Annotated in this window: 50 protein-coding genes; 9 read left to right on the forward strand and 41 right to left on the reverse strand. The window is 56.4% G+C overall.

The genetic code is table 11. The features are described 5' to 3' along the window. The 15 genes from larC to RWM61_RS11045 all read right to left on the reverse strand — a co-directional run. Window positions 1-272, reverse strand: a 272-nt coding sequence (gene larC, locus RWM61_RS10980) for a nickel insertion protein (RefSeq protein WP_314000600.1), incomplete at its 3' end; no start/stop codon positions are given. Beyond that, window positions 269-949, reverse strand: a complete 681-nt coding sequence (gene larB / locus RWM61_RS10985; RefSeq protein WP_314000602.1) for a nickel pincer cofactor biosynthesis protein LarB — start codon at window positions 947-949, stop codon at window positions 269-271. The genes larC and larB, both read right to left, overlap by 4 nt. Continuing rightward, window positions 949-1,761 (reverse strand): ATP-dependent sacrificial sulfur transferase LarE, encoded by an 813-nt coding sequence (gene larE, locus RWM61_RS10990; protein ID WP_314000604.1) that lies wholly within the window; start codon window positions 1,759-1,761, stop codon window positions 949-951. Before larE ends, larB begins: the two co-directional genes overlap by 1 nt. Before the next feature lie 91 nt (window positions 1,762-1,852). Further along, window positions 1,853-1,999 (reverse strand): hypothetical protein, encoded by a 147-nt coding sequence (locus RWM61_RS20270; RefSeq protein WP_399538412.1) that lies wholly within the window; start codon window positions 1,997-1,999, stop codon window positions 1,853-1,855. Between the two features lie 341 nt (window positions 2,000-2,340). Continuing rightward, window positions 2,341-2,640, reverse strand: a complete 300-nt coding sequence (locus RWM61_RS10995) for a hypothetical protein (RefSeq protein WP_314000606.1) — start codon at window positions 2,638-2,640, stop codon at window positions 2,341-2,343. A gap of 43 nt (window positions 2,641-2,683) precedes the next feature. Next, window positions 2,684-3,160, reverse strand: a complete 477-nt coding sequence (locus RWM61_RS11000; protein ID WP_314000609.1) for a RidA family protein — start codon at window positions 3,158-3,160, stop codon at window positions 2,684-2,686. Window positions 3,161-3,207: 47 nt separating this feature from the next. After that, window positions 3,208-3,504 carry a 2Fe-2S iron-sulfur cluster-binding protein gene (locus RWM61_RS11005; RefSeq protein ID WP_314000611.1) on the reverse strand — a complete coding sequence of 99 codons (297 nt, stop codon included), beginning with the start codon at window positions 3,502-3,504 and terminating at the stop codon, window positions 3,208-3,210. 30 nt (window positions 3,505-3,534) lie between these two features. Continuing rightward, window positions 3,535-4,218 carry a GntR family transcriptional regulator gene (locus RWM61_RS11010; protein WP_314000613.1) on the reverse strand — a complete coding sequence of 228 codons (684 nt, stop codon included), beginning with the start codon at window positions 4,216-4,218 and terminating at the stop codon, window positions 3,535-3,537. Window positions 4,219-4,304: 86 nt separating this feature from the next. Beyond that, the gene (locus RWM61_RS11015; RefSeq protein ID WP_314000615.1) at window positions 4,305-4,835 is read right to left on the reverse strand and encodes a chromate transporter; all 531 of its coding nucleotides are present in this window, start codon (window positions 4,833-4,835) and stop codon (window positions 4,305-4,307) included. Then, window positions 4,832-5,416, reverse strand: a complete 585-nt coding sequence (locus RWM61_RS11020; protein ID WP_314000617.1) for a chromate transporter — start codon at window positions 5,414-5,416, stop codon at window positions 4,832-4,834. The genes RWM61_RS11015 and RWM61_RS11020 overlap by 4 nt, the downstream gene beginning before the upstream one ends. A gap of 23 nt (window positions 5,417-5,439) precedes the next feature. Further along, a complete protein-coding gene (locus tag RWM61_RS11025) occupies window positions 5,440-5,913 on the reverse strand; it encodes a heme-binding protein (RefSeq protein ID WP_314000619.1) in 474 nt (157 codons plus the stop codon). Between the two features lie 23 nt (window positions 5,914-5,936). Next, a complete protein-coding gene (locus RWM61_RS11030; RefSeq protein ID WP_314000621.1) occupies window positions 5,937-7,430 on the reverse strand; it encodes an aldehyde dehydrogenase family protein in 1,494 nt (497 codons plus the stop codon). A gap of 83 nt (window positions 7,431-7,513) precedes the next feature. Then, window positions 7,514-8,230, reverse strand: coding sequence for an iron-containing redox enzyme family protein (locus RWM61_RS11035; protein WP_314000623.1), 717 nt, complete (start codon window positions 8,228-8,230; stop codon window positions 7,514-7,516). 136 nt (window positions 8,231-8,366) lie between these two features. Beyond that, window positions 8,367-9,809, reverse strand: coding sequence for a hypothetical protein (locus RWM61_RS11040; protein ID WP_314000625.1), 1,443 nt, complete (start codon window positions 9,807-9,809; stop codon window positions 8,367-8,369). A 1-nt stretch (window position 9,810) separates the two neighbouring features. Further along, entirely contained in the window at window positions 9,811-10,557 is a 747-nt protein-coding gene (locus RWM61_RS11045) for a creatininase family protein (RefSeq protein ID WP_314000627.1), read from the reverse strand. A gap of 147 nt (window positions 10,558-10,704) precedes the next feature. On the opposite strand from RWM61_RS11045, the gene yyaC reads away from it, so the two are divergent. Then, window positions 10,705-11,310, forward strand: a complete 606-nt coding sequence (gene yyaC / locus RWM61_RS11050; RefSeq protein ID WP_314000629.1) for a spore protease YyaC — start codon at window positions 10,705-10,707, stop codon at window positions 11,308-11,310. A 12-nt stretch (window positions 11,311-11,322) separates the two neighbouring features. Here the strand turns inward: yyaC and RWM61_RS11055 are convergent, their stop codons facing one another. The 7 genes from RWM61_RS11055 to RWM61_RS11085 form a co-directional block, all read right to left on the reverse strand. After that, window positions 11,323-12,792 (reverse strand): hypothetical protein, encoded by a 1,470-nt coding sequence (locus RWM61_RS11055; RefSeq protein WP_314000631.1) that lies wholly within the window; start codon window positions 12,790-12,792, stop codon window positions 11,323-11,325. 518 nt (window positions 12,793-13,310) lie between these two features. Then, window positions 13,311-14,177: an ABC transporter permease gene (locus RWM61_RS11060; RefSeq protein WP_314000633.1), complete on the reverse strand. Its 867-nt coding sequence runs from the start codon at window positions 14,175-14,177 to the stop codon at window positions 13,311-13,313. After that, complete coding sequence (locus RWM61_RS11065; protein ID WP_314000635.1) at window positions 14,158-14,937, reverse strand: ABC transporter ATP-binding protein; 780 nt, start codon at window positions 14,935-14,937, stop codon at window positions 14,158-14,160. The genes RWM61_RS11060 and RWM61_RS11065 overlap by 20 nt, the downstream gene beginning before the upstream one ends. Window positions 14,938-14,941: 4 nt before the next feature. Next, on the reverse strand, window positions 14,942-16,051 hold the full coding sequence (locus tag RWM61_RS11070) for an ABC transporter substrate-binding protein (protein WP_314000637.1): 1,110 nt from the start codon (window positions 16,049-16,051) through the stop codon (window positions 14,942-14,944). A gap of 19 nt (window positions 16,052-16,070) precedes the next feature. Continuing rightward, complete coding sequence (locus tag RWM61_RS11075; protein ID WP_314000639.1) at window positions 16,071-17,132, reverse strand: Nif3-like dinuclear metal center hexameric protein; 1,062 nt, start codon at window positions 17,130-17,132, stop codon at window positions 16,071-16,073. A gap of 339 nt (window positions 17,133-17,471) precedes the next feature. After that, on the reverse strand, window positions 17,472-17,834 hold the full coding sequence (locus RWM61_RS11080; RefSeq protein ID WP_314000641.1) for a Na-translocating system protein MpsC family protein: 363 nt from the start codon (window positions 17,832-17,834) through the stop codon (window positions 17,472-17,474). A 99-nt stretch (window positions 17,835-17,933) separates the two neighbouring features. Then, window positions 17,934-19,265: a hypothetical protein gene (locus RWM61_RS11085; RefSeq protein ID WP_314000644.1), complete on the reverse strand. Its 1,332-nt coding sequence runs from the start codon at window positions 19,263-19,265 to the stop codon at window positions 17,934-17,936. A 125-nt stretch (window positions 19,266-19,390) separates the two neighbouring features. Here RWM61_RS11085 and RWM61_RS11090 point away from each other — a divergent pair, with 125 nt between their 5' ends. Next, the gene (locus tag RWM61_RS11090; RefSeq protein ID WP_314000646.1) at window positions 19,391-19,708 is read left to right on the forward strand and encodes a 2Fe-2S iron-sulfur cluster binding domain-containing protein; all 318 of its coding nucleotides are present in this window, start codon (window positions 19,391-19,393) and stop codon (window positions 19,706-19,708) included. Window positions 19,709-19,741: 33 nt separating this feature from the next. Here RWM61_RS11090 and RWM61_RS11095 read toward each other — a convergent pair whose 3' ends face one another. Continuing rightward, the gene (locus tag RWM61_RS11095; protein WP_314000648.1) at window positions 19,742-20,662 is read right to left on the reverse strand and encodes a winged helix-turn-helix transcriptional regulator; all 921 of its coding nucleotides are present in this window, start codon (window positions 20,660-20,662) and stop codon (window positions 19,742-19,744) included. Window positions 20,663-21,021: 359 nt separating this feature from the next. Between RWM61_RS11095 and RWM61_RS11100 the strand changes: the two genes are divergently transcribed. The 5 genes from RWM61_RS11100 to RWM61_RS11120 all read left to right on the forward strand — a co-directional run bounded on the left by RWM61_RS11100 (window position 21,022) and on the right by RWM61_RS11120 (window position 27,331). After that, window positions 21,022-22,362 carry an extracellular solute-binding protein gene (locus tag RWM61_RS11100; protein ID WP_314000650.1) on the forward strand — a complete coding sequence of 447 codons (1,341 nt, stop codon included), beginning with the start codon at window positions 21,022-21,024 and terminating at the stop codon, window positions 22,360-22,362. Between the two features lie 70 nt (window positions 22,363-22,432). Next, the gene (locus RWM61_RS11105) at window positions 22,433-23,377 is read left to right on the forward strand and encodes a sugar ABC transporter permease (RefSeq protein ID WP_314000652.1); all 945 of its coding nucleotides are present in this window, start codon (window positions 22,433-22,435) and stop codon (window positions 23,375-23,377) included. 3 nt (window positions 23,378-23,380) lie between these two features. Further along, complete coding sequence (locus RWM61_RS11110; RefSeq protein WP_314000654.1) at window positions 23,381-24,229, forward strand: carbohydrate ABC transporter permease; 849 nt, start codon at window positions 23,381-23,383, stop codon at window positions 24,227-24,229. A gap of 70 nt (window positions 24,230-24,299) precedes the next feature. Next, window positions 24,300-25,811, forward strand: coding sequence for an alpha-N-arabinofuranosidase (locus RWM61_RS11115; RefSeq protein WP_314000656.1), 1,512 nt, complete (start codon window positions 24,300-24,302; stop codon window positions 25,809-25,811). Window positions 25,812-25,840: 29 nt separating this feature from the next. Further along, entirely contained in the window at window positions 25,841-27,331 is a 1,491-nt protein-coding gene (locus tag RWM61_RS11120; RefSeq protein ID WP_314000658.1) for an alpha-L-arabinofuranosidase C-terminal domain-containing protein, read from the forward strand. Window positions 27,332-27,349: 18 nt separating this feature from the next. On the opposite strand, the gene RWM61_RS11125 is transcribed toward RWM61_RS11120, so the two are convergent. The 3 genes from RWM61_RS11125 to RWM61_RS11135 form a co-directional block, all read right to left on the reverse strand. Further along, entirely contained in the window at window positions 27,350-27,631 is a 282-nt protein-coding gene (locus tag RWM61_RS11125) for a DUF3817 domain-containing protein (RefSeq protein ID WP_314000660.1), read from the reverse strand. A 29-nt stretch (window positions 27,632-27,660) separates the two neighbouring features. After that, window positions 27,661-27,792: a hypothetical protein gene (locus RWM61_RS11130; RefSeq protein ID WP_314000662.1), complete on the reverse strand. Its 132-nt coding sequence runs from the start codon at window positions 27,790-27,792 to the stop codon at window positions 27,661-27,663. 258 nt (window positions 27,793-28,050) lie between these two features. Further along, the gene (locus RWM61_RS11135) at window positions 28,051-28,665 is read right to left on the reverse strand and encodes a DedA family protein (protein ID WP_314000664.1); all 615 of its coding nucleotides are present in this window, start codon (window positions 28,663-28,665) and stop codon (window positions 28,051-28,053) included. Window positions 28,666-28,857: 192 nt separating this feature from the next. Between RWM61_RS11135 and RWM61_RS11140 the strand changes: the two genes are divergently transcribed. After that, window positions 28,858-29,646: a 3'-5' exonuclease gene (locus tag RWM61_RS11140; protein ID WP_314000666.1), complete on the forward strand. Its 789-nt coding sequence runs from the start codon at window positions 28,858-28,860 to the stop codon at window positions 29,644-29,646. 96 nt (window positions 29,647-29,742) lie between these two features. On the opposite strand, the gene RWM61_RS11145 is transcribed toward RWM61_RS11140, so the two are convergent. The 3 genes from RWM61_RS11145 to RWM61_RS11155 all read right to left on the reverse strand — a co-directional run bounded on the left by RWM61_RS11145 (window position 29,743) and on the right by RWM61_RS11155 (window position 32,096). Then, a complete protein-coding gene (locus RWM61_RS11145) occupies window positions 29,743-30,051 on the reverse strand; it encodes a Dabb family protein (protein ID WP_314000668.1) in 309 nt (102 codons plus the stop codon). A gap of 507 nt (window positions 30,052-30,558) precedes the next feature. Continuing rightward, entirely contained in the window at window positions 30,559-30,864 is a 306-nt protein-coding gene (locus tag RWM61_RS11150) for a hypothetical protein (protein WP_314000670.1), read from the reverse strand. A 131-nt stretch (window positions 30,865-30,995) separates the two neighbouring features. Beyond that, window positions 30,996-32,096: a sugar diacid recognition domain-containing protein gene (locus RWM61_RS11155; protein ID WP_314000672.1), complete on the reverse strand. Its 1,101-nt coding sequence runs from the start codon at window positions 32,094-32,096 to the stop codon at window positions 30,996-30,998. A gap of 155 nt (window positions 32,097-32,251) precedes the next feature. Here RWM61_RS11155 and RWM61_RS11160 point away from each other — a divergent pair, with 155 nt between their 5' ends. Continuing rightward, entirely contained in the window at window positions 32,252-33,388 is a 1,137-nt protein-coding gene (locus RWM61_RS11160) for a glycerate kinase (RefSeq protein ID WP_314000675.1), read from the forward strand. A gap of 107 nt (window positions 33,389-33,495) precedes the next feature. Here the strand turns inward: RWM61_RS11160 and RWM61_RS11165 are convergent, their stop codons facing one another. From RWM61_RS11165 to RWM61_RS11220, 12 genes are all read right to left on the reverse strand, one after another. Further along, on the reverse strand, window positions 33,496-35,190 hold the full coding sequence (locus RWM61_RS11165; RefSeq protein ID WP_314000677.1) for a GMC family oxidoreductase: 1,695 nt from the start codon (window positions 35,188-35,190) through the stop codon (window positions 33,496-33,498). Next, window positions 35,187-35,726 (reverse strand): gluconate 2-dehydrogenase subunit 3 family protein, encoded by a 540-nt coding sequence (locus RWM61_RS11170; protein ID WP_314000679.1) that lies wholly within the window; start codon window positions 35,724-35,726, stop codon window positions 35,187-35,189. The genes RWM61_RS11165 and RWM61_RS11170 overlap by 4 nt, the downstream gene beginning before the upstream one ends. An 18-nt stretch (window positions 35,727-35,744) precedes the next feature. Next, entirely contained in the window at window positions 35,745-36,578 is an 834-nt protein-coding gene (locus RWM61_RS11175) for a phosphoenolpyruvate hydrolase family protein (RefSeq protein WP_314000682.1), read from the reverse strand. A gap of 3 nt (window positions 36,579-36,581) precedes the next feature. Then, complete coding sequence (locus RWM61_RS11180; RefSeq protein ID WP_314000684.1) at window positions 36,582-37,808, reverse strand: Tm-1-like ATP-binding domain-containing protein; 1,227 nt, start codon at window positions 37,806-37,808, stop codon at window positions 36,582-36,584. 26 nt (window positions 37,809-37,834) lie between these two features. Then, entirely contained in the window at window positions 37,835-38,260 is a 426-nt protein-coding gene (locus RWM61_RS11185) for a cupin domain-containing protein (RefSeq protein WP_314000686.1), read from the reverse strand. Between the two features lie 4 nt (window positions 38,261-38,264). Beyond that, on the reverse strand, window positions 38,265-39,113 hold the full coding sequence (locus RWM61_RS11190) for a sugar phosphate isomerase/epimerase (RefSeq protein ID WP_314000688.1): 849 nt from the start codon (window positions 39,111-39,113) through the stop codon (window positions 38,265-38,267). Window positions 39,114-39,170: 57 nt separating this feature from the next. Beyond that, window positions 39,171-40,295 (reverse strand): substrate-binding domain-containing protein, encoded by a 1,125-nt coding sequence (locus RWM61_RS11195; protein ID WP_314000690.1) that lies wholly within the window; start codon window positions 40,293-40,295, stop codon window positions 39,171-39,173. A gap of 97 nt (window positions 40,296-40,392) precedes the next feature. Further along, the gene (locus RWM61_RS11200) at window positions 40,393-41,418 is read right to left on the reverse strand and encodes an ABC transporter permease (protein ID WP_314000692.1); all 1,026 of its coding nucleotides are present in this window, start codon (window positions 41,416-41,418) and stop codon (window positions 40,393-40,395) included. After that, window positions 41,399-42,922 (reverse strand): sugar ABC transporter ATP-binding protein, encoded by a 1,524-nt coding sequence (locus RWM61_RS11205; protein WP_314000694.1) that lies wholly within the window; start codon window positions 42,920-42,922, stop codon window positions 41,399-41,401. Before RWM61_RS11205 ends, RWM61_RS11200 begins: the two co-directional genes overlap by 20 nt. A 9-nt stretch (window positions 42,923-42,931) precedes the next feature. Continuing rightward, a complete protein-coding gene (locus RWM61_RS11210) occupies window positions 42,932-44,158 on the reverse strand; it encodes an ROK family protein (RefSeq protein ID WP_314000698.1) in 1,227 nt (408 codons plus the stop codon). A gap of 479 nt (window positions 44,159-44,637) precedes the next feature. Then, window positions 44,638-45,210, reverse strand: coding sequence for a glycoside hydrolase family 66 protein (locus tag RWM61_RS11215; RefSeq protein ID WP_314000700.1), 573 nt, complete (start codon window positions 45,208-45,210; stop codon window positions 44,638-44,640). Continuing rightward, window positions 45,159-45,746, reverse strand: a 588-nt coding sequence (locus RWM61_RS11220) for a glycoside hydrolase family 66 protein (RefSeq protein ID WP_314000696.1), incomplete at its 5' end; no start/stop codon positions are given. The genes RWM61_RS11220 and RWM61_RS11215, both read right to left, overlap by 52 nt.

Below are 45,746 nucleotides of genomic sequence, written 5' to 3' on the forward strand. Positions count from 1 at the left end.
TGGTGATGGTGATCATGGTGATGGTGATCATCATCATGGTGATGCACGTCATGGTCCTTAGGCTGCGAATTTTGTTCCTCAAAAGTAAATTTCAGCCATTTCGCCGATATCCCCTTGCGGACAACCGGTACAAATTCCATTGAGAACGGCTCGATCGGCAGCTCCGATAAATGGCGGCGGATGTAATCGGGATCCGCCCCGAGTTCCACCAGAGCGGACAACGCCATGTCCCCCGCGATTCCCGAGACGCAATCCAAGTAGAGTGTTTTCATTCTGTACGTGCCTCCGCCACGAGTTGAAGGATCACCGCCGCATGGTAGGCGGCTCCGAAGCCATTATCGATGTTGACAACCGTTACACCCGATGCGCAGGACGTCATCATCGCCAGCATCGTCGTCAATCCTTGAAGATTGGCGCCGTAACCGACGGAGGTCGGCACCCCGATGACTGGCCGCCGAACAAGTCCACCTGTAACGCTGGCCAACGCCCCCTCCATCCCGGCCACCGCGATAACGACGGATGCTTTCCGGATCCGATCTTTGTGGGCCAACAAGCGGTCGATCCCGGCGACCCCGACGTCATAGATGCGGTCCACTTCGCATCCCATCCATTCGGCCGTGCCCGCCGCTTCCTCCGCTACGGGAATATCGGAAGTCCCGCCGGTCAGCACCGCAACCTTGCCTGGAAGTTTGCGGGGGACGCTTCCGAGACGGATCAATCTGGAAACCTCGTCATACTCCGCGTCCGGAAACGCCTTGGCAACCCGCTCGGCCATCTCTCCGGTCGCTCTTGTCACTAGTGCTCTGCCATGAACCTCAACGAGCCGGGCAAAGATTGCTTCCACCTGAGCCACCGTCTTGCCGAGCCCGAAGACGATTTCCGGAAAACCCGTTCTCTCTTCGCGTGCCACGTCGAGCTTGCAAAATTCCATATCCTCGAAGCCTTGCATCAGACGACGTCCTCTCTCTCCAAAACTCGATTCATGCTGCCGCTCTTGTAACCGGTGAGGTCCATAGCCACGTAAAGAAATCCGAGGACCTTCAGCTTCTCCGAAATCTTCGAGGCGTACGGCACCATCAATGCCATGGCAGCTGGCTCGACTTCGATCCTGGCGATTTCGCCGTGTGTCCTGACCCTGACCTGCCGGATGCCGAGCGACCGGATGTAACGTTCGGCTTCTCCCACCCGGCCCAGCTTCTCGATTGTAATCGTCTCGCCATAGGCGATCCGGGATGATAAACAGGCAAAAGACGGTTTATCCCAAGTTGCAAGCCCGGCTTCACGGGAAAGCGCCCGGATTTCCTCTTTGAAAAGCCCCGCTTCCTGCAACGGACCTCGGACGCCTCGTTCTTTGGCCGCTCTAACGCCCGGCCTGAATTCATTCATATCATCCGTGATCAACCCATAGACAATATACTTGTATGTCCCGTCTTGAACAAACGGCTCCAGATGCCCGAATAGGCTCTGCTTGCAAAAATAGCATCGGTTCCGGTTGTTTTCCCGGTATCCGGGAATCTCCAGCTCGGAGGTTTCAATCACCGCGTGATTCGCTCCAAGGTCGAGCGCCAGCCTGCGGGACTCTTCAAGCTCCTCGGAAGGATACGTTTCCGAATCCGCCGTGACGGCCAAAACCCGTTCCTTGCCGAGCGTATCCAACGCCGCGTAGAGCAAAAAGGTACTGTCAACGCCGCCCGAGAACGCCACTACGACGGATTCCATTTCCCTAAAAATTTCCTGAAGTTGACGGTATTTCTCCCTCATTTCCACCCTCCTCTACTTAATGGATTTACGATGAATGAGGCGCAATTCGTCCAACTCTCTCATGGAGCTTTTTAAAAGCCGGCCGGATTCTTTAATTGCGATGAATTGATGTGTCGTTCCGAACAAATCCGGACGTTCCTCTTTCATCCAAATTAGCTTTTGATCTGACGCCGAAAGGCTGTTCGTAAACATCGGTGACTTTGCCGGCTCTCTGGAGTTCGACTCTAAGCGTATACAAATTCGAGGATGTTGTTTAACTCATAAATTGAGATTATAATAAAATCGCTTACATTAATGAGGATGCTATTAGCGTTTTCTGTACGATATTAACACAATCGCAGGTGAATGGAATGACAATGGATGATCCTCTCGAATGTATTCACATCAGCGCGACAATCTTTCATATGACGGGAATCAACATCTTTCTCGTGGTCGCTCATCTTCGACTTGCATCAATGTAACTTTGGATATTACTTTTCGGGGATCCCGTAAGGATATAAAATCTGGCTTTATAAACGAAAAAGGCCGGGCGTCCCGTTGGACGACCGGCCCTTCCTGTCCCGGCGGGAGCGCACGGCGTTACCCGACCTTGACGATTTTGTTTTCCTCGTCGATGTCCAGCTCATAGATTTCCTTCTCGATTTCCGAAGTGGAGCCGAACTTCGGAAATACCTTGAGCGGAATGCTGTTGTCCGGAAACACCTCCGCCACGCCCTGGATCAGAATCCGGGCGTCCTGGCTCTTGATTTTGCATATGGAGAACGTCGTCTTCTTCTTGCCGAAAAAATAGTATTCGTAATCGGCGACCTTCTCCAGATTCGGATTGTCGGTGACCGTCCGGTAACGGTCCGTGGTAGACAGCAAAACGTATTCGCTCATGTTCGATTACCTCCGCTTCTCGAATGAAATAAGAAAATCCCGGTTACGCGTAACGCACGATCATTTCCACTTCAACGGCGGCGCCGCCTGGCAGCGCCGCTGCGCCGATCGCGGACCTGGCGTGGATGCCGCGGTCGCCGAAAACCTCCGCCAGCAGGTCCGACGCGCCGTTCAGCACGTAGGGAAGCTCCTCGAAGTCGGCCGCCGAGCGGATGAACCCGGTGACCTTGACGATTCCCGTCACCCTGTCCAGGCTGCCGAGCGCCGAGCGGATCGCGGCAAGCTGATTGACCGCGCATTGCCTGGCCGCGCGATAGCCTTCCTCTTTGGTCAGATCCAGCCCTACCGTCCCTTTAAACACCAGCTTGCCGCCGGATTTCGGCGTGACCCCGCTTAGATAAAGCAGCGGCTCAACCGTCGTGAAAGGCGCATAATGTCCGGTCGGCACGGGCGCCGCGTCAATCGCCAGTCCGAGCTGTTCCAGCCTTTGTTCGGCTTTCGCCTGTACGAACGGCTCCATGTGGTTCCTCCTTGCGCATCTCGGCGCATCCGGGATGACGTACGGGTCTATTCCTGGCTTATCTCCAAATCGTTCGTTATATACAATTGGCACGCAAGGCGGTACCCGTCGTTCAGCCTCTCGCCGAGCATTTTGTTTTCCTTCCAATTCGGCTCCGGAAGTCCGTCTGCGCCGGACAGCACTTTGACCTTGCATCTCGTACACTTCCCCATGCCGCACCCGTATCTGAGGTTCGGGAATTTCTTAATGCCGGCGAGCACGACGAGATTGCTGTTCGGCGCCACTTCCTGCCGGTGCACTTGTCCGTTCTGATGCAGGGTAATATTGGGCATGGAAACCTCCATCCGCAGCGCAAGCCTCCGCCGCTATGGGACTTATTGTTTGTTGAGCGCCTCCAAATACGCCTTTTTGGAGTTTTCGACATGAATCTTCGTTAAATGCTCGGCCAGATCCGCCTCGCCGTCCCGCACCGCCTTGATCAGGTCCCGATGCTCCTCGGTCGCTTTCCGCTTCCGTCCCGGCAGATCGTAGCCCACCTGCACGAACGAACGGATATAATCGGACAAGCCGTCGAGCATAGCCGCGAGACGGGGACTTTTGGCCGCCCGGCAGACGACGTCGTTGATGGCAAAATGGAATCTCCACCGTTCATCGTCATAGTCGCCGTCGGGCTGTGCAAGCGCCTTCTCGATCTCCTCGGCGATGCGGTTCATTTCCTCCCGGTGAGCGGGCTCGGCCTTGACCGCCGCCTGCTTCATGGCCAGGCTTTCCAGCGCGGACAAAATGGTAAAAATTTCGACCACCTCGTCGGGCGAAAGCGTGGAAACGACGACGCCCTTGCGCGGCAAAGTCTTCACAAAGCCTTGCGATTCAAGGCGGAACAGCGCTTCGCGAATCGGCGTGCGGCTGACGTTCAGCTGGTCCGCCAGCTCGCGTTCGACGATCCGTTCGCCGGACTTGTATACGCCGCTGACAATCGCCTGCTTGATGTAGTCATAAACTTTATCGCGAATAGGGCTCAATTCCTCGTCCTTCCAAACGATCGGCGCATCCGGCATCTGGTATACCCCCGTGTCATGTTTTCTCTAGTGTAATCGATAACCGCCGGCCGTTCAACTTCGATTGAAAGCGCCTGCGTGCCCGGTTAACCTAGAAAAAATGCGCCGTAGGCCATTGCGGCCCCGATGACGAGCGCGGGATGAAGCTTGAAGCGCTCCAGGCCGATCAAGCTTGCGGCCGTCAGCAGCGCGGTTTGCCAGATGCCCGCCGAATAATAGGCGGAGGAGAGAAACTGCCAGGCCAGCATCCCCATCAGCACCGCGACGATCGGACGGACGATTTTCGTCATCGCCGTGACTTGAGGAGAGGTCTTGAAGACATCGATGAACTTGAATAGCGCGATCATCGCCGCGGCCGTCGGCACGATCGTGGCGAACAAGCCGATGAGCGCGCCCGGCGCGCCTGCCACTTGATAGCCGATATAGCCGGCCAGCTTCGTGGCGATCGGACTCGGCAGCGCGTTGCCGAGCGCCAGGACGTCCCCGAATTGCTCAAGGGTCATCCAACGGTAACCGTCGACCACTTCGGCCTGCAGCAGCGGAATGATCGGAGGACCTCCGCCGTAACCGAGCAGGTTGGAAATGAAGAACGCCCAGAACAGCTCGATCCATGTCATGCCGAAACCCCTTTATCCCGCTCGGCCGGCCGCTTCCGTCTGCGTCCGGCGGCGGTCGTTTCGAGAAAGGCGTACGCCAGCGCGGCGCCGATCAGCAGTCCCGGATTCACCTTCAGCAGGGCCAGCGCCACGATCGAGATCGCGGTCCAGACAATCGTCTTCGCCTTCGGCAGGCTCGTCCAGGCCTTTTTGAAAAACTCGCAGGCCAGAACGGCCATCATAACGCCGATCACGGGCTGGATGCCGCTCGTCATGCCGCCGACGACGCCTGAATCCTTCAGCCGGTAAATCAAGCCGAGGAGCAGGATCATGCCGATGAGCACCGGGACGACCATTGCCGTGATCCCAATGAAGGCGCCGGCTGCCCCTTTAACCTTGTAGCCGATATAGCCGGCCATTTTGGTCGCGATCGGGCCCGGCAGCGCGTTGCCCATCGCCAGGACGTCGGCAAACTCATCGTCCGTGATCCACCCGTATTTCTTCACGGCTTCCGCGTGGATAAGCGGAATCATCGTCGGCCCTCCGCCGTATCCGAGCAGCCCGATGCGCAGAAAGCCGAGAAACAATTTCCAATAATCCATCGTACCACCTGCTAATCCGTGTTCTATTTCTTGATGTCCGCCTGGGTCATCACCTCGTACCCGCTGCCCAGATGCTGCTGCAGCGCCTTGAGCGCCGCCGTGCCGACGGCCGTATCCTGCTCGCCGTTGCCGCCGCTGACGCCGACGCCGCCGACCACCTCGCCGTTGACGACAATCGGGAAGCCGCCCACGAAAATCGCGAATTTGCCGGGAATCATCACATGGATGCCGAACGCCTCGCCGGTCGTCGTCGCCGGACCGCCCGGCTGGTTGAACAGATGGGTCGAGCGCTTGTGCCCGCTTGCCGTGAAGGCTTTCGCGATGGCGATTTCAGGACCCGTGATGCGGGCGCCGTTCATCCGTTCCAGCGCGATGACGCAGCCGCCGTCGTCGACAATGCAGATCGTCTCCAGCGCCTTCACGCTTTCAGCCGCTTTTTTGGCCGCTTCCACCATCACCTTCGCTTCCTCAAGCTCCAGCTTCAATACCGATTTCATGCGTAAGCCCTCCGATTATAACGTCATTTGCTGCAGCAAAATTTCAATTCCTGAATGCCGTGGTACACCGTCTTGGAATGGGTATAGAAATCTAGTGCTTCCCTTCCCGATTCGCGGAACGTGGCCGTGCTCGACATCTTCAGGCCGCCGAACGGCACGTTCAGCGCATTGCCGGTCGTTGTCCGGTTGACCTTGACGATTCCGGACTGGATATGATCAATAAAATATTGCATCCGGTTGTAATCCGACGTGACGATCGACGCGGACAAGCCGTATTCCACATCGTTCGCGACTCGAATCGCATTTTTGAAGCATTTTACACGGATGACGGAAATGACCGGGCCGAAAATTTCCTCCTGCGCGATCCGCATATCGGGCCGCACGCCCGTGAATATGGCCGGACGGACGAAATAGCCGTTCGCGTATTCGCCTTCGTCGATCCGTTCGCCGCCGTATGCCAGCTCCGCGCCCTCCGCCTGGCCGATCGCCACATAGTCCAGCACGTTGTTCAATTGGCTTTCGTTGGCCAACGGTCCGATCTCGGCCTCACCCGAGAGGCCGTTTCCAATCGTCAGCGTCTTTGCCCTGGCTATAAGCTTCTCAACGAAAGCGTCATGCACCTGTTCCATCACGATGACGCGGCTCGTTCCCGTGCATGCCTGCCCCGTCAGCTCGAAGCCGCCTTTGACGGCAAGCTCCACCGCATGATCGAGATCCGCGTCCTCCAGCACGATCAGCGGGTTTTTGCCGCCGAGCTCCATCTGGATCCGGGCGGACAGCCTGACGTTCCGCCTGATGTTCTCGCCCGCGCCGGTCGAGCCGGTGAACGTCACCGCCTTCACGGCGGGGTGCGAGACGAGCGGCACGCCCGTCTTCGAGGCCGAGCCCGTCACGAAATTGATGACGCCTGCCGGCAGTCCCGCGTTATGAAGCGCTTCGACCAGCCGGAACGCGATGAGCGGCGTATCCGAGGCCGGCTTGAACACGACCGTGTTGCCCGCCGCGAGCGCCGGGGCGATTTTGCGGACGGGGATCGAGATCGGAAAGTTCCACGGCGTGATGACCGTGACGACGCCGAGCGGCTCCTTCTTGGTGTACACGAACGTCGTCGGATCGTCGGAGGGCAGCGTGTCGCCAGCGATGTTGAGCCCTTCGGAAGCGTAATAGCGCAGCGTCTGCGCCGACCTCTTCACCTCCATCCGGCTGGCGGCCAATGTCTTGCCTTCCTCGCGGGTCAATTCCTCCGCATACTGCTCCAGTCCCGTTTCGAGCAATACGGCGGCCTTGTACAGCATCTCGGCCCGTTTGCTCGGGGCAACGGCTTTCCATGCCGGGAACGCCTTTTCCGCCGATTCGATCGCCTGGACGACGTCGTCCTCGACGGAAGCCTGGAAGCGCCCGACAACCTCCGTTTTGTTCGCCGGGTTGATGCTGTCGAATGTGCGGCCGCTTGATGACTCCGTCCATTCGCCGCCGATCAGGTTTTTGAATGTTCGTATCGCCGTTTCGATCGCCATGAGCTGCTCCTTTCTAACCGTCTCAGCCGGTCAGCCGAATCCCGGGAAGAGGGTTCCCGGGAACGGCTTGACCGCCGGCGTTCTTATGAGGATTTGCCGAGGAATTCACGGGAGATGCCGGCAAGGTACATTCTGCGCATCTTCGTCGCCTCTTCAACGATTTCGATGCAGCGCTGCTGCTCTTCCGCCGTCCTCGCGTATTCCAATACGATCTGGTAGCCGCGCTCCCCGTGGATTTCGTCGGAAACGATATGCAGGTCGAAAAATTCAACCTCCTCGTCCGTGAAGCCGTATTTCTCGCGAAGCGTCGGCGTTTGTCTCCGGTAAATCGAAGGCACTTGGGATTCGAGACCGACTACGAGGGCCGCCGTCGCATACAGGAAGTTTTCTTTCATCGCCATCCGGTAGCACCAGGATTGCAGGCCGATCGTCTCGGGAAGCAGGTTATCCATGGCCACGATGCGCTCGCGCGTCGTTCCGCACGCTTCACCGAAGCGGATCAGCAAATCCGTATGGCGGTCGCCGCCGAGCTCCTCTTCCCACATGTTCTGCAGCAGGAAGTCCTTGGCGTCTTCATGCGGACAGTTGGCGTATACATAAGCCAGATAGTCCGCGAACGGTCCGACGTAGGCGTAATGCTGCTCCACCCAGCGGGCAAAATGCTCCTTCTTCAGCTCGCCGTTCGCCCACATCGTCGTGAAAGGCGCCTTCGCTACCGCGTTGCCTTCGATGGCCTGCTCCAGTGCGCGGCGAAATTCCTCCTTGTTCATGAATTCCCGTTTCGTCAATACCGTTGCCATTGTTCGTCTCTCCTCTCAAATTAACCATTCGATTTGTTTTGTTTCCCGCGGCGCAGCCGACTGGCGACATGTCCACTTTGGTATATTGTATACCAAAGTGATGTTGATCACATTATTGCAACTTGGGCGCTGTCTGTCAACCTCCTTTTTGCAAAATCAGCAGCACGATCGTCGACATGGCCAGGTAGGCCGCCGTGAAAGGCGCATTCCAGTTGGACACCTTATAGGGGCTCCGGTTGATCAAACCGGCCATTATGCCGGCAGTCGCATTGTAGGGTCCCATTAGGAACGCCGTCGTGGCGCCCGTCAGCATGGCAATCGCCGTAATCTGCGGCGATATGCCGAGCGCGGCGGGATCGAGCGATTCGGCTGCCAGCGCCAGTCCCACCGCGGGATGAAGCCCGACGAAAGCGAGACCGAGCGGGATGAGCGGAATGAACAGGAGGAACAGGTCGGCGCCGATCGCGTCCTTGAACGTTCCGAGCCCGCTGTTGAGGACACGCCCCGCGCCCGTGGACTGGATGGCGGTAATCATGAATCCCGCGCTTAAATAAACGAGAAACTGGTCCTGCATGCGCAGCACTTGCTCGGGCAGCCTGGTCCGGGCCCGCCGGATAAACGAAAGCCCTTGTCCGATCAGCAGCGACCACAGGAAGGCGAACGGGATCACGGTCATCGACACCAGCAGCAAAAAGCTGACATGGGTCAAAAGCTCGAGCAGCGAGACCAGCACGTTAAATATCAATATCGCCGCAAAAATGTGCGCCGGATGCTTCGCCTGCGAGCCGGCGTTTTCGTCCGCCGGTTTCACCGGGGCTTGCCCACTCGCCTCCGTGACTTCGGCCGCCGCGGACACTTCGCTTGCCGCCTCCGAGAGTTCGCTTGCCGCCGAGACTCCCGCCTGCTTGCGCCTGCGATCCGCAATCCACATGGCGATCGCCCAATCGAGCGCCAGGCCGAGCAGGCTGAGCGGAATGACGATCGGCAGCAGCGCGCTCCACCGTACGCCCGTCATCTCCACGACGATCCCCAGAATGGGGGATACGGGCGTCCAGATGACCGGCATGCTGTAGCCGTGCGTAATGGCACGGCTTATGAAGCGGTCGCGTTCCCGGATCGGAAACAGCTTCAGCGAGGGCCGGATCGTTTGATGCACCATCGGCAGCGCGCCCAGGTTCATGAAGCTGCAGAACACATAAGACAAGAAAGACGTCAAGGCATACAGCATGCCGGAGCTGCGGACCCGCGCCCGCACCGCCGCCTGCACCCTTGCCGCGTAGCGTCCGAGCTCAATCGGCAGCGCAATGAGCGGAATGAGCGCGAACAGGCTGAGCACGTTCATCATATAACCGAAGCTGCGGAGCATTTCCGCGGCGGAGGCCTTGTTGAGCGCCAGCAGGCTGAAGCCGACGGCCAGGAACACCCCGCCGACGGCGCGGACGAACTTCCCGGCCGAGAAGAATGCGGTGACGACGATCGCGAAGCTCAGCGCCGAGACGGCCCATTTCAGCGCCGCGCCCGGATAGACGGCCGAGCCGAGATAGATCGCTATGGCGGCAAGAAACAGAAGCCGCTTCATGCTACAGCACGTCTTTCACGGCGCTGGCCAGCCGTTCCAGCGCAGTTTCCACGATCTCCTCGCCGATCTCCCGGCTCGCCCTGGTCGCGTCGCCGATGCAGCCGTTGCGCGTCATCTCTTCATAATAATAGTAGCCCTGAAGCGGATTGCCCGGTCTCAGCTTGCGCCATTTGCCTTCCTGGATGTCGCCTTTCTCCAGCTTGTCCATGCGCACCAGATGCGGGGCGAGATACAACGCTTCCGAAACCTCCCGGTCGCAGCTATGCCCGTAAAGCTTCGACTCGATCCGGCGGTCCATCACATCTTTCGCCGAAGCGGTCGTCTTGGCATAATAAAAATTCACTTCCAGCTCTCTGGTCAGAATATCCGACGCCACGCCGAGCGTGGCCTGGTTGCCGCCGTGCGCATTCAGCACAAGCACATTGCGGACGCCGTGCCGCCTTAATGACACGATCATATCGCGAAGAATCGCGATCAGCGTGGCCGGCTCAAGCGAAATCGTCCCCGGAAAATGAATATGATGCGGCGAAATGCCCATGTTGATCGTTGGCGTCACGAGCGCCTCCGGATACAAGCGCTCCGCCAGCCTTTTGCCCATTTCCTCGGCCAGCACGGCGTCGCAGCTTTCCGCCATGTGCGGTCCGTGCTGCTCATGCGCGCCCAGCGGAATAATGGCGATTTTAACCGTTGTGAGGGCTTGTTCGACCTCAGGCCATGTCATTTGGGTTAATAGATAGGAGGACGGCATGACTGGAACTCCCTTCTTCGCTTATTGGCATATTGTATACCAATTTTAACGAAATTGTCATAGATCCTTATGTTTTCGGCGCTGCAATCCCTGTATAATTGATATTATAAAGGAACGGCACAATACATGGAGCAAGGAGACGGCAGCATGATGCACCACAGCCACTACCTCGACAAAAGATCCGCCGGGTATTTGTCGGAAGCCCTAATCAACCATTTCCATAAAAATGATGCGGCCTATCGCGAAATCGTCATCGTCTGCGTCGGAACCAACCGCTATACCTGGGACTCGCTCGGACCTATGGTCGGAAGCCGATTGAAGGCTTCCGGGAAACCCGGACCTGTCCGGATCTACGGCATGCTCGATCAACCGGTCCACGCCCTTAATCTGCATAAAACGATGCACCATATCGCCGCCAAGCACATGGAAGCATACGTCGTCGCCGTAGACGCGTGCCTGGGCCAATTTTACAAAATCGGCACGCTGCAGCTTGTGGAGGAACCGCTTCAGCCGGGCGCGAGCCAGGGCAAACCGCTTCCTCCTGTCGGCCACATTCATTTTAAGGGAATCATCAACAACCACCGCGCGCTGAATACCAAAGTGCTGGAGCATACCAGCCTGACGTTCGTGGCCGAGATGGCTGCAGTCATGTCGGACGTGCTTGTCCGCGCTTGCCGCGAGATCACGCCCCTGCTTCTGCCTGCCGCGACACCGGAGGCTTCCGCGCCAGATCGGTTATCGGCCGGAAGTTAAACCTCCGCCTTTTTACCAGAAGATAATCGCGAACAAAGTGGAGACGATTAGCCCAAGCATGACCGGAATGAAGTTTTTGCGGGCAAGGTCGATCGCCGAGACGCCTGCAAAGCCCGCAACCGCCACCAGCGAGGACCAGGCGATAATCGTGCCTCCGCCGGCCCAAATCGCGCCCATCTGGCCGATTGCCGCAAGCGTCGAAGGATCCATGCCGACAGCGGGAGCCAAAGCGCCGGAGAGCGAACCGGTCAGCGGCAGTCCGGAGAAGCCGGAGCCGTCGAGGCCTGTCACAATTCCGATCAGCAGTAGGCCGAAGCCCGTCAGGAAGCTGCTGGAAGGAATGTACGATTGCACGGACGCGACGAGATCGAACAAAAATGCGGGAGCCGCAGCGCCTTCGGCAACCGACAAAATGCTTCCCGAGAAATCGGAGTTGCCGAGGAAGAAGAAGCCCGCGATCGGAATGACCGGACCCATCGCCCGAAACGCAAACACGAAGCCTTCCACCAGGTGATCGCTGATTTTGTCGAGCGCGTCCGCTTTGCCGAGCGCGATGCTTGCAAGAATCAGAAGGATGATGGCCACGCCCCCGATGAATGCCGCCCCGTCTCCGCCCTCGAAGCTGCCGAGACCCGATCCGAGCTTACTGGCAGCCATGACGATCATGATGGCGAGCATGGACAGCGGCACGGCTACCGCAAATATTTTCGACCAGCGCTGAAGAGAAGGCGCGAGCGTCTCGGTCGTTGCCGCGGCTTCCGCATAGGAAGGCTCCTGCTGCTCCGCCTTGTCCGCCGTCTTCAGAACGATCGGCTGCGGCATGCCCAAATCCCCGGCCACCGGCTCGCTGATCGATTTCTTGTTGAGCAGGTAAGCGGAGCCGATCGCCACGCCGCCCGTAATGAGCGACAGAATCATGGCTTTGTCCGCTACGGCTGCGGTGCCGATGCCGGCGCCTGTTGCGCTAAGCATCGGCGCAACCTGCATGATGTAATCGGAGGAGAGCGCCATCCCTTGTCCGGCCATCGCAATCGCCATCGCCGCGCCCATCGGCGGCAAACCCGCGCGGACGGCTGCCGGAATGAGCAGCGCCCCGATGAGTGGAACCGCGGGTGTCGGCCAGAAAAAGAGGGAGATGACGAACGTAATGCCCGCAAGGGCGAAAAATGCGATATGGCCGTTGACAATCAGCTTCTGAAGCGGCTGGATCATCCGCCGGTCCGCGCCGATATCCTTCAGCGAATTCAACAAAGCCACCATGAACGTAATAATGAGGAAAATCGTGAACAGTTCCTTGGCTGCGGTCAGGTTGGCGTTGTATACCGCCTTGAAGCCGCTGATTACGTCTCCTTTATATACCCATCCGATAATAAAGGTTCCGATCAATGTCGGAATGACCACGCCCCGCCGGAAAAACATGACCAGTATGACGCTTACCGTTACCAAAGCATACAATACATGCGACATCGTAATCATCCGCATCCCTCAACTCTCTTAAATAATTGTTTCCCGCGCAGCGTGACTGATGTCACACTATCTAACGTGAGTATAACACTAAAGAGGTTTGGTATACAATATTTTTCTTTTTATTGGTTTGTTTTTTGTTCATCCTCCCTGAAAACTGCATGATTACGTAATTTTTAGTGACATAAACTTAACACAATTGCACCAAGCACTGCTTATTAGCACAAACAGCCGCTTTTTTGCGCTCTATTCGCACCCCCCCTAACCGTGTAAGCGTTTGCACATCCTGTGAAAATATAATCTCTGTGATCTATCTCACAGGATTTATTGTACATTGTATACCACAATTCTATTTCTAGCAACCTTTATTTACAGTTAATACTAGATATCGCCCCATGGGCGCCATGGGGCACGATGGAGCTTTTCCGCAGCGGCCACGCCGGGATAAAGCTACGTTCGACGGCACAGGATAAAATTTCTCCCGGCGGACGGGACCGGTGTCAAGCAGCCGCTTTGAGACCGGTCCTTCCCTCGTCTTATTCCTCAAAATGATTTCGCTTCATGGCGAAGCGGCCGATAACGGTGACGATCCCGTATAAGAGGATAGAGAGAACCGCCAGCATCGCGATGCTGACCATGACCATATCCATCTGGAACACCTGGCCGCCGTAAATGATCAAATAACCCAGACCCGCCTTGGACGACAAGAATTCGCCCATGATGACGCCGACGAGCGTCAACCCGACGTTTACCTTCAAGGCGGCGATCAGGTTCGGAACGCTTGCGGGCAGCAGCACCATCCGCAGCATCTGAAGCTTGGTCGCGCCGAACGACTCCATGACCTTCAGCTTTGTTTTGCCGATCTCCCTGAACCCCGCCTCAATCATCATGATCGTGACGATGATCGAAATGGCGACGGCCATGCCGTATATCGAATACCGGTCGCCGAGCCAGATGTAGAAGATCGGACCGAGCGCCACCTTGGGAAGGGCGTTCAGAACGACCATGTACGGCTCCAGCACTTTCGACGCGTAAGAGGACCACCAGAAAAGAACGGCGATCGCCGTGCCGGCGGCCATGGAGACCATAAGGCCGACCATCGTTTCAACTCCCGTAATCCATGTATGCCTGAGCAGATTGCCTTCCAGCGAAAACTGCATGAACGAGGACGCCAGCGATGACGGCTTGCTCGTCAGCATCGGGTCGACCCACTGCAGGGCGGCGGCCAGCTCCCACAGCGCGAGAAACGCGGCGAGCACGGACAGCCGCGACAGCCGAACCAGCCGGGCGGCGCGTTTCTGCGCGCGAAGATAGCGGGCATACTGCACAGAGACCGGCTGCGCCGCGGGCGCGGCCGGCGCTTCTTGCGCGGCGGACGACTCCCTAACGGGCAAAGACGACATGGCCCTCCAGCTCCCTCCATATGGCGTTAAAATATTGGTTGTACCGGGCCGCCTCCCGTTTCCTCCAAGGCGACAGGCCGGTCCCTTCTTCAAAACGGATATCATATACCGTCGATATCGTACTCGGCCGCCTGGACATGACCATGACCCGGTCCGCCATGCTGATGGCCTCCGAAATATCATGGGTGACCAGGATGGCCGTTTTCCCCTGATCCTTGATGATGCCATGAATTTCGTCGGCCAGTGTCAGGCGCGTCTGATAATCCAGGGCGGAGAACGGCTCATCCAGCAGCATAATGTCCGGCTCCGTCACCAGCGTCCGGATCAGCGCCACCCGCTGGCGCATCCCGCCGGAAAGCTGGGAAGGATTGTGATGAGCGAAACCTCCCAGCCCGTAGCGTTCCAGCAGCTCCAGCGCCTTCCCCTCCGCTTTCTTGCGGTCCATCCGGCGGATTTCCGCCCCTACCGTCACATTGCCGAGCACATCCCGCCACTCGAACAGATGGTCGTGCTGCAGCATGTAACCGACCTTCGGGGAGTTGCCCGCCACCTCCCGGCCGTCAATCTCGACCCTGCCCTTCGTCGGCTTGTGCATGCCGGAGACGAGGGAGAGCAGCGTGCTTTTCCCGCAGCCGCTCGGTCCCACGACGCTGATAAACTCGCCTTGTTCGACGGTCAAATTGATATCCCGCAGCGCTTCGGTTTCCTGCATTAACGTAAAGTAGCTCAGCCCGACATCGCGCAGCTCAATTTGCGCCATACCTTCACTCCGCCTTTCCGAGGTTTTGCACGAAGCTCATATCGACGACGTCGGTCATCGCCGCCACCTTGTCCTCCGCCTTCATGACGCCGTTCTCGATCAGCACGCCCTGCAGCTTCTCGAACGCGTCGGCCGTCAGTTCCGGCTTCACCGGCCACGTGTCCTGGCTCTTATACCTCCGGACCGATTCAATGATCAGTTCCTTGGACGTCCCCTCGAAGAACGGCGCAAGCGCCTCGGCAATCTCATCATCAGAAGCGGTCTTCAGCCATTCCGCCCCTTTGGCGACGGCGTTGACGAAGCTTTGGACAATTTCCGGATTTTTCCTGATATAATCCGACGTTGCAACGTAAGATGTTTCCGGGAAAGCGCCGAACGCCTCGCCCATCGATGCCGCGAAATACGCCTTTCCCTCCTGGATCAGGGTGGAAGCGGCCGGCTCGAATAATTGAATGAAATCGCCCTGCCCGCTCGTAAAGGCTCCGGCCATGGCAGGCGCCGCGATATTTGTGACCACTTCGGCGTCCTTGACCCCTTTGAGATTCAGCGTCGAGTTCATCACCATCTGAGGGGCGCTGCCGGGGCGCCAGCCGATGACCTTCTTGCCGGACAGGCCGCTCCAGTCGAATGCATCGAGCTTCTCCCGGGAGAGCAGGAACGAGCCGTCCTTCATCGTCAGCTGGTGGAAAATTTTGAGCGTCTTGCCGCCCTTCTGGTTATAGATATAAATTGCCGTTTCGGGTCCGACCAGCGAGATGTCGGCCGTTCCCGCAATCAGGGCGGCGGCTCCCTTATCGGAGCCTTGCGCCGTATTCATGTCGATGTTCAGCCCCTCCTCCTCGAAGAAACCTTGTGACATGGCGACGTAATGCGGCGCATAAAAAATCGACCGGATCACTTCGGAGAATTTCACCGTTACAGGCTTCTTCGGTTCGGTCGCGGCGGGGTTCGCGGCCGGTTCGGCAGCCCCGTTCACAGCGTTGTTCGCGCCCGCGTCGGCGCCGGCGCCCGCCCCCATCTTGGTCGCCTTCCCGCCGCCGCAGGCGGCAACGAAACTGAGCAGCAGTACGGTCATCAACAGCGCGGCGGTCGTTCTCATTTTCCTCTTCATCATGGTTTCTCTTCCTCCCGGTTCATGCGTCTTTTTTTATTGGTACGGCTTTGAAAGACTTGGACACCAGATAGGTTTCCGCCATTTCTTTGCCGTAGCTAACCATCCCTTCGTGTCCGATCTCGCGCAGCGGCACCGCCGTCACGCGCTCCCTCAGCAGAAAAACCTCCACATCCGGCAGCGACATCTCCAGCGCATAGGCGAGAGGCAGCCCATTCTCCAGAATCTCCACGGAATGCGGATTGCCGACGATAAAATTGAGCCCCCGCTCTCTCGCAAAGCCGACGAAAGGATGATCCTCCCTGACCCGGCTGATGCTGGCGATAATCGTATCGGTCTCCGGATACAGCGCGAGCGCCGTCTCCAGATGCTCCATCGTAAATCCGGTATGCGGAAAAAAATGAAGGATATGCTCGACCGGCTTGTCCGGCGTTCCGCTGAGCAGCCTGGCCGGATTGGCCAGCGTCGCTTCCTGAAGCCCGGATTCTCCGCGAATCGCCCGCTCCGCCTCCAGCAGGCCGATATCGATATCCCGCCCCATCCATGTTTCGAGACGCTGCAGAATATCGCCCGCCGTCCGCACACCTCGGAGCGCAACCCCCTTGTGCAGCACGTTGCCCGGAATGCCGCCGAACGCAATGTCCGTCGCGAGCTTGCTGTGGCCGTGCAGGAAGGTCATGCCGGGGTGAAGCCCATGGAACGCTTCATGCATTTCGATAAGCGACAGCCCGTACAGCGGCAGATAGTCCGCGAACGGCACGCCGCCCGAGCTGGCCGCATCCGCTACCGGATGGTGTACGACCAGCAAATCCAGATTCATGCCCGACGCCAGCTCGATCATCGACTCCGTCAGCGTCATGCCGACCCCGATCCGCCTGACCGGCTTTCGCGCATCCCCGAATACGATTCCCGGAATTTCCATTACGCTTTTACCGGGAATATTCGATGTTTTCATAACGACGTAAGGATTCGTTCCCGCCGCGATTTCTTGCCAATTCATCACCATTCTTCCCCCGGATATTTGGTTCAGCGCCTCCATGACTTGTTCGACATCGGTTCCCGAACCGGAGGTTTGTCGGTTCATCGGTTTGCTCCTTTCCTTTCTGCGCCTGACTGCGTATGAGTGGACAAAAAAACCGCCAACCATGAGCATACGAGGGCCTTCATGACCCGTATGTCATAATTAGCGGTTCAAGGCTCTCCGTTCCGGAGCTCCTCATGACCTGCCGTAAAGCTTTCAGCCGCCGGCAAGATGGATCCGAATCTCTTCCTGCGGAAGGATTCAGCACCTTAATGTCGGCCGCCATGCGAAAAATCACTTTTATGTTAAGTAATTTAACACAACTTTCACCTACAGGCAAGTACCTTTAGCAAAAAAAGAACAAAACCGTCCATAATATAACGTATCAATGTAATATGCACGTTATATATATCCTTCCAGCTTCTCCTTAAAAATGATGATCGTCCCCGAAATCTCCGCTTTGGGGTCATAGTCCTTAAGAACGGCGACAACGGACAGGCCGAGCGTTTGTTCGAGCTCTTCCTTCAGCCTTTTTTTGTTCTGTTCCATCAGCAGCATATCCACGCTTGCGGTCAGGCCGCGAAACTCATCGTCCAGCGTTTTCAAGGCGGGGATTCGTTTGTGGGTGGCGAAGATATACACCTTCTCGCCCAAAATGTCGATTTTCTGCGATTTGATGCCGATGCCGAAAATGTCCTGGTTGATCGAGTTGTAAATTTTGATAATCTCCTGCTTTAAAACGCCGACCGGAAGCCGGTTGTTCACCTCGGTCCCCTCCCTTCCGCAAAGCATCCCATCCATAACCATCGCCATCGCCGCATCACATACCATTCACCGCGGCAGACCCTTTTTCCTTCGGCGCCGCTAATGGAATATCGTAAGAATCGCGATTCCCATCGCACTGACGAGAGCCAGGTACAAGCCGTTGTCCCTGAGCCCGATCTGTATGCTCGACCTCTTCACCAATCCGCTTACGAGCAGGTTGATCGGATTGACCGGACTTAGAACGGACGAGGCGGACCAGGCCAGCATAATGACGATCGCCAAAATTTCTTTCGTCGTGCCGAGCGCCGCCGGATCCATCTGGGTCGCAAACACGGTGACGAACACAACCTGATGGATGCCGACGAACGTGACGCAAACCATCGCAACGAGAATGAACAAAGCAAACCACAGAAAAGAAATTTCCGCGAGCTTCGTCATGAACAGGCCGATGCCTTCGCCGAAGCTCGTATCCCTCAGCGACTGCCCGAAAAAACCCGCGCTGATATACATCATGATTTCGTTATCCATAACCGGGACGGATTTATTCCGGTACTCGACCACATGATTTTTCAACAGGCCCCATTGTTTGGAAACCGATACCCATAGGAGCGGAAACAGAAGAGCCAGAAGACTTACAAGCACCAGCATCGACCATTGGGTAAGCGATTCGGCGGCAATCGCAACGAGCATCAAGGAGAAGATAATAACGGGCAATTGCTTCATTCTTTTTCTGTCGGCCGCCGTAATGCCCGCACCGGATTCGTCGTCCGTTTCAAGATCCCGCTTCCGGGCCCACATGCCTAACATGACATTGCCCGCAACCAGGAACAATACGGCCAAACCGAAGCCGTAGGCCATATAATCCCCGATCGACACGTTCAGGTACAGCAGCGTAACGCCGACAGCCGCATAATAAGGCGACCAAAGGATCGTCGTTGAAAAGCCGATCAGGTATGCTTTCGATAAAAAGGCGGCATTCAGCCGAAAGTCCTTGAGCAAATCGTGCACGATCCGAATGGAACCGAGGTTCAGGATGGGCCCGAGAAAAAACAGCACGCCGGTGATGCCCATAAACATTTTCCGCGGGCTGTTGCGGTAACGTTTAAGGTAAGCGAGAATCGAGTCGAAAAACCCTCCCATTTTGAATGGAATCGATAATAGGGGGACGAGCACAAGCAAAGTCAGCAAGGGAAGATTCGAGACAATCCCCTGCGCGGCCGCTTCGATCCCCTGCCCTTTCCATGCCGTCAATGCGATTCCGGAGGCAAACATGAGCACGCTGAAAATGCGGGGAACCGTCCTTGCGCGCAAGACGCTGCCCATGAAGGCAATGACGGCGCAAACCGCCAAAATAAGCTGCAGCCATTCGGAACGAACGAAATATTGGACCAAAAACAACAAGCACATGCCTAAGATAAAGTTACTTTTCATGGAGAGCTCCTCCGGACCGAAGTCGACGCACATTCGGTATATTGTATACCATTAATGGCGTTGCTATAATCGTATAAGAGAAGCTTCCCACAGTCAACGCCGTATGCAAGAGGAGAGCTTGAAGTATGACGATCAAAACCGTCACCATCCAAGCTGTAAATAACGGAAATAAAACGTTCACGGTGGCTTACGAGCCGGGAAAACCGCTGCTTGAGCTGGTGAATCGGGAGGTCGCGCATCCCCGGGCGGAAGGCATCCCGTTCCTCTGCCGTAAAGGCGCTTGCCGCAGCTGCACCGTGATGGTCAAGTCGCATCGCGAACTGTTGGACGAGCCCTCCGGCTTGGAGCGGAGGGCGCTTGCCGTCGGAAGCACCGCGATCGGGTCGGGCTACCGTCTGGCCTGCCTTTGCCGATTCCGGGAGCTCTCATCGCAGGCGGACTGAAACCGGGGTTCCAAGCACCCTCCCGTCACTCCATCATGAAGTCGCGACATCATAGATAACCCTGGCTATCAGGTCCTGCTTGTAGTTGCCGAAGTTTTCCCCGTAAATCGTTAATCCGCCGGCACGGCCGGTTTCCGATACGCCGATTCTGAATTTGATATCCGCGTTCTGCTTCAGCTTAAGATCGGATATCGTCACATTGGAGATCAGGCAGCCGTCGATAAAAGAGCCGTTGTCATTGATGCGCAGCAGCTTGATGAGCCCGTACTGGTTCAAGTGGGGCGGCCACCATTCCGGGTTGTACGTCCCTCGCTCCTTGCCGAAATCCCCCGGCGAGGTCCATACTCCCGCCTCCACGCCGTTCACGCTGAACGAAATGTCCGAAGGATAATCGTCGTTGTAGCCCGGCGCCTCCGAACCGAGCTCCATAATGAACTGAAGCTCGCTGAAATGCTGATTCTTCTTCAGATAATTCGGAATCCGGTACTCCAGAAATCCTCTCGTCAGCCAAACGATACCCGCGTTGATCCGCTGCGGATCGGCAAAATAGCGGGGATTGTCGAATTCCCCCACAATGCTGTCCTTGGTAGCCAGGCCGCAGGTCGATTCCGCATGATAATCGGAGTAATGTCCGACCCTGACCTCCACCTCATAAACGTTCGCATTTTCCGCACTCTTGTTTTTCAGATCGACGGAAAGCATGTCCTCGTTCAAATAGCATATTTTCTGGATGCCATGCCGGCCGACGGCCGTCGTAATATCGATCAGTCCGCTTTCTTCCAGCTTCTTGATATGCATCGTAATCGCACCGTTGGTGAGGCCGAGCTTCTCCGCAATCTCGTTCAGGTTGAGGCTGTCGTGCTTCGTCAGCAGCTCCAATATTTCAATCCGTATTTCGGAGCTCAATGCTTTAAAAATATTTAAGCCCGAGCGGAGTTCCTTTATATGGATCAATGATGCGCCCCCTCTCTCCAGCTGCGATTATTTTAGCTTATTATAAATCAAAACCTAAAAATTGAGAAGCACAACCTTCGTTTTCAATTTGCGACAGGCAATTGAGGCCGATTTATAAACTGAAAAACGCGAAATATGTCGATTTGTTTTAGACTAACATAAATTAAATTTTCATAGAAAACGGATTCATTTTCATATTGACAAACAAAAATCGGATATTTATTATAAAACCATAAAATATTTTAAATTTGTTTAAACTAAATGCTTTCCTAACGTTCGCCTGATCGATCTCCACCCTTTTCGGCTTCGACTCCCGACGGAGTTAAGCATACAAACCTATTTATTGAGGGGGAAAAGAAGTGAAAAAGCAACTGGTTACGGTGCTGTCTCTTCTTCTGGTGCTCACGGCAATCCTGTCGGCTTGCTCCGGCGGCAACGGCAACGGCGGCAACAGCGGCAGCCCGGACGGAGAAGCCGGGGAAAATGCCGGAACGGCAAACGGCTCGGCGACGAAGCTGCAATTCTGGACATTCAACGAGCTGCATCAAACGTTTTATGAGGAAATGGCCAAACGGTGGAACGAAGCCAATCCCGACCAACAAATCGAATTGGTCGCCAACACTTTCCCTTATGACGATATGCACAACAAGCTGTTGGTAGCGCTTCAATCCGGAACCGGCGCGCCGGATATCGCGGATATCGAGCTCAACAAGTTCCCGAACTTCCTCAAGGGAGAGCCGCAGCTTCTCCCGCTGAACGACGTTATCGATCCGGAAATTAACAATGTGGTCAAGTCGCGTCTCGACATCTACTCCAAGGACGGCCAGTATTACGGCATCGACTTTCACGTCGGCGCGGCCGTCATCTATTACAATAAGGAAATTCTCGACAAGGCCGGCGTGAACGCCGACGATATCAAGACTTGGGCGGACTATGAGGCTGCGGGCAAAAAGGTGCTTGACGCAACGGGAGTTCCGATGACCACGCTCGAAACCGCCGACTTGTGGTCCCTCTGGCCGCAGGTCTCCCAAGCGCCGGGCAACGACGACCTCCAGACGGCCGACGGACAAATCAACATCACGAGTCCTATCGTGGCGGAACCGATCAAATGGCAGCAAAACCTGCTGAAGCAGGGCATCGCGATTCCGGCGCCAGGGGGCAATCATCATACGGAAGAATACTACGGCCTTATGAACAGCGGCGGCGCCGCCTCCGTTTGGATGCCGATGTGGTACATGGGGCGCTTCACCGATTACATGCCCGACCTGAAAGGCAAAATCATCATCAAGCCGATGCCGGCATGGGAAGAGGGGCAGCCGCGGTCCGCGGGCATGGGCGGTACGGGCACGGCGGTCATGAAGACATCGAAGAATCCGGACCTGGCCAAAGCGTTCCTCGCTTTCGCCAAGCTGTCGAAAGAAGGCAACATCGAAATCTGGAAGCAGCTCGGCTTCGACCCGATCCGTTCGGACGTATGGAACGACCCGGCGCTGAGCGAGCCGAACAAATTCACCGATTATTTCGGTCCGGACATCTTCGATGTGCTGATCGAGTTGAAAGATGAAATCGAGGGAGTAAACATCAACGAGAAGACGCCGGCAATCTCCGACGCCTTCCGGACATCGGTACTCGTGCGCACGCTTCTGGACAATGAGGATGCGGACAAAGTGCTGAGCGAAACAGCCGGCCAGTTGAAATAAACGCAAGCCGAAAACCCGTCGTCGGCCCGCCCGGGCCGGCGACGCGTTATTCGCGAAAGGAGGGCCAGCGATGGCAACCAGCTCGCCTGATGCAGTCGCACGGACAGAGACGCCGAAAGCCGCCAAAACGTCGTCCGGCATTTTGTACTCGCAGAAGGCCGCCCCTTATTTTTTCGTGCTCCCTTTTCTCATCTCGTTTGCCGTATTTTTCGCGTATCCGGTCCTGTCGGCTATCAATATGAGCTTTCAGGAAGTGCTTCCCGGACAGGTCAGCTATATCGGGCTCGCCAATTATAAGGATCTTTGGAACCCTACTTTTTTCAAGGCGATCCTGAACAGCAGCAAATATACGTTCTACTCGATTCTGATCCTGATCCCCATCCCTTTGATTTTGGCCGTTTTCCTGAATTCGAAGGCGATGGTCGCCAAAAACTTTTTCCGTTCCACGCTGTTCATCCCGGCGCTGACATCCGTTGTGGTCGCGGGCACGATCTTCCGGCTGGCCTTCGGCGAGCTGGAAGGGTCGCTGATGAACTCGATCGTCACGTCGCTCGGCTTCGAGAAACAGCGCTGGCTCGGCAAGGAGAACCTGGCGATGTTTACGCTGATCACGCTGGCCGCCTGGCGCTGGATCGGCATCAACCTGCTCTATTTCATGGCGGGGCTGCAGAACATTCCGAAGGAATTGTACGAATCCGCGGCAATCGACGGCGCATCGACCTGGGATAAATTCGCCCGGATCACGGTTCCGCTGCTGAAGCCGATCACCATCTACGTGTTTACGATCAGCATCTACGGCGGTTATTCCATGTTCACGGAGAGCTACATGCTGTGGAACGGCAACCGCTCGCCGAACGACATCGGCCTGACAATCGTCGGCTACCTGTACCGCAACGGGCTGGAGCAGAACAACCTCGGCCTCGGCTCGGCCGTCGGCATCGCGCTGCTCGTCATCACGTTTCTCATTACGCTCGGACAGCTTAAATTTTTCGGCATGTTCAGGAAGGAGGAGTAGGCGATGGATTCGGCCGACAACACCAAATGGTCCTTGAGCAGGGTGCTGCTGCTCCTCCTGTTCACCGTTTTTGCCGCGTTCGCGGTGTTTCCTCTCCTCACGCTGACGATCGCTTCGTTCAAGCCGGCCCAGGAGCTGATGCGGTTCGGCCTCAACCTGAAGCTGAGTCCGGAAATATTCTCGTTCCGCAACTACACCTATCTGTTCTCGGGCGAGTCGCTCTATCTCACCTGGTACAAGAACAGCCTGATCATTACGGCGGTCTACACCGTGCTGTGCCTGCTGCTGTCCTCCATGGTCGGCTATGCGCTGGCGGTGTACAACTTCCGGTTCCGCAACGTCATTTTTGCGCTGGTGCTGATTACGATGATGGTGCCGCTTGAAATCATTATGCTGCCGCTGTATAAGCTGGCGATCGGCCTGAAGCTGATCAACAGCATGTGGGGGGTCATCCTGCCGTTCGTTGTGGCGCCGCTGCCGATCTTTTTCTTCCGCCAGTACGCGAGCGGTCTGCCGAAGGATTTTCTGGACGCCGCGCGCGTGGACGGCACGACCGAATTCGGCACTTATTTCCGGATCATGATGCCGCTCATGGCGCCGGCTTTCTCATCCATGGCGATTCTGCAGGCGCTGTTCTCCTGGAACAACTTTCTCTGGCCGCTGATCGTCCTGCGCACGACCGAGCAGCTGACGATTCCGATCGGCCTTGCGACCCTGCTGACACCGTACGGCAACAATTTCGACATGCTGATATCCGGCGCCGTCATGGCGATCGTCCCGATCCTGATCGTGTTCCTGTTCTTCCAGCGCTATTTCATCGAGGGCATGACGGCCGGCGGCGTAAAAGGTTGACTGACGAACCGATGAACTGACTGACAACACAGAAATAACAAATCCGGCTTGCGAAAGGTGATCCGATCCTATGACACTCAAGGCGAAAATGACGCTCGAAAAAGATTTTACCGTTGCCGAAATCGATAACCGCATTTACGGTTCTTTCATTGAACATCTCGGGCGGGCGGTGTACGGGGGCATTTACGAACCGGGGCATCCGAATGCGGACGAGAACGGCTTTCGGCAGGATGTGAGCAAGCTGATTCGCGACCTGCGGGTCCCGATCGTCCGCTATCCGGGCGGAAACTTCGTATCCGGCTACAACTGGGAGGACGGCGTGGGGCCGAGGGAGAACAGGCCGCGGCGGCTGGACCTGGCCTGGCGCACGACCGAAACGAACCAATTCGGCACGAATGAATTCGTCGATTGGGCCCGCGGCGTGGGGGCCGAAGTGATGATGGCCGTCAATCTCGGAACGCGGGGCATCGACGAAGCCCGCAATCTGATCGAATACTGCAACCATCCGGGCGGAACGTATTGGAGCGATCTTCGGAAACAGCACGGCTACGAGCAGCCGCACGCGATCAAAACCTGGTGCCTCGGCAACGAGATGGACGGCCCTTGGCAAATCGGGCATAAAACGGCGGAGGAATACGGCCGGCTGGCGCTGGAGACGGCGAAGGTGATGCGCTGGGTCGATCCGACGATCGAGCTGGTCTCCTGCGGCAGCTCCAATACGTCGATGCCTACTTTTCCCCAGTACGAGGCGACGTCGCTGGAGCACACTTATGAAGCCGTCGATTATGTATCGCTTCATCAGTATTACGGCAACCGGAGCGGCGACACGGCCAGCTATCTGGCGTATTCGCTCGATCTGGACCATTTCATCCGGACGATCAAATCCACTTGCGACTACATCAAAGCGAAGAAACGCAGCAAGAAGACGATCAACCTCAGCTTCGACGAATGGAACGTCTGGTTCCACTCCAACGAGGCGGACAAAAAGATCGAACCGTGGTCGGTCGCGCCTCCCCAGCTGGAGGACGTCTACACGTTCGAGGACGCGCTGCTTGTCGGCAGCATGCTGATCACGCTGCTCAAGCATGCCGACCGCGTCAAAATCGCCTGCCTTGCCCAACTCGTCAACGTGATCGCGCCGATCATGACGGTCAATGGCGGCGGGTCATGGAAGCAGACGATCTACTACCCGTACCTGCACGCTTCGGTCTATGGCAGGGGCATTGCGCTGCAGCCTGTCATTTCGTCGCCGAAATACGATTCCAAGGAATTTACGGATGTGCCTTATTTGGACAGCACAGCTGTCTATAATCCGGAGCTGGAGGAAATTACGGTATTCGCCGTTAACCGCAGCCTCGAGGAATCGCTGAGCCTGGAATGCGATATCCGCAGTTACCCGGGCTACGGCGTTATCGAACATATCGTGCTTGAGAATGAAAACCTGAAGGCCGTGAATACGCTGGAGCAGGAAGCCGTCAAGCCCCATAACGGCGGCAACGCCTCCGCCCGCGACGGCCTGTTGGAGGCCGTGCTGCCGAAGCATTCCTGGAACGTCATCCGTCTCGGCAAGAACCGGGGCTGAAGGGCCGCGGCGAAAGGAGCACCGGAACAATGGAAATCAAAGTTGTCTTCGATCCCGACCGTGTAACCGGACAGAGGGACGAGCGGATCTACGGTCATTTCATCGAGCACTTCCACAACCAGATTTACGGCGGCATCTTCAATCCGGGTTCTCCGCTCTCGGATGAACACGGCTTCCGGACGGACGTGCTTGAAGCGTGGAAGCGAATTCGTCCTCCCGTAGTCAGATGGCCGGGCGGCTGCTTCGTCTCCGCTTATCACTGGAAAGACGGTGTCGGGCCGGAAAGGCAGCCGCACTTCGATAAAGCCTGGCGGGTGGAAGACACCAACGAGTTCGGCACGGATGAATTCATAGCCCTCTGCCGCAAGCTCGGGACAGCGCCTTATATTTGTACGAACGCCGGCACCGGCACGCCGGAGGAAATGAGCGATTGGGTCGAATACTGCAACCTCCGGACGGAAGGGAAATGGGCGAAGCTGCGGATGGCGAACGGCCATGCCGAGCCGCACAACGTCACCTATTGGAGCATCGGCAATGAAAACTACCTGCCTGGCGAGATGGGCGCAAAGACGCCCGAAGAATGGGGCAGATTCGTGCGGGAATCGGCAAAAATGATGAAGCGCGTCGATCCGTCCATTGAGCTCTTCGCCGCAAGCGTCGCCGACCTGGATTGGAACATCCATTTACTTCGCGAGGCCGGCCCATTCCTGGACTGGTTGTCGATCCACGGGTATTGGGATCCGCTCTGGCAGGATAACCGCTTGTCCGATTACGAAACCTGCATGCTGTACACGACCCGAATCGAAAATCAGATCCAGAAGACGAGACATATTTTGGGCGTCATGGGTTATCTGGGCAAAATCCGGGTCGCCTTCGACGAGTGGAATTTGCGCGGCTGGCATCATCCTAACGTGAATACCGCCACGGATCCGAAGGATTACATCGGCACAAGGGACTTGAACGATCTCGACGATTCCTACACGATGGCCGATGCGCTGTTCAGCGCCTGCTTCCTCAATCTGTGCCTGAAGCACAGCGATTTGGTTGGCATGGCCAATTATGCGCCTTCGGTCAACACACGCGGCCTGATCCGGACGCATGAGAACGGCATCGTCCTTCGCCCCGCTTATCATGTGTTCGATATGTATGTGAACGGTCTCGGCGACAGGGTCATCGACAGTTGGATCGCGGGCAATCCTTCCTTCCCGGTGCGGCACGGCAAAGCTTCTGCCGACATCCCCGTGCTGGACTGCGCGGCCACCCTTGCGGGAGATTCCGGCGAGGTCCGGCTCTCGCTGATCAACCGCCACCCGGAAAAAGCCGTCAAGCTGAGGCTGCAAAGCAGGGACGGAAGGGAAGCGGTGAAATCCTGGATCTCCCTTGCCGCGGATAGCAAAGACGCCTATAACGACATAGACAATCCGGAGCGCGTCCGCCCGGTTCCGATCGACGGAGCCCTCCGGAACGGCAGGCCGGTCATCGAACTGCCGCCCCATTCCGTCAACATTATCGGGATGTGACCGCCAAGTTACAGCTTTTTAGCGAAGCTTGCGATCGAGCCAGAACGGCCCGAACGGCACGATCGATGCGGCGACGGCGAGAGCCGACATGCGAAGGGTAAGGCGACGTGCGAAAAATGCGTGCGCGATGACCAGCAAATAGAGCAAAAACAGAACGCCGTGCACCATGCCGACGACGAAGACGGCTTCATCGATGCCTGCGCCGTATTTAAGCGGCATGGCGATCAAAAGCAGAACCAGGAACGAAGCGCCTTCGAGCAGACCGACGCCGCGCACCCGTCCTACGTGGGTTTTCCACATAGTAAGATATCCTCCGCTTCCAAGTTGTCTTATTGGCCCGGTTCGTTATCATGGTCGTCCCATTTTTTCGAGTAGGCCTTGTTGGTGACCCAGAACGTGATCCAAGCAAGAATGATAGCAATAATAACCGCAGCGATCCAAACGCCCGCCGGTACTCCCATGAGCCAGCCATCCCTTCAGCCAATTTTGTCATGATGCGTTGCCCTCAACCGAGCCTAATTATAGCAAACTCATCGCCAAATTAGAAACAGCGCGAGACAAACAAACCGGCCAGTCGTCGACTGCCGGTCACGTGACGCGGACTTGCATACGGCGGCATACCGGCTTACCGCGCCGAAGTCGCCCGAATATAAGCGATCCAGCAGGCCAACCTGCGTATTCGCTCCGTTTTCTTGTGAAATTTCGCAATATCGATACGGCTAATTGCGGGGCTTTCTGTTTTTGCGGATCAAGTAGAAAATAACGGCCAACCCGGCCAATGCGATCACAGCATACGCAATGTTCGAGTAAACGTCCATAAAGGAAAGAATGTCCTCCCAATTCTCTCCCAGAGTCGCTCCCACCCACACGAGGGCGATGTTCCATACCAGCGTGCCGATCGTGGTGTAAAGAAGGAAAACCCCGAAATTCATGCCCGACATGCCGGCGGGAATGGAAATCAGGCTTCTGATCAGCGGAACCATCCGGCAGAACAGAACGGTCCAATGGCCGTACCTGTCGAACCAGGCATCCGCTTTGCGGATATCCTCCTTCTTGACCCGGAGAATATGTCCCCATCTCCCCACGATCGCTTCGAGCCGCTCCACGTGGAGCGCGCGGCCGATCCAGTACAGGATGACGGCCCCCAGCACCGAGCCCAGGGTAGCGAACACGACGACGCCGGGTACCGTCATGGCCGTCTGCGTCGTCATGAATCCGCCGAACGTCAGAACGACCTCCGAGGGAATCGGCGGAAATACATTTTCCAGCGCAATCATGATCAAAATGCCGATATAACCGTACTGCTCCATAAAATCGGTAATCCAGTTCTGCATTCCACACCCCTGAACGATTATTTTTAACGCCTTCGGCAGCGTTACGGTAAATACGGAGCCTTCTTCCAGGAGGACAGCTCCCCCGCTTATTTTCTTATGCTTCGGCGCTTTTGTAAAGCCCGCTCCCCGTTTTTATATTGCGCCGTTTTTTGTTAGAATGGGTAGTGTCAGCAACCGATCGGAGGCACTATAGTGGATTACATCGTGTTGGATATTGAATTTAACGGCCGCAAATTTGCCAGCGAGCTGCCGATGGAGGTGATCGAGATCGGCGCGGTCCGGCTGGATGCGTCCTTAAGGCAAACGGATCAATTCGAAGCGTTCGTGAAGCCGGTTTATTTCCCCAAGCTGAACAGCTTCATCAAGAAGAAAACCGGCATCCCCCAGGAGGAGATCGACCGGGCGGAAGGCTTCCCCAAGGTGATAGCCGATTTCATGGCCTGGCTGGACCGCGGGCGCCCTTTCCTGCTCCTGACCTGGGGCGGGGAGGATTTGAAGCGGATCGTCTATGACACGCGGATGCACGGAATGGACGATGCCTACTGGATGGCCGTCGACTATTTCGATTTACTGAAAGGGTATCTGCGGTACAAAAACGTCACCAATGACGTAAGCGTCGAAGGCGCTTTGCTCGATCTCGGCATCGCGAACGAGGGCTCCGCGCACCGGGCATTGGACGACGCGCAGATGACGGCTGAAATTTTCAGGAGAATCTGCAGCGGGCTGGATCTCGCGCGCGTGCAGCGGTTCAAAGACCTGTACACGAACGCCAAGGAGCGCAAGCTGGTCAAAAACGCCATTCGAGCCCTTTTGGCGCAAAAAAAATCTCCCACATGGGAGCTGCTTGCCGAGCATGTGCTCAAGGACAAGGTGCCGCTTGAGGATCCCCGGAAGCTCGCGGAGCTGCAGGCGTATTTCGCGGAGGAATTGGAGAAGGCGCTGCGGAAAAAAACGTCTGCGGCCCCGGCAGCCGCGGACTGAGCAGCTTCTAAGCGGCGCCGGCGGCAAAAGCACATCATGGCCTGGCCACGGGCTCTGGATGCGCTTTTTTGCGTAGCCTTGACGGCATCGGGGAAATCAGCGCGTCTCCACCGGATAGTCGACGACGATCACCTCGTCGATGATCCCGTCCAGCATGCGAACGAACCTCTGATGTGCCGGATGCGGGCCGTACTGCCGCAGCGCATCCCTGTTTACGAAGGTCACGCGCAAACCCAGAGTGTAACCGCGGATATTTTCGGTTTCCTCCGTCACATTGATGCCCGCCGTCAAATCGACGATGCCGGGAATGTCGCGCGGGAACGACCGCAGCGTCTCCAGCAGCTCTTTTTCCTTCTGCGACTCCAGCTTGCCTTTGAATTTAAACGATACGAGATGTTCGAACATCGGTTTTACAGCCTCCCTGTGGGTAATCTATTTATTGCGGGAATCGACGCTATACTCATCATTATCCGCCTCCGCCCCGTCTTCGGCAAGTCTGGCCGGCGCTGCATGACGGCGGTTGAACCGCGCTTAGGAAAAATTGTTTGCTAATAAAAAAGATGGTTCTCTATTATAGGAGCGTTCCCCGACCTGCCGACCGCTTAACGAATATGCTTCCCTATTAAGGAAACCAATTTCTCTATTAGGGAACATCATGCGCTACAGACATCCAAATGGGTTATACGACAAAAAATAGCGAACCAACTTCACTATTTGCGCACAATGCTCCTTATCCACCCCCATGCCCTTGGCTGCTGCAACCGATTCGCTCCAGGCAATGAAATCAACCCGTCTTATTTGATCTTATCGTACCTGATAAAAAAGCCACGCGTTAAGGAACTCTGTCAGCCCCTTCGCATGACAAATGTCATCTTATATGTCGGTTGCACGTTGCGGCACCCGCCCGCCCGATTACCATTCGTGCCGAACCAAATGCTCCACAATCGAGCGAAGCTCGCCGTCGTGTTCGGGCAAGTCCTCCGTATCGCCCTTGATCTTGATTTTCGTAATATCGAGAAGATACGGCTCTCCGCCGTCCACCGACTTGAAAATAAGCTCTTTCTCGTTCTCCAGCTTCACGTCGTAACCGAGCTGCCGAAACGAACGGACGAAATCGGAGATGCCGGGCTGCTTGCCGTCGGGGAGCAGGATGAGCGCCCGCAGCTCCTTGCTTCGGCCGGCTTTCAGCACCTTAAAGTAAAATACACACTCCTTCATTGGGCTTCCCTCCTAAAGAAAGTATACCCGGTTGCCCAGGACACCATTGTGACAAGCGTCACGATGTCCATGCAAATCAAAAACCTCCCTTTGTGTTGTTGTTTACGAACTGGGAACGCGGGAGCCTGCCTTCACCTGAGCGGGGAACTCCATATCATCATTTGCAAAACCATCGCATCGCGGAAAACGGCGGGATCATATCCGGTCGTTTCCCTCACTTTGTCGAGCCGGTACAGCAGCGTGTTGCGGTGAATGCCCAATCGGGTTGCCGTTTCGGCGACATTGAGACTGCATGCAAAGAAGCATTCGAGCGTTTCCTCCAGCTTCGCATTCCAGTGAGGCCGCAATTTCCCGACAAGCCGTTCCCGGTGTTCGGCCGGGATGAAGCGCACGAGCGCCTGCCCTTCCACCTCGTCAAAATAAACAATCGGCTCGTTCGTGGAACCGGCGCAGCTTAAGGCGGACTCCCCTTCCGCATAGCTGCGGCGTATGTCGGTCCGCAGCCCGGTGGAACTTCCGACTCCGACGAGAAACGACCCGGTTTCCGCTTGCAGCAGCTGCTTGAGCTTCTTAAGCTTTGCGTTGACCCGCTCTTCAGCCGCCTCGGAGAACAATAGCAGCAAACGCTGGGGCCGATGCAGGCTAATCAGGTCACGATTGCTCTCCAGGAGCCGGCGGACTTTTATCACCAAGCTTTCCTCCGTCCTTTTGCGGATGGAATCCGTAAACCGTACAACAGCCATTTGATAAGGAGGCCTAAATGGAACGCGAATGGCTTCAAGTCCGGCATCGACCGATTGGAAGTCGATAGAACCCGATTGTTTCAGAAGCTCCCCGACAATGAGATCGCACGTCATCTGCTTCCATTCATCCTGCAGCTTGGCGTAATGATGGCGGATAAGGAGCTCGGCGGTCATGTTAACCAGTTGGCCGAACGGCTCCACCTCCTCCGGGGTGCCGGTTATGCCGATCGCTCCGACGACTTGCCGATCGTAACGGATCGGCATATTGACGCCGGCCTGGGCGCCGCGCCATTTCGGCAAATCGGCTTGATGGATGATGACGATTCGTTCCCGCTTGATGGCCGCTGCGGCCGCCTCATGATATTCACCGACACGTTCCGTGTCGCCGCTTGCGATAATCGTACCGTTAACGTCGATGATATTGATATTGCGGTGTAAACGCCTCATCGTTTCCGTTACGATCTCGTCCGCCAATTGCTTGGTGAGCATCTTAACCCTCCTATCTGATGGTGTACATTATATACTAAAACTAACTTATAAATAGGTAAATAATTAGTCATTTCATACAAAGATTTTGAAGCTTCCGATCCGGTAAAATGGAAGGGATAAGAACTGCCGTCACCGCGGTAAAAGGGGGATTTCCCATGAAATTCGTCATTGCACCCGACTCTTTCAAAGGCAGCCTGACCGCCGCTCAAGTCGGCGCGGTGATTGTCCGCGCCATACGGAAGGAACTGCCGGAAGCGGAAGCGACGGTCGTCCCCATGGCGGACGGCGGAGAAGGAACCGTCGCCGCGCTCGTTCAGGCAACGGGCGGCACATTGATCGAGCATCAAGTTTCGGGCCCGGAAGGCGAGCCGCGAACCGCCTGCTACGGGGAAATCGGCGGAGGGAAAACCCTGTCCGCCGTGCTGGAGGCGGCCAGCATATTCGGGCTGCCGCTCCTTCCGCCGGAGCGCCGGAACCCCTTGCAAACGACATCGCGCGGGTTGGGCGAGCTGATGCGCGCTCTGCTCGACAAGGGCTGCAGGCAGTTCATCGTCGGGCTCGGCGGAAGCTCGACCAATGACGGCGGAATCGGAATGCTGTCCGCCCTGGGCGCGCGCTTCACGGATGGAGCCGGCAAGCCGCTCGAAGGGTTCGGCCGGGATTTGACGAAGCTCAGGTATGTCGATTTGGCCGGTCTTGACCCCAGGTTGAAGGACAGCCGGATTACCGTTGCTTGCGATGTGACCAATCCGCTGCTTGGGCCGCAGGGCGCATCCCATATTTTCGGCCCGCAGAAAGGCGCTTCTCCCGAGCAAGTCGCGCTGCTCGACGAAAGCATGGCGCGCTATGCCGTATTAATGGAAGCGGCCTTGTCCCTTCGGCTCCGTGAACGGCAGGGAGCCGGGGCGGCCGGCGGCCTCGGCTTTGCGTTTATGGCGATCGGGGCCGATATGGTGCCCGGCGCCCAGGTCGTGGAGCAGCTGACCGGCTTGAAGCAGCAGATCGCCCAAGCGGACTGGGTCATTACCGGGGAAGGACGGAGCGATGAACAGACCGTCTTCGGCAAGCTGCCCTGGTACGTCGCCCAATGGGCCAATGAAGCCGGCAAGCCGGCGATTCTGATCTCCGGCAGCCTCGGGGCGGACATCGAAGCGTTGTACGATCGCTTCGCCGCCTGCTTTTCCACCGTGCCGCGGCCGTCCACGCTCGAAGCCTGCATGGAAGAGGCGGAACGCAATTTGGAGCAGTGCGCGCGGAATGTAATCCGCATGATTGCAAGGTCACAAGGTTAAACGCAGCAAACGGCAAGACACCTTTTTCCGAAAGCTTCTTATACCGACTGAAAGACGAAGGGCTTTCCCGCCGGCCATCGAGGATGACCTTGCAGGAAAGCCCTATTTCACACACGCTCCAATAAATGATCCGACGTTAAATACGCCAGGGCGAAAATCATTTCGGTCGGATTATAGGACGGCTGGGAGACGAATTGGCCGCCACCGACCGCATACAGTCCTTTGCATTCATGAACCTCACCGTACGGATTCGTAACCGAGTTGTTCGGGTCCAGTCCCATACGGTGCGTCCCGACGTCATGCACGGTCACATGATAATTCGGGGTCGGCGAGTCCTCCCACCATTCGAGCATGCCCATTTCCTTCGCGATCTCCCGCTTGATCCTCATGAAGTACTCCACCGATTTCGCATCGTAATCCGTCCATTCGTGGGTGATGCGCAACGCCGGTTGGCCGAACGGATCCTTCACGGCCGGATCCAGATCCACGTAATATGAATGGGTTGGCAGTGTGGAATGCTGCGAATACATCCGGAACAGGCGCCGGAAGTTTTGACTCATCCAATCCTTGAAGCCTTTTCCCCATTTCGGCACATGCGGCGGCAAGCCGTGGATCGTCTCAATCGGCTGAAAATCTCCCGTCCATGTGTTGATCGGAGATCCCCACAGCACACCTTCGTCATTGTCCGGAATGAGCTCGGACGTATAATCGTCGATAATGGAGCCTCCCTGCAGCGAGCCCATAAAGGAATTTGTAACTTCCGGCAGCACTCCGTTGAACCATCCGTAGTTATGCAGAATCAGATGCTTGCCGACATGGCCGTTTCCGTTGATGCCCGAATTGAGCAGCAGCCTTGCGTTCTCCAACGCATAGCAGGCAAGGATCACGACCTCCGCTTCCAAATCGACGATCCTGCCGTCGGCATCGTAATAGGAAACGCCTTTTACCCGGCCGTCCGCCTGCTTGTTGACCCGGAACACCCGGCTGAACGGCCGGATTTCCAGATTGCCCGTCTCCTCAACGGCCGCTTTGATGAGATCGTGGGTCGACAGCTTGGATCCGATATGGCAAGGGAAGCCGTGGCAAAAGCCGCAGTTGGTGCACGCCTTCCTTCCTTTATAATCCTTGGTCGCAATCGCGGTCGGCGTCGGAAAAGGGTGATACCCGAGCCGTTTCGCCGTATCGCAAAACAATTCATCGACCGCTCCCCGCTGGATCGGCGGCATCGGATAATCCCGGGTGCGCGGGGCTTCGAACGGATTGCCGCCTTCCAGCGTCGTATCGTTCACGTTGCCGGCTTGGCCGGCCACGCCCAGCTCCCATTCCACCCGGTCGAAGTAAGGCTCCATCAACCGGTAGTCGATCGGCCAATCCTCCAGCGTCGTATATTCGGGCAGCGCCGATTCCGAGAAACGTTCGACGATCGTGCTTTTCATTTTGAAGTCGGCCTCCCGGAACCGGAATGCCGCTCCGCCCCAATTGAGCGTGCCGCCCCCCGTCCCCATCGAAGGCGGAATCTGGAACGGATTTCCTAAACCGAGCGTGTTGGAGGCCCAAGGAAGCACCTCCGCCTTTGTTTTCTCGTTCGGCCGCCACGTAATCGGATCCGACTTCATATGCGGGACGATTGCACTGCGGCAATAATAGCGGATTTCATCGAACTTGCCGAGGAAATCGGACTGCCGGTAGAAGGCTCCCTTCTCAAGCGCGACCACTTTCCGCCCGCCGCGGGCCAGCTCCGTCGCGATGACGCCGCCTGCCGCCCCCAGGCCGACGACGATCGCATCAACCTGTGCGCTCATGACCTATTCACTTCCTTCTCCGCTTCCTTATGCCGGTTCAAAAGATCGGTCACCGATAAAATCTCGATTTGCCTGCTGTCGTAACCGAGCCTCATCTGCTCGCCCGTATAACCCCATTGCGCACCAGGGAATCCGAGCATCCGCCACCCGACGAAATCCCGGTTGCCGCCGTATTTCGGATCGCCGAACGTCCCCTCGATCGTATGCTCATGAATCACCTCGAAGAACACCCTCATGTTGTCCGAATCTTCTCCGACCTGCATGTGCTCGATGCTGCGCAGCAGACCATCCTGTTGCTCCGCCGCAAGCCGCACATAGTCGGCTCCGTAATACCGGTTGGCCAAACGGTTGAAATCATGCAGCCGCTGCCGGTAATAGTTCTGAAGATGACTGAAATAACCCGCCAGCGCATGGTCGATATAAATGCAGGCCTTCGCCTCTATGGCTCCCGGACTGCCCGGTTCACTCGGGATGAGGCGGCCGCAGATCGCTTGAACCAAGCCCATTTCCTCTTCATTAAAGAACATATTGGACATAAGCGGCTTCCTCCCGGTTTACGAGCTGCGCAGCGTGAGCGCTTTGAATTGCTTTACATTTTCCGTAATAGCGACTTCCACCGGCAATCGTTCCATACTGGAAGCCCCATAGAAGCCCGCGAGCCCGTTCGTTTTTTCCAACACGTATTTGACGTCGTCGAGGTCGGCGATCGGACCGCCGTGGCAGATGACGAGCACATCCGGATTCACTTCCTTCGCGGCGTCGCACATCGCTTGCACGGCACCGACCGCATCGTCCATGGACATCGTGCTTTTCGCCCCGATATAGCCCTTGAGCGTCGTGCCGACGTGTGCGACGATGATATCCGCTCCGGCTTCCGCCATCGCGCGCGCCTCCTCTTCATTAAACACATAGGGAGTCGTAAGCAGGTCCATTTCACTCGCAATTCGGACCATTTCCACCTCGCGGTAGTAGCCCATGCCGGTCTCCTCCATGTTTTGGCGCAAGCGCCCTTCATAAAGCCCTACCGTAGGAAAATTCTGAACGCCTTTGAAGCCGTATTCATTTTTCAGCTTATCCAGAAACTGCGGCATCGGCCTGAACGGATCGGTCGCGCACACGCCGGCCAGCACCGGAGCCTGCTTCACGACCGGAATGACCTCGCCCGCCATCTCCATGACGATCGCATTGGCATCGCCGTACGGCATCAAGCCGGAGATGGAGCCGCGGCCCGCCATCCGGAAACGTCCCGAGTTATAAATGATAATGATGTCCGCGCCGCCGGCTTCCTCGCACACCGCCGAAATGCCTGTTCCCGCCCCTGCGCCGATAATCGGTATTCCTCTGCTGACCTGATCTCTGAACCGGTCCATCATTTCCTTTTTACTCATTCGTTAACACCCCAGTCGGTTGATTAATGCATGCATGCGATCGGCAGCCGCTTCGGCAAAATGAGGATCGTTAATATCCGTATCCATCGCAATAAGCCGGATGTGAGGCTTCAACGAATTCGTAAGGCTCTCAAACAATGCCCGATCGGCTTCCGGATCATAAAAAACCTCATTTTGCAGGGCAATGGATGAAACCCCTTTGAGCGGCACAAAAACCGTAACCGGCCCTTTTGCTTGATTCAGCTTCTCGCCGACAATTCTGCCCAATTGTTCGCACTCCCGTTTGGAGGTGCGCATTAAAGTCACATTCGGATTATGCTTATACAGGGTTCTGCCCTTAAATTTGGCCGGGATCGTATCGAGCGGGCCGAAGTTAACCATATCCATCGCGCCTAACGATACGACTTGGGGAATCCCTTGCTCGCCTGCCGTTTCTAGTCTGTGCTTGCCGGCCGACAGCAGGCCGCCGACCAGCTCATCCGCAAGCTCCGTTGTCGTCAAATCCAATACCCCGCTGAAAAAGCCGTCCCGCATCAAGCCTTCCATCGCGCGGCCGCCCGACCCGTTCGCATGAAATACGACGACCTCATATCCCAATTGCTCCAACCGGGCGCGGGCGTGCGTCACGCACGGCGTCGTCACGCCGAACATGGTAACCGCCACAAGAGGCTTGCCTCGCCCCGGGTTGTTCCGCAAACCGTCCGCCGCCCGGGCCATGCCGGTAATAGATGCCGCGGCGTTGGTCAGAATCCGCTCCGATATCGAGTTAATGCCCGCAATGTCAACAATCGGGTACATCATCGTAATGTCGGATTGACCCACATAAGCGCTCGTATCTCCCGAAGCGATCGTCGAAACCATGAGCTTCGGCACGCCGATCGGCAGCGAGCGCATCGCATATGTCGCGATGGAGGAACCGCCCGAGCCGCCCAAAGCCAGAATGCCGTGAAGCTTGCCTTCGCTGTGAAGCTTGCGGACAAGCGCCGCGGCTCCCTGTGACATTCGTTCAATGGCAAAGCCGCGGTCCTTTTTCTCGATCAGGGCTTGTAATTCGGTACCGGCCGCCTCGGCAACCTGCTCTCTGGGAATATCCGCCTGAATTTGCGGGATATCCATGACGCCGACGTCCATCGTAATGACGTGACACCCCTCAGCCGCGATGAGATTTCTGACGTACTCGTATTCCTTTCCCTTCGTATCCAACGTCCCTACCAGAACGACCGTTACCATGCGGCTGCCTCCATGACGGATTGGAATTAACGCGCCGGAGACTGCTCGGCGGGAACGATACGGCAATCCGGCAGCTTCCGCAATTCCCGTTCCGAGCCGGCCGGCGAGTAGACGACAAAAACGCGCATGGGGTCTTTACCCGTATTCACGGTATAGTGGTATCTGCTTTCCGGCACATAAATCGTGCACCCGGCGGTTACGGTCGAGACGATCGGATTGCCGTCCTCGTCCTCCACCATCTGCTCGCCTTCACCGGCCAGCACATAAATGATTTCCTCCGCTCCGGGATGGTTGTGGCGGTCATGGCCGCCGCCCGGCAGCATCTCCACTATGCCTGCGCTAAAGCCGGAAGCTCCGTTCACCTCGGGTGAGCAAGTCACCTTGAAACTTCCCCAATCGAACGTCATCGTTTCTACATCCTTCGGTTCCACAAAAAAATTACGGTTGCCCATCGCTTCAGTTCCCCTCTACCCGATCGATCAGCGGTTTGAGATATTCATAGGCTTGGCGGGCCACGAGGTCGGGCTCAATGTCGCGGCGGTCGAAGCCGATTTCCATTGCAAGCCAGCCGTCGTAATGGATATCCTTCAAAGCTTGGATAACGCCCACAAAATCTCCGCGTCCCTGGCCCGGCGCCAGACGGTCGTTATCCGAAATGTGCAGATGGTGCAGATCCTTGCCCATCGCGTAAATATAATCCGTCGACGGCTCTTTGCGGTAAAGGGCATGGAACGTGTCGAACATCACCTTGACGTTCGGCTTATTCACTTCCCGCATCATATTAAGCGCATCGTCGCAGCGGTCGACGATGTTGCTGTCGTGCGACGTCGGCTCGATTACCAGCGTGACGCCGTGATTCGCCGCCGCGTCGGCAATCTCGGACAGCGCTTCGACGCTCCATGCCCACGCTTGCTCAAGGCTCGTTCCGAACACCTGCCAGCCGGGAATGTACAGAATCGTTTTGCAGCCCCATTCCTCGCACAATTGCGCGATGTCCTTCATATGTTCGATCGTATGGCTCCTTTCCTCCGGAATCGGAGAAGCGACGTTATGTCCCGGCCCGCCGCTAAGCGCAGGCAGCATGCTCGATACTTCCATGCCGTAATGATCCAGAATCTTCTTCGTTTCTTTTCTTCTCTCCTTCGAGAGGGTGGGCGGATACGCGTGGGGGCTTGCGCAGCCGATCTCGATTCCCTGGTAACCGATTCTGGACAGACGCTTGATCACTTCTTCCAGCGGATAGGCCGGCAGCCATACCGGAAAACTCGCATAAGGCCACGTGTTGAACGATAATTTCATTGCCATGGTCAGTTCCTCCAGTCAAATCGTTAATTTAAGAGTCCGAAGCCCGATTTACAAAAATCACTTGAAGGTCGTGCCTTTGAATTGAGCGGCCGTGTCCTTTGTTACCGTAGGCGTTTCCAGCTTGACGAATTCAGGCAGCTGTTCGCCGGCGATCGCTTTGGCGGCCGCAATGATGCCCATCGGCGAAACAACCGGGTATACCGTCGTGGATTCGAATGCGCCTGCCGCTACCCAATCAAGGGCGGATTCCTGTCCGTCGATGCTGACGATCTTGATCTCATCCTCGCGTCCGGCCGCGCGGATCGCTTGCAGCGCGCCTTCCGACATCATGTCGGCGTGGGTAAAGACGGCGTCGATTTCACCGCTGGGGAAGCGCTGCAGAAGATCTTCCATCACTTTCAGCGCGGTAGCCTGATCGTAGTTCGCATACTGGCTTGCGATGACTTTGATTTCCGTGCCCTCGATGGCATTCACCAAGCCCTGGTGCCGGTCGATGGTGGGAGACGCCGAAGCGCTGCCCTGCAGCTCAATGACGTTGCCTTTGCCGCCCATCACTTCCACCAGCGATCCGCCTGCATTTGTGCCCAGGTCGATATCGTTGCCTTTGATGGTGGTCGTCACAGGCGTGTTGACGGTACGGTCGACGGAGATGACCTTGATGCCGGCATCCATCGCTTTCTTCACGACCGGCGCAAGCGCATCCTTCTCGACGGCATTAATAATAAGAACGTCAATGCCTTTAGAAATGAAATCGTCGACTACGCTCGTTTGAATGACCGGATCGTTCTGTCCGTCACCGACAAGCAGCTCGATGTTCGGGAAATACTTTTTGGCGTGCTCTTCCGTTTGCGCTTTAAGGGCCACCCCGTAACCGAACGTCAGCGAAGCAACGGCAAAACCGACTTTGCCTTCATAGGAAGCGGGGTCTTTCCCCAAAGCCAGCGCCTGCTTGCACTCGTCCCCGCAATAGGGACCGTAATCGATCTTAATCGGCGCCTCGGCGGAAGCTGCGTTGCCGGTTCCTCCTGCGTTCGCCGCTCCGCCAGCCGATGCCGTGTCGTCGGCCGAGGTATTATCGGACGCAGGGCTGTTCGCCGCGTTGTTTCCGCAGGCAGCCACAAACACTAACAACAACACCAGTGAAACAGCAACCATCATTTTCGAACGGTTCACGTTTTTCACGCTTTTAACCCTCCCGGTTTCTTTTTTTCAATCGTGTTACAAATGCGCCTGTTGCGGCTCGTATTTGCATCGCATCCCCCTTTTCATACCGGACCCTTTACAGGCTCGACCACTGCTGCTTCATTCTGTCCTTCAAACCCGGGGTCGTGAACAATACCGCGATAATGATGATGAGTCCTTTTGCAATCTGCTGATTGAACGGAGAAACTCCAAGCAGATTCAGGAGATTGGCTACCATGGCCAGCAGACAGACGCCGGCGACCGTTCCGGCCACGCTTCCCCGTCCGCCCATCAGGCTCGTGCCGCCGATGACGACGGCCGCGATGCTGTCAAGCATAATGAAGCCGCCGGCGGTCGGATGCCCGACAAACAGTCTCGATGTCGTAATGATGCCCGCAATTGCAGCGCACAGGCCGCTGACGACATAGACCAGAATCAGGACGCGCGTCGTCTTCACACCCGAGAGGCGGGCGGCCTCCAGGCTACCGCCGATGCCGTAAACGAATCTGCCGAAGGGCAAATATTTCAGGATGACACCGGCAATCACGGCGCTGGCGGCGAAAATCCAGACCGGCCCGGGTATGCCCAGAAAGGAGCCGTTGCCGAGAAAAGCGAGCAGCTTGCTGTCCAGCGCGAACGATTGGGGCGTTCCGTTCGACAGCAGCAAGGCCAGACCGGCGCCGGCCGCCATTACGGCCAGAGTCATGATGAACGGCTGTATGCCGAAAAACGTGCTTCCTACGCCGTTGATGAGACCCATAACGACGCCGATGAGCAATACGATCAGGATCGTAACTCCGATCGGGACTCCGCTCTGGATCAGCATGGCGAACGATACGCCCACCACGGCGAGAATCGAGCCGACCGACAGATCGATCCCGCTCGTCAGCACGACGAACGTCATGCCGATTGCGACAACGCCTGTAATGGAAGCCTGCCGCGCCACATTAACGATGTTCTGAAGGTTGAAAAACTCCGGTACCCAGACGATCGTAAAGATCAACAATAACGCGAACAGAATGGATGGCACTTTGTAGTTGACGAGAAATGGCGGCACATACCGGCCCACTCCGGCCAGGACGGGTTTGGCAAGCATCGTGTCGTTATTGATTTCGCTTTTCAATGGACGACCCTCCTACTGCGTATTTCATGATCAGCTCTTCCGTAGCGGACTCGCGATCCAACTCGCCGGTAATTCTCCCTTTGCTCATGACGAGAATCCGGTGACTGTTTTCCAAAATTTCCGGCAATTCCGACGAGATGAGAATAATGCCCATGCCCTGCCTGCACAAATCGCGCACGACGCTGTAGATTTGAGCCTTGCTGCCGACATCGATGCCTCTTGTCGGTTCGTCCAGCAGCAGAATGCCGACCCCGGTTTCCAGCCATTTCGCAAGCACGACCTTCTGCTGATTGCCGCCGGACAGGCTGCCGACCGGCACGCCGAGGTGCGCCAGCTTGATTTTGAGCGAGTCGACGAAACCGCTTGCCGTGCTTTTTTCTTTCCCGTGATGAATCCATTTGATCTTCTTGTTGGCCATAAACATGTTGTGGGAGGCTGACAGATTTTTGAATAGCCCCTGGTTGCCCCGATCCTCCGGAACGAGCCCGATCCCGTTGCGAACCGCCGCGCTGGGAGAACGGATATCCGCTTTATTGCCCCGGATATAGACGGCCCCGGTATCGATCGGATCGGCTCCGAATATGGCCCGGACCAGCTCGGTTCTGCCCGAGCCGCGCAACCCGGCAATGCCCAGCACTTCCCCTGCGTGCAGCGATAAACGAATATCCGAGAGTACGCCTTTCCTCGACAGATTCTCGACCCTCAACAGCTCCGGGCTTGAATCCGTTTGAATCTTGTCCGGCGGTGCGGCCGAAATATGACGCCCGACCATTTTGCCGACCAAATCGTCCGGATTCGTATCGCCGATGCTCCCATCATCCATCTGGTGCCCATCCTTCAAGACGAGGTACCGGTCCGCCAGACCGAAAATTTCATCCAGCCGGTGGGAAATGAAGATGACCGCAACACCGCGATCTCTCAGCCTTCTTACGATTTCCAGCAGACGCTCGACGTCATTGCCACCCAGGACCGCGGTCGGTTCGTCCAGAATCATGACCCGCGCATTCCGGTGCAGCGCCTTGGCGATTTCCAGCATTTGCTTCTCGGCGATGCTGAGCCGGCTGACCGGCTGATCCACCTTCAAATAAACGCCGAAATCCTCCAGAAATTGCTTCGCGTCACTGTGCATTTTCTTCCAGTTAATCAAGCCTTTCACTTGTTGGTGCCTGCTGAAGAACAGGTTTTCGGCGACCGAAAGATGCGCGAAAAGGTTCAGCTCCTGGTACACCGTCACGATCTCGCTTTGCTCCGCATCATGCGGCGTTTGAAACACGACCTTATCCCCTTGGATGAGGATATCGCCCGAGTCCGCCGTAATGGCCCCGGATAAAATTTTAATCAGCGTCGACTTGCCCGCTCCGTTCTCCCCGACAAGCGCAAGCACCTCGCCCGGATTGACGGTCAGATTAATGCCGTTTAATACCTTGATGCCGTTGTAGCTCTTGGTGATATTGCGCATTTCCAGCAGCGGAGCGCTCTGGGCGGCACGAACAGGTTCTCCCATGTCTCTCGATCACCTCTCACCGGCAATATTTCGTACGGACGCGATGCGGCTGATGACGTCATGTCCGTAAATGATTTCTTCGGCGGCCAGCACGCCCGCCCCGATCAAGCCGGCATTCTCCCCGAGGGAGAGATGCTGGATCGACAGGCTGCGCGTCGCGAGCGGCAGCGAATGCTGATAAATCGATTGGCGGATGGAAGCAAGCAGCACATCGCCGACTCCGGAAACGGCACCGCCGATATAAACCAGAGAAGGGTTAAAGAAATTAACAAGGCCTGCCAGCACATCGCCGATCACGTTCCCGCACTCCCGCATCAGTTCAACCGCCACGGGATCCGATTCCACGACGGCTTTGCGCACATCGGATAACGTCAGCTTGTTTTTCTCTTCCAGCAACCGCATCAGAAACTCGCTTTGGCCGCTGCGGGCCAATTGCTCCGCCCGCGCCGCGATTGCCCTGCCGCCTGCCTGCGCTTCCAGACAGCCGCGGTTGCCGCAATAGCAAAGCTTGTCATGTCCGATGTTGATATGGCCGATACCGCCGGCGTATTCGGTTGATCCCCGGTACAGCCGGCCGTTGCAAATGACGCTCGCGCCGATGCCGTTGCCGATCTTCACGAAGATGATATTGGCGTGATCCGAATCGGCGTTGACCGTTTGCTCCGCCAAGGCCATCGTGTGCACATTGTTATCCACGAAGCACGGGCAATCGAAGTGTTGGCTCCAAAATTGACTGACCTGATAGTTTTCCCATCCGGGCATGATGGCCAGCGAAGTCGTAATTCCTGCGCTGTACCTGACCGGGCCGGGCACGCCCATGCCGATGCCCTTGATCTGATGCTTTGTGATGCCGAGCTGATCCATGAGGTTGAAGACGATCGCTTTGACTTTCTCGAGAACTGCCGAGGGACCTAAACTTACATCGATATCTTTCGAAGATTCTGAGGTGAGAATTTTGCTGTTCAAGTCTGCAATACCGACTCTTACATGCGTGGATTCCAGGTCTATGGCGACGACGAAGCCCAATTCGGCGTTGAAGGTGAGGAGGATCGGCTTGCGGCCTCCTGTCGAAGGCCCCCTTTCCGCTTCCGCCAACAGCTCACTGCGAAGCAGAAACTCCGTATGCTCATTCACCGTCGCCAGGCTGTAGCTTGTCATTTTAACCAAATCGGCCTTTGATAACGGCTTATGGCTGCGCCTGATGACCTTCAAGATAGCGGTCGTTATCGGAGACATTTCCACAAGATAATCACTCCCCGTCAAAATGTAAGCGCTATCTTTTATTCTTGCTTTTTATCATAAATTCAAAACTTTTCACAATCAATATAAAAAAGTCGGCAATTATTTTATAAAACTTGCTTTACCGGGAAATAAGTTTTTCGGCAACCCAAATTGCGTTATACTCTGTTCAAAGGATGTGATCGCTATGCGGACCAAATTGGTTCTAACACAGTCCGGTCGAACTGTACGCATACAGTATAAAAAGGCGATTCGAGCTCGCGATACTTCAGAAACTGGTGTTATGGCTGTGCCTCCTGAAAAGGCGGGTCTCTCAAGAGAGTTTATAGATCAAGAAATGGGGCATTTTATTGATCGGTCCCGTAACAACGAACTCAAGCGATAACTTTCCACAATTACATGTGAAAAAGCAGCCACTCAAGTAGATAGGTTAAATCTACTCGAGGGCTGCTTTTTTGTCGTCACGTATTGCTCTATTAAAGCTCCACGACCAGCAAACCCCAGATATGCGTGACCGGTACCGTGAGGACCAGCGTGTTACCCCGAGGACCGTCCTCATAGACCGCTTCGAGCTCCGTCGGCCTGCCTATCTCGGTATCCGGACTTGCCAGGAATACCGATTTCGCCTCGCGTTCCATCAGAATCCGCACCTTGACCTCCGACTGGGCGCGCGGCCGATTTTTCCCCTGATTCCAGTAATCCTCGGAGTTGTTCGTGAAATTAATGAAGCTGACCAGCTTATATTTCTCGTTCTCCCGTACGACCGTCCACACCTTGCCCGGCTCCCCGTAAGCGGAAAAAGGCACGCCCTCGAATACATACTCCAGGTTGTCGCCTTCGACATGGGTCATGGACACATCGCGCAGCGTCGGCTCGTACAGCACATGCAGATAGCGGACCATAAAGTCGTAATAATTGCGGATTTCCCGCATAAACGTCTCGCCCGCCACGGAATAGTCGACGTAATAGCCCTGCGTGAGCACGCCCCCGTTCTCCCCTAACAGAAGATGATAGGCGCCATGCGAGAAAATAACGGCAGACAGCAGCAGGGCGGATACGTGCGCTTGTCGATGTTCTCTTCGGTTTCCAGACGGAACGGGACCAGGTAGGCCGCCAGGATGACCGGCTTTCCTCCGCCGTGCCGCTGCGCCCATGCAATGATTTCCCGGATGTGATGGTAGCGCTCGTACGGCTTCCACACCTCGACGTAGATGGCATCCTGCGCGGCCGCGCCGACCGTGTCGACAGGCCAATTGCCGACATTGTTGAAAATGAGGCAGACGTCGTCCTTGCTTTGCTCCAGCTCGCGGCGGGTGTTGTTGATCAACGCGGGAAACTGTTCGTCCAGACGCTCCAGCTTCGGCTCGCCGCCGAGCCTGGAAAAGCCCGTTTTCGGATAACCGTACGTATCCATGTGAATGCCGTCAAAACCGACCTGTTCGACCGCCTTCCTGTACTCGCCTATACTGTGGTGGTGCCACGGGGACTGCTCGCTTATATTCATGATGCAGAAAATATCGGTCAATGACTCCCACTTAACTATCGTTTGAAGTGGGAGCTTGTGACTACCCGATCGTGCAGCGTC

The sequence above is a fragment of the uncultured Paenibacillus sp. genome (assembly GCF_963515335.1).
GTDB lineage: Bacteria > Bacillota > Bacilli > Paenibacillales > Paenibacillaceae > Paenibacillus_I.

Coding starts and splice junctions, on each gene's coding strand:
- larB (WP_314000602.1), bottom strand. CDS start 949: ATGCAAGGCTTCGAGGATATGGAATTTTGCAAGCTCGACGTGGCACGC.
- larE (WP_314000604.1), bottom strand. CDS start 1,761: ATGAGGGAGAAATACCGTCAACTTCAGGAAATTTTTAGGGAAATGGAA.
- RWM61_RS10995 (WP_314000606.1), bottom strand. CDS start 2,640: ATGAGCGAATACGTTTTGCTGTCTACCACGGACCGTTACCGGACGGTC.
- RWM61_RS11000 (WP_314000609.1), bottom strand. CDS start 3,160: ATGGAGCCGTTCGTACAGGCGAAAGCCGAACAAAGGCTGGAACAGCTC.
- RWM61_RS11005 (WP_314000611.1), bottom strand. CDS start 3,504: ATGGAGGTTTCCATGCCCAATATTACCCTGCATCAGAACGGACAAGTG.
- RWM61_RS11010 (WP_314000613.1), bottom strand. CDS start 4,218: ATGCCGGATGCGCCGATCGTTTGGAAGGACGAGGAATTGAGCCCTATT.
- RWM61_RS11015 (WP_314000615.1), bottom strand. CDS start 4,835: ATGACATGGATCGAGCTGTTCTGGGCGTTCTTCATTTCCAACCTGCTC.
- RWM61_RS11020 (WP_314000617.1), bottom strand. CDS start 5,416: ATGGATTATTGGAAATTGTTTCTCGGCTTTCTGCGCATCGGGCTGCTC.
- RWM61_RS11025 (WP_314000619.1), bottom strand. CDS start 5,913: ATGAAATCGGTATTGAAGCTGGAGCTTGAGGAAGCGAAGGTGATGGTG.
- RWM61_RS11030 (WP_314000621.1), bottom strand. CDS start 7,430: ATGGCGATCGAAACGGCGATACGAACATTCAAAAACCTGATCGGCGGC.
- RWM61_RS11035 (WP_314000623.1), bottom strand. CDS start 8,230: ATGGCAACGGTATTGACGAAACGGGAATTCATGAACAAGGAGGAATTT.
- RWM61_RS11040 (WP_314000625.1), bottom strand. CDS start 9,809: ATGAAGCGGCTTCTGTTTCTTGCCGCCATAGCGATCTATCTCGGCTCG.
- RWM61_RS11045 (WP_314000627.1), bottom strand. CDS start 10,557: ATGCCGTCCTCCTATCTATTAACCCAAATGACATGGCCTGAGGTCGAA.
- yyaC (WP_314000629.1), top strand. CDS start 10,705: ATGATGCACCACAGCCACTACCTCGACAAAAGATCCGCCGGGTATTTG.
- RWM61_RS11055 (WP_314000631.1), bottom strand. CDS start 12,792: ATGCGGATGATTACGATGTCGCATGTATTGTATGCTTTGGTAACGGTA.
- RWM61_RS11060 (WP_314000633.1), bottom strand. CDS start 14,177: ATGTCGTCTTTGCCCGTTAGGGAGTCGTCCGCCGCGCAAGAAGCGCCG.
- RWM61_RS11065 (WP_314000635.1), bottom strand. CDS start 14,937: ATGGCGCAAATTGAGCTGCGCGATGTCGGGCTGAGCTACTTTACGTTA.
- RWM61_RS11070 (WP_314000637.1), bottom strand. CDS start 16,051: ATGATGAAGAGGAAAATGAGAACGACCGCCGCGCTGTTGATGACCGTA.
- RWM61_RS11075 (WP_314000639.1), bottom strand. CDS start 17,132: ATGAACCGACAAACCTCCGGTTCGGGAACCGATGTCGAACAAGTCATG.
- RWM61_RS11085 (WP_314000644.1), bottom strand. CDS start 19,265: ATGAAAAGTAACTTTATCTTAGGCATGTGCTTGTTGTTTTTGGTCCAA.
- RWM61_RS11090 (WP_314000646.1), top strand. CDS start 19,391: ATGACGATCAAAACCGTCACCATCCAAGCTGTAAATAACGGAAATAAA.
- RWM61_RS11105 (WP_314000652.1), top strand. CDS start 22,433: ATGGCAACCAGCTCGCCTGATGCAGTCGCACGGACAGAGACGCCGAAA.
- RWM61_RS11110 (WP_314000654.1), top strand. CDS start 23,381: ATGGATTCGGCCGACAACACCAAATGGTCCTTGAGCAGGGTGCTGCTG.
- RWM61_RS11115 (WP_314000656.1), top strand. CDS start 24,300: ATGACACTCAAGGCGAAAATGACGCTCGAAAAAGATTTTACCGTTGCC.
- RWM61_RS11120 (WP_314000658.1), top strand. CDS start 25,841: ATGGAAATCAAAGTTGTCTTCGATCCCGACCGTGTAACCGGACAGAGG.
- RWM61_RS11125 (WP_314000660.1), bottom strand. CDS start 27,631: ATGTGGAAAACCCACGTAGGACGGGTGCGCGGCGTCGGTCTGCTCGAA.
- RWM61_RS11130 (WP_314000662.1), bottom strand. CDS start 27,792: ATGGGAGTACCGGCGGGCGTTTGGATCGCTGCGGTTATTATTGCTATC.
- RWM61_RS11135 (WP_314000664.1), bottom strand. CDS start 28,665: ATGCAGAACTGGATTACCGATTTTATGGAGCAGTACGGTTATATCGGC.
- RWM61_RS11145 (WP_314000668.1), bottom strand. CDS start 30,051: ATGTTCGAACATCTCGTATCGTTTAAATTCAAAGGCAAGCTGGAGTCG.
- RWM61_RS11150 (WP_314000670.1), bottom strand. CDS start 30,864: ATGAAGGAGTGTGTATTTTACTTTAAGGTGCTGAAAGCCGGCCGAAGC.
- RWM61_RS11155 (WP_314000672.1), bottom strand. CDS start 32,096: ATGCTCACCAAGCAATTGGCGGACGAGATCGTAACGGAAACGATGAGG.
- RWM61_RS11160 (WP_314000675.1), top strand. CDS start 32,252: ATGAAATTCGTCATTGCACCCGACTCTTTCAAAGGCAGCCTGACCGCC.
- RWM61_RS11165 (WP_314000677.1), bottom strand. CDS start 35,190: ATGAGCGCACAGGTTGATGCGATCGTCGTCGGCCTGGGGGCGGCAGGC.
- RWM61_RS11170 (WP_314000679.1), bottom strand. CDS start 35,726: ATGTCCAATATGTTCTTTAATGAAGAGGAAATGGGCTTGGTTCAAGCG.
- RWM61_RS11175 (WP_314000682.1), bottom strand. CDS start 36,578: ATGAGTAAAAAGGAAATGATGGACCGGTTCAGAGATCAGGTCAGCAGA.
- RWM61_RS11180 (WP_314000684.1), bottom strand. CDS start 37,808: ATGGTAACGGTCGTTCTGGTAGGGACGTTGGATACGAAGGGAAAGGAA.
- RWM61_RS11185 (WP_314000686.1), bottom strand. CDS start 38,260: ATGGGCAACCGTAATTTTTTTGTGGAACCGAAGGATGTAGAAACGATG.
- RWM61_RS11190 (WP_314000688.1), bottom strand. CDS start 39,113: ATGGCAATGAAATTATCGTTCAACACGTGGCCTTATGCGAGTTTTCCG.
- RWM61_RS11205 (WP_314000694.1), bottom strand. CDS start 42,922: ATGGGAGAACCTGTTCGTGCCGCCCAGAGCGCTCCGCTGCTGGAAATG.
- RWM61_RS11210 (WP_314000698.1), bottom strand. CDS start 44,158: ATGTCTCCGATAACGACCGCTATCTTGAAGGTCATCAGGCGCAGCCAT.